54 protein-coding genes and 1 riboswitch (2 of these 55 running past the window's edge) are annotated in these 57,671 nt (G+C 49.4%); of the genes, 17 read left to right on the forward strand and 37 right to left on the reverse strand.

Annotated elements, in window-relative coordinates:
• Together LQE92_RS05370 and spoVAD are read right to left on the reverse strand one after the other, a co-directional pair.
• Nucleotides 1-1,505, reverse strand: the 5' end (the start) of a protein-coding gene (locus LQE92_RS05370) for a hypothetical protein (protein ID WP_231061974.1). 3,337 nt of this gene lie to the left of the window's left edge; the window shows 1,505 of its 4,842 coding nt (coding positions 1-1,505); it begins with the start codon at nt 1,503-1,505; its stop codon lies beyond the left edge, outside the window.
• Between the two features lie 427 nt (nt 1,506-1,932).
• Nucleotides 1,933-2,952 carry a stage V sporulation protein AD gene (gene spoVAD, locus LQE92_RS05375; RefSeq protein WP_231061975.1) on the reverse strand — a complete coding sequence of 340 codons (1,020 nt, stop codon included), beginning with the start codon at nt 2,950-2,952 and terminating at the stop codon, nt 1,933-1,935.
• Between the two features lie 283 nt (nt 2,953-3,235).
• Between spoVAD and LQE92_RS05380 the strand changes: the two genes are divergently transcribed.
• From LQE92_RS05380 to LQE92_RS05400, 5 genes are all read left to right on the forward strand, one after another.
• Nucleotides 3,236-3,457, forward strand: coding sequence for a hypothetical protein (locus LQE92_RS05380; protein ID WP_231061976.1), 222 nt, complete (start codon nt 3,236-3,238; stop codon nt 3,455-3,457).
• Nucleotides 3,454-4,080 (forward strand): stage V sporulation protein AA, encoded by a 627-nt coding sequence (locus LQE92_RS05385; RefSeq protein ID WP_231061977.1) that lies wholly within the window; start codon nt 3,454-3,456, stop codon nt 4,078-4,080. Before LQE92_RS05380 ends, LQE92_RS05385 begins: the two co-directional genes overlap by 4 nt.
• On the forward strand, nt 4,070-4,489 hold the full coding sequence (locus LQE92_RS05390) for a stage V sporulation protein AB (RefSeq protein ID WP_231061978.1): 420 nt from the start codon (nt 4,070-4,072) through the stop codon (nt 4,487-4,489). The genes LQE92_RS05385 and LQE92_RS05390 overlap by 11 nt, the downstream gene beginning before the upstream one ends.
• 90 nt (nt 4,490-4,579) lie before the next feature.
• Entirely contained in the window at nt 4,580-5,032 is a 453-nt protein-coding gene (locus LQE92_RS05395) for a SpoVA/SpoVAEb family sporulation membrane protein (protein WP_231062052.1), read from the forward strand.
• A gap of 65 nt (nt 5,033-5,097) precedes the next feature.
• A complete protein-coding gene (locus LQE92_RS05400) occupies nt 5,098-5,310 on the forward strand; it encodes a hypothetical protein (RefSeq protein WP_231061979.1) in 213 nt (70 codons plus the stop codon).
• A 72-nt stretch (nt 5,311-5,382) separates the two neighbouring features.
• Here the strand turns inward: LQE92_RS05400 and sigF are convergent, their stop codons facing one another.
• From sigF to LQE92_RS05435, 7 genes are all read right to left on the reverse strand, one after another.
• Entirely contained in the window at nt 5,383-6,096 is a 714-nt protein-coding gene (gene sigF, locus LQE92_RS05405) for an RNA polymerase sporulation sigma factor SigF (protein ID WP_231061980.1), read from the reverse strand.
• 17 nt (nt 6,097-6,113) lie between these two features.
• The gene (gene spoIIAB / locus LQE92_RS05410) at nt 6,114-6,599 is read right to left on the reverse strand and encodes an anti-sigma F factor (protein ID WP_408611439.1); all 486 of its coding nucleotides are present in this window, start codon (nt 6,597-6,599) and stop codon (nt 6,114-6,116) included.
• Between the two features lie 79 nt (nt 6,600-6,678).
• Entirely contained in the window at nt 6,679-7,017 is a 339-nt protein-coding gene (locus LQE92_RS05415) for an STAS domain-containing protein (protein ID WP_231061981.1), read from the reverse strand.
• A gap of 155 nt (nt 7,018-7,172) precedes the next feature.
• Entirely contained in the window at nt 7,173-8,570 is a 1,398-nt protein-coding gene (locus tag LQE92_RS05420) for a tetratricopeptide repeat protein (RefSeq protein WP_231061982.1), read from the reverse strand.
• A 7-nt stretch (nt 8,571-8,577) separates the two neighbouring features.
• Complete coding sequence (locus tag LQE92_RS05425) at nt 8,578-8,730, reverse strand: hypothetical protein (RefSeq protein WP_231061983.1); 153 nt, start codon at nt 8,728-8,730, stop codon at nt 8,578-8,580.
• A 187-nt stretch (nt 8,731-8,917) separates the two neighbouring features.
• Entirely contained in the window at nt 8,918-10,219 is a 1,302-nt protein-coding gene (locus LQE92_RS05430; protein ID WP_231061984.1) for a bifunctional folylpolyglutamate synthase/dihydrofolate synthase, read from the reverse strand.
• Between the two features lie 92 nt (nt 10,220-10,311).
• Nucleotides 10,312-11,649 carry an MATE family efflux transporter gene (locus tag LQE92_RS05435; RefSeq protein ID WP_231061985.1) on the reverse strand — a complete coding sequence of 446 codons (1,338 nt, stop codon included), beginning with the start codon at nt 11,647-11,649 and terminating at the stop codon, nt 10,312-10,314.
• A 138-nt stretch (nt 11,650-11,787) separates the two neighbouring features.
• Between LQE92_RS05435 and LQE92_RS05440 the strand changes: the two genes are divergently transcribed.
• Entirely contained in the window at nt 11,788-12,678 is an 891-nt protein-coding gene (locus LQE92_RS05440) for a LysR family transcriptional regulator (protein WP_231061986.1), read from the forward strand.
• 39 nt (nt 12,679-12,717) lie between these two features.
• Here the strand turns inward: LQE92_RS05440 and LQE92_RS05445 are convergent, their stop codons facing one another.
• From LQE92_RS05445 to LQE92_RS05470, 6 genes are all read right to left on the reverse strand, one after another.
• A complete protein-coding gene (locus LQE92_RS05445) occupies nt 12,718-15,366 on the reverse strand; it encodes a valine--tRNA ligase (protein WP_231061987.1) in 2,649 nt (882 codons plus the stop codon).
• A gap of 396 nt (nt 15,367-15,762) precedes the next feature.
• On the reverse strand, nt 15,763-16,452 hold the full coding sequence (locus LQE92_RS05450) for a DUF1648 domain-containing protein (protein WP_231061988.1): 690 nt from the start codon (nt 16,450-16,452) through the stop codon (nt 15,763-15,765).
• Nucleotides 16,452-16,655, reverse strand: coding sequence for an Arc family DNA-binding protein (locus tag LQE92_RS05455; RefSeq protein ID WP_231061989.1), 204 nt, complete (start codon nt 16,653-16,655; stop codon nt 16,452-16,454). Before LQE92_RS05455 ends, LQE92_RS05450 begins: the two co-directional genes overlap by 1 nt.
• A gap of 54 nt (nt 16,656-16,709) precedes the next feature.
• Entirely contained in the window at nt 16,710-18,404 is a 1,695-nt protein-coding gene (locus LQE92_RS05460) for a putative ABC transporter permease subunit (protein ID WP_231061990.1), read from the reverse strand.
• Nucleotides 18,397-19,122: an ABC transporter ATP-binding protein gene (locus tag LQE92_RS05465; RefSeq protein WP_231061991.1), complete on the reverse strand. Its 726-nt coding sequence runs from the start codon at nt 19,120-19,122 to the stop codon at nt 18,397-18,399. The genes LQE92_RS05460 and LQE92_RS05465 overlap by 8 nt, the downstream gene beginning before the upstream one ends.
• A gap of 52 nt (nt 19,123-19,174) precedes the next feature.
• On the reverse strand, nt 19,175-20,158 hold the full coding sequence (locus LQE92_RS05470) for an SPFH domain-containing protein (protein ID WP_231061992.1): 984 nt from the start codon (nt 20,156-20,158) through the stop codon (nt 19,175-19,177).
• 479 nt (nt 20,159-20,637) lie between these two features.
• On the opposite strand from LQE92_RS05470, the gene LQE92_RS05475 reads away from it, so the two are divergent.
• Entirely contained in the window at nt 20,638-20,943 is a 306-nt protein-coding gene (locus LQE92_RS05475; RefSeq protein WP_231061993.1) for a hypothetical protein, read from the forward strand.
• Nucleotides 20,944-21,024: 81 nt separating this feature from the next.
• Here the strand turns inward: LQE92_RS05475 and LQE92_RS05480 are convergent, their stop codons facing one another.
• The 4 genes from LQE92_RS05480 to LQE92_RS05495 all read right to left on the reverse strand — a co-directional run bounded on the left by LQE92_RS05480 (nt 21,025) and on the right by LQE92_RS05495 (nt 23,279).
• A complete protein-coding gene (locus LQE92_RS05480) occupies nt 21,025-21,648 on the reverse strand; it encodes an ABC-2 transporter permease (protein ID WP_231061994.1) in 624 nt (207 codons plus the stop codon).
• A gap of 4 nt (nt 21,649-21,652) precedes the next feature.
• Entirely contained in the window at nt 21,653-22,495 is an 843-nt protein-coding gene (locus tag LQE92_RS05485) for an ABC transporter ATP-binding protein (protein ID WP_231061995.1), read from the reverse strand.
• Nucleotides 22,496-22,517: 22 nt separating this feature from the next.
• The gene (locus LQE92_RS05490) at nt 22,518-22,889 is read right to left on the reverse strand and encodes a GntR family transcriptional regulator (RefSeq protein ID WP_231061996.1); all 372 of its coding nucleotides are present in this window, start codon (nt 22,887-22,889) and stop codon (nt 22,518-22,520) included.
• 138 nt (nt 22,890-23,027) lie between these two features.
• Nucleotides 23,028-23,279, reverse strand: coding sequence for a hypothetical protein (locus tag LQE92_RS05495; protein WP_231061997.1), 252 nt, complete (start codon nt 23,277-23,279; stop codon nt 23,028-23,030).
• A gap of 108 nt (nt 23,280-23,387) precedes the next feature.
• Between LQE92_RS05495 and LQE92_RS05500 the strand changes: the two genes are divergently transcribed.
• On the forward strand, nt 23,388-23,663 hold the full coding sequence (locus tag LQE92_RS05500) for a hypothetical protein (RefSeq protein WP_231061998.1): 276 nt from the start codon (nt 23,388-23,390) through the stop codon (nt 23,661-23,663).
• 145 nt (nt 23,664-23,808) lie between these two features.
• Here LQE92_RS05500 and LQE92_RS05505 read toward each other — a convergent pair whose 3' ends face one another.
• The 4 genes from LQE92_RS05505 to rpoB form a co-directional block, all read right to left on the reverse strand.
• The gene (locus tag LQE92_RS05505) at nt 23,809-25,203 is read right to left on the reverse strand and encodes an MATE family efflux transporter (RefSeq protein ID WP_231061999.1); all 1,395 of its coding nucleotides are present in this window, start codon (nt 25,201-25,203) and stop codon (nt 23,809-23,811) included.
• 213 nt (nt 25,204-25,416) lie between these two features.
• Nucleotides 25,417-26,388 (reverse strand): alpha/beta hydrolase, encoded by a 972-nt coding sequence (locus LQE92_RS05510; protein ID WP_231062000.1) that lies wholly within the window; start codon nt 26,386-26,388, stop codon nt 25,417-25,419.
• Nucleotides 26,389-26,409: 21 nt separating this feature from the next.
• Nucleotides 26,410-30,141, reverse strand: a complete 3,732-nt coding sequence (rpoC, locus tag LQE92_RS05515) for a DNA-directed RNA polymerase subunit beta' (protein WP_231062001.1) — start codon at nt 30,139-30,141, stop codon at nt 26,410-26,412.
• Nucleotides 30,142-30,202: 61 nt separating this feature from the next.
• Nucleotides 30,203-34,063, reverse strand: coding sequence for a DNA-directed RNA polymerase subunit beta (rpoB, locus tag LQE92_RS05520; RefSeq protein ID WP_231062002.1), 3,861 nt, complete (start codon nt 34,061-34,063; stop codon nt 30,203-30,205).
• Nucleotides 34,064-34,315: 252 nt separating this feature from the next.
• Between rpoB and LQE92_RS05525 the strand changes: the two genes are divergently transcribed.
• Both LQE92_RS05525 and LQE92_RS05530 read left to right on the forward strand, forming a co-directional pair.
• On the forward strand, nt 34,316-34,756 hold the full coding sequence (locus LQE92_RS05525) for a hypothetical protein (protein WP_231062003.1): 441 nt from the start codon (nt 34,316-34,318) through the stop codon (nt 34,754-34,756).
• Nucleotides 34,757-34,894: 138 nt separating this feature from the next.
• Complete coding sequence (locus LQE92_RS05530) at nt 34,895-36,274, forward strand: MATE family efflux transporter (RefSeq protein ID WP_231062004.1); 1,380 nt, start codon at nt 34,895-34,897, stop codon at nt 36,272-36,274.
• 78 nt (nt 36,275-36,352) lie between these two features.
• Here LQE92_RS05530 and LQE92_RS05535 read toward each other — a convergent pair whose 3' ends face one another.
• The 6 genes from LQE92_RS05535 to scfA form a co-directional block, all read right to left on the reverse strand.
• Nucleotides 36,353-37,120 (reverse strand): formate/nitrite transporter family protein, encoded by a 768-nt coding sequence (locus LQE92_RS05535; protein WP_231062005.1) that lies wholly within the window; start codon nt 37,118-37,120, stop codon nt 36,353-36,355.
• 193 nt (nt 37,121-37,313) lie between these two features.
• A riboswitch (ZMP/ZTP riboswitch) is annotated at nt 37,314-37,395 on the reverse strand.
• Between the two features lie 55 nt (nt 37,396-37,450).
• Nucleotides 37,451-37,732, reverse strand: coding sequence for a preprotein translocase subunit YajC (yajC, locus tag LQE92_RS05540; protein ID WP_147596366.1), 282 nt, complete (start codon nt 37,730-37,732; stop codon nt 37,451-37,453).
• 26 nt (nt 37,733-37,758) lie between these two features.
• On the reverse strand, nt 37,759-38,904 hold the full coding sequence (tgt, locus tag LQE92_RS05545; RefSeq protein WP_231062006.1) for a tRNA guanosine(34) transglycosylase Tgt: 1,146 nt from the start codon (nt 38,902-38,904) through the stop codon (nt 37,759-37,761).
• Nucleotides 38,905-38,916: 12 nt separating this feature from the next.
• The gene (gene secD, locus LQE92_RS05550) at nt 38,917-41,091 is read right to left on the reverse strand and encodes a protein translocase subunit SecD (RefSeq protein WP_231062007.1); all 2,175 of its coding nucleotides are present in this window, start codon (nt 41,089-41,091) and stop codon (nt 38,917-38,919) included.
• 13 nt (nt 41,092-41,104) lie between these two features.
• Nucleotides 41,105-42,466: a thioether cross-link-forming SCIFF peptide maturase gene (gene scfB / locus LQE92_RS05555; RefSeq protein ID WP_231062054.1), complete on the reverse strand. Its 1,362-nt coding sequence runs from the start codon at nt 42,464-42,466 to the stop codon at nt 41,105-41,107.
• A gap of 155 nt (nt 42,467-42,621) precedes the next feature.
• Entirely contained in the window at nt 42,622-42,765 is a 144-nt protein-coding gene (gene scfA, locus LQE92_RS05560; protein WP_147596131.1) for a six-cysteine ranthipeptide SCIFF, read from the reverse strand.
• A gap of 136 nt (nt 42,766-42,901) precedes the next feature.
• Between scfA and LQE92_RS05565 the strand changes: the two genes are divergently transcribed.
• Complete coding sequence (locus LQE92_RS05565) at nt 42,902-43,270, forward strand: TIGR04086 family membrane protein (protein ID WP_231062008.1); 369 nt, start codon at nt 42,902-42,904, stop codon at nt 43,268-43,270.
• Nucleotides 43,271-43,386: 116 nt separating this feature from the next.
• Nucleotides 43,387-44,694, forward strand: coding sequence for an HlyC/CorC family transporter (locus tag LQE92_RS05570; RefSeq protein WP_231062009.1), 1,308 nt, complete (start codon nt 43,387-43,389; stop codon nt 44,692-44,694).
• A 58-nt stretch (nt 44,695-44,752) separates the two neighbouring features.
• On the opposite strand, the gene LQE92_RS05575 is transcribed toward LQE92_RS05570, so the two are convergent.
• The 5 genes from LQE92_RS05575 to LQE92_RS05595 all read right to left on the reverse strand — a co-directional run bounded on the left by LQE92_RS05575 (nt 44,753) and on the right by LQE92_RS05595 (nt 49,807).
• Nucleotides 44,753-45,304 (reverse strand): putative ABC transporter permease, encoded by a 552-nt coding sequence (locus tag LQE92_RS05575; protein WP_231062010.1) that lies wholly within the window; start codon nt 45,302-45,304, stop codon nt 44,753-44,755.
• Between the two features lie 126 nt (nt 45,305-45,430).
• On the reverse strand, nt 45,431-46,864 hold the full coding sequence (gatB, locus tag LQE92_RS05580) for an Asp-tRNA(Asn)/Glu-tRNA(Gln) amidotransferase subunit GatB (protein WP_231062011.1): 1,434 nt from the start codon (nt 46,862-46,864) through the stop codon (nt 45,431-45,433).
• Nucleotides 46,857-48,332, reverse strand: a complete 1,476-nt coding sequence (gene gatA / locus LQE92_RS05585; protein ID WP_331001248.1) for an Asp-tRNA(Asn)/Glu-tRNA(Gln) amidotransferase subunit GatA — start codon at nt 48,330-48,332, stop codon at nt 46,857-46,859. Before gatA ends, gatB begins: the two co-directional genes overlap by 8 nt.
• A gap of 103 nt (nt 48,333-48,435) precedes the next feature.
• Nucleotides 48,436-48,732, reverse strand: coding sequence for an Asp-tRNA(Asn)/Glu-tRNA(Gln) amidotransferase subunit GatC (gatC, locus tag LQE92_RS05590; protein WP_231062013.1), 297 nt, complete (start codon nt 48,730-48,732; stop codon nt 48,436-48,438).
• Between the two features lie 433 nt (nt 48,733-49,165).
• Nucleotides 49,166-49,807, reverse strand: a complete 642-nt coding sequence (locus tag LQE92_RS05595) for a hypothetical protein (protein WP_231062014.1) — start codon at nt 49,805-49,807, stop codon at nt 49,166-49,168.
• A gap of 336 nt (nt 49,808-50,143) precedes the next feature.
• On the opposite strand from LQE92_RS05595, the gene LQE92_RS05600 reads away from it, so the two are divergent.
• The 5 genes from LQE92_RS05600 (at nt 50,144) to dhaL (ending at nt 54,545) form a co-directional block, all read left to right on the forward strand.
• The gene (locus LQE92_RS05600) at nt 50,144-51,346 is read left to right on the forward strand and encodes a cupin domain-containing protein (RefSeq protein ID WP_231062015.1); all 1,203 of its coding nucleotides are present in this window, start codon (nt 50,144-50,146) and stop codon (nt 51,344-51,346) included.
• A gap of 37 nt (nt 51,347-51,383) precedes the next feature.
• A complete protein-coding gene (locus tag LQE92_RS05605; RefSeq protein WP_231062016.1) occupies nt 51,384-52,241 on the forward strand; it encodes a sugar phosphate isomerase/epimerase family protein in 858 nt (285 codons plus the stop codon).
• A 114-nt stretch (nt 52,242-52,355) separates the two neighbouring features.
• Nucleotides 52,356-52,808 (forward strand): ribose 5-phosphate isomerase B, encoded by a 453-nt coding sequence (gene rpiB, locus LQE92_RS05610; RefSeq protein ID WP_147596139.1) that lies wholly within the window; start codon nt 52,356-52,358, stop codon nt 52,806-52,808.
• 53 nt (nt 52,809-52,861) lie between these two features.
• On the forward strand, nt 52,862-53,860 hold the full coding sequence (locus LQE92_RS05615) for a dihydroxyacetone kinase subunit DhaK (protein ID WP_231062017.1): 999 nt from the start codon (nt 52,862-52,864) through the stop codon (nt 53,858-53,860).
• A 46-nt stretch (nt 53,861-53,906) separates the two neighbouring features.
• Complete coding sequence (dhaL, locus tag LQE92_RS05620) at nt 53,907-54,545, forward strand: dihydroxyacetone kinase subunit DhaL (RefSeq protein ID WP_269141874.1); 639 nt, start codon at nt 53,907-53,909, stop codon at nt 54,543-54,545.
• Nucleotides 54,546-54,803: 258 nt separating this feature from the next.
• Here dhaL and LQE92_RS05625 read toward each other — a convergent pair whose 3' ends face one another.
• From LQE92_RS05625 to LQE92_RS05635, 3 genes are all read right to left on the reverse strand, one after another.
• Nucleotides 54,804-55,859, reverse strand: a complete 1,056-nt coding sequence (locus LQE92_RS05625) for a substrate-binding domain-containing protein (protein ID WP_231062018.1) — start codon at nt 55,857-55,859, stop codon at nt 54,804-54,806.
• A 331-nt stretch (nt 55,860-56,190) separates the two neighbouring features.
• Complete coding sequence (locus LQE92_RS05630; RefSeq protein ID WP_231062019.1) at nt 56,191-57,174, reverse strand: ABC transporter permease; 984 nt, start codon at nt 57,172-57,174, stop codon at nt 56,191-56,193.
• Nucleotides 57,175-57,186: 12 nt separating this feature from the next.
• On the reverse strand, nt 57,187-57,671 hold the final stretch of the coding sequence (locus tag LQE92_RS05635) for a sugar ABC transporter ATP-binding protein (protein ID WP_231062020.1). It continues 1,027 nt past the right edge of the window; the window shows 485 of its 1,512 coding nt (coding positions 1,028-1,512); the start codon falls outside the window, past its right edge; it ends in the stop codon at nt 57,187-57,189.

Here is a 57,671-nt window from a genome sequence, read left to right on the forward strand (position 1 = left end):
GAGCCGTCGTTGGATAATTTAATGGCAACGTTTGCGTCTGTTATGGGACTGCCGTCCACGCCCTTTATGGTGACCGAAATCGAACCAGGTGCACCAAACAAGCCGGGTATAAAGCCTCTCAAATATGGATAACCTCCGTTTACCCCACTGTCAATTGCCCATATGCCTGAAAAATCCCAGCCGTCATAGGTACTCTGCTGTTTCAATTCTTCACTCGTCCTGCCGAGGTCGGCGCGGCCGCTCGAAGGGCTGAAGTCCGGTGATAAGGATTTATCAAAATAGGTATTCGTAATTTTTCCATTGGGAACCGCACTCCCGTCTGACCAGCCCGCAATCGGTCGAAGCTCTCCGATACACGCAGAATAACAGTTCAGGATTTCTATACTGCTGCTTTCATTCCAGCCAGAAATCCCGGCAGTATCCCCGCGGCCGCCCTGCGGGCTCAAAGCCACCCTCACATAGCAGTTTCTTATTGTTGTAATGCCCGAATACGTGGAGCCGACCAGGCCGCTGACCGCGGCATATGCTTTTACATTTCCGGTAACATAACAGCGTTCAATCGTACTGCCGCTTGCGAAGCCGGCAAGAATCGCCGCATCATTGCCTGTGGATGTGACGCTTGCATTTTCAATACCCAAATCCTTAATGACCGCATTATTAACATATCCAAACAGGCCGCAGTATCTGGAAGACGTATTAATGGACAGACCACTTATAATGTGTCTTTGCCCGTCAAAGGTTCCGCTGAATGGAGCCGATGACATGCCAATTGGAATCCAGTCATCTGTCAGCTGTATATCGCCAGTTAATTGAAATACTGCGCCTGAGCAATTATTTCCCCCATTAACGATAGTCTTAAGGTACTTAAGCTGTGCTCCATTCGAAATCGTATATGTATTGCCGCTTTCAACAGATACTCCCTCATCCAGGGGCTGTGTAAGGCCAGCCCTTAACCGCGGGATTTCAGCAGCACAGCTTGTTAATCCGACATTAGGGTCTTCCTGAAGATCTTGTTCCATACTTTCTGCCGTACCGGAAATGTCGGCGTCCTGTTCTGTTTGCATGACCTCTATTGTTTCTGCTTGGCTGCACAGCTTACAACTATGCGTACAGGGAACTCCCTCTGCGGCTTCTACGTATCCGCAGTCATCACCGTGTCCGCATACATAACTTGAATCGGCTTCGCTGTCTTCTGAATTCGGGACACAGCTGTAGGTTCCGTCCTCATTCATATGGGCGCAGGCCGCGCCCCCCACTTCTTCCTGGAATCCACAGTCTTCCTCTCTGTGTACATGGCCGCACTTCTCGTTTAAGCCGTCTGTAACCTCTTTTTCAGATGCAGACGCAGACGCCGGATACAGGCTGAATACCATGCATAAGCTGAGCGCTATTGCTGCCAGGCACCGCCCTGTGCTCCCGTAAAATATGTTGCAAAACCGAGACAGCAGTGGCTTCGTCTCTCTGGCCGTTCCAGGCCGCCTCATTTTTTGTTCTGGCTTATCCATTAAAAACCCCCTTATTTTATTTACTCGAAGGAGATAGAAATCATCTGTTCTCTGCCAAGATATTATTTCCTCAGACAAATTACCTCCAAGAGTATACACAATCATAAATAACCGTACCATATTCCATGCGTATTTGCAATGAATTGTGGAATATTATTGGAATTATCAATCAACATTTGAGATTTCAGAAATGAATATCAGAAAACCATTATATAAAAAAATATGTGTTACATCTCAAATGAATTAACTTCATCGGGAATTCCCGAAAAATATCCCAGAAAAAAGTCTCGCGAAAGAATGCCCCGTAAGCGGGATTTGCCGCCTGAAAAAAAAACGCAGGACACATCCCCCGTGATGTCCCGCGTTTCCCCGCTATGACGCAAAGCATTATGCCCAGCCTTCCGTGTCCGCATTTTTTCCGCCTGTGTCAGCAGTGTTCCAGAACTACACCGTGGGCTATTCCAGGCACGCTCTGTCCTTCGTTATAGCTGGTGCTGGAAAGGAGCGCGCCTGTCGGTACGAACAGAACCCGCTTCCATTCTCCGGACTGGAGCTTGGGCAGAATATATCCTGCCAATACCACCGCGGAACACCCGCATCCACTTCCTCCGGAATGAGTGTCCTGAGACTCATTGTCAAAAATCTCCATGCCGCAGTCCATATGGAGACTTTTGATATCGTATCCGCTGCTCTTCATAAAATCGACCAGGATGGTATGCCCGACCTCACCCAGATCTCCTGTGATGATCTTGTCATACTCCTCCGGCTGCCTTCCGAAATCCTCCAGATGACGGCAGATAGTGTCGCTGGCTGCCGGCGCCATGCACGCTCCCATGTTCATAGAATCCTTAAGGCCCATATCCACGATCTTGCCCGGTGTGATCCCGGCCACACGGACATTTCCGCCTTTCTTCCCCAGGACAAAAGATCCGCAGCCCGTAACCGTCCAGGTGGTGGACAGTGGTCTCTGGTTGCCATATTCCAACGGAAAACGGAACTGCTTTTCTGCACTGGCAAAATGGCTGGAGGCCATGGACATGACATAATCCGCGTAACCCGCATCCACAGCCATAGCACCAAGGCACAGGGCTTCTCCCATGGTGGAGCAGGCTCCGTAAAGTCCAAACAGAGGGATTTCCAGATCTACGGTACCAAATGAGGTGGCGATCAGCTGCCCAAGCAGATCTCCGGCAAAAAGATACCGGATCTGGTTTCTTACGATTCCCGAATGTTCTATGGCCAGATCCGCGGCTTCCTTCTGAAGAGCGCTTTCTGCCGCCTCCCAGTTGTCGCATCCCAGCATGGGATCCGGCTCTATCACATCAAAAAAGGAACCAAGCGGGCCTTCCCCTTCCTTCTGTCCTACTACGGAAGCCGCTCCTACGATCCTGGGTCCTTCTTTAAATTGAATACTGGCTTTTCCTACCTGTTGTCCTCCACTCTGCATCCTGTCATCCATCCTTTCCAATTTCTCACGCCGCGTATCCATTTTTGCCGATGGCAAGCCATTTCCGTGCGGCGCCGGTTTTTATTTTCAGTATGTGCATTTTTCTTCCCGGCTATTCTGTAAGAAATTCTGCCGATCAAAAAATATTATAGTATTGAGAATCAGGATGATACAAATAGTATATTTTGCTGAATGGTTTTTACTTTATAAGTTTTCCCTTGTATAAAAACGGAATATTCCAATCATACTATCACCAGATAATGACAGAAAAGGAGCTGATGATATGTGTTGCTCAAAAACAAAGAAATGGATTATGGGACTGCTTCTTCTGGCGGCTGTCGCTGCAGTAATCTGTTATGTAGTTTCCATGAAGGAAGGAAACAGCCAGAATAAAGGAACGCTGGTTCAGTCGGTAAAGGAAGGCGGCGAGCTTATGCAGGAAAAGCTCAAAGACGGGAGCATGTTCCTGTGTGAAAAAATCAGTAAGGCGGCGAGAAAGATATGAGCGAAGTCCTCTATCTGAAACTGAATCAAAACACGGAGGTCCATGAAAGAGATGTATTTCTGGGACAGCTGGGAAGCATCTGGTGCAGGGACAAGGCAATTGAAAGTAAATGCAAGGCCCTCAAGGTGATAAACATCCAAGCGAATAAGAAAGAGCGGTATGTTTTGTCTGTCATGGATCTGATCAAACAGATGGAAAAGCTGGACAACCGGGTGGAGATCAATAATATAGGTGAAACAGACTGTATTATCGATTACCAGCCGAACCTCAAACCGAGCCCCGTCTGGGACTGGCTGAAGGCGGCAGCGGTCTGTATCGTCGCGTTTTTCGGGGCGGCTTTTGCCATCATGACCTTTAACAATGACGGAGACGTGTCTAATGTATTCGGCCATCTCTATTATCAGGTCATGGGAGTACAGGCAGGTGGGCCGACGATATTGGAATTCACCTATTCCATCGGCCTGCCTCTGGGAATCATCGTATTCTTCAACCACTTTTCCAAAGCCGCGCTTTCCAAGGATCCGACTCCCATCGAGGTTCAGATGCGGACTTATGAGACGGATGTGAATACTACCTTGATCCAAAATGCGAGCAGGGAGGAATCAGGCATTGATGTTTCTTAGATATCTGTTTTTAGGCCTGGTGGGCCTGTGTGCCGGCGGAGTGATCGCGGCGGGTATCTTCGCCTTTATCGTCACAATAGGCGTGGTAATCCGCCTGATCGGCAAGACGCATACCGGCAGGCATATCCGGCTGATCGAGGACTTTATCGTAGCCGGAGGGACACTTGGCAACATTGTAAATCTTTATGAAATTGCGGTTCCGGGCGGCTATCCGGTCCTTCTGCTGTTCGGCCTTGGTGCCGGCGTATTCGTGGGATGCCTGATCATGTCCCTGGCAGAAACGCTCAACGCACTTCCCGTATTAAGCAGGAGAATCCATCTGACTACTGGGCTGCAATATGTGATACTAAGCATCGCAGCCGGAAAAGGGCTCGGAGCGGCCGTTTATTTTATCTTTAATATTCACTGACAGAGAGGAACTGGAATTATGAAAGAAGAACAGGGTGTAAAGAACCAGGGAAATGCGGAAAATGGGGAAATACCCCTGCCCGATGAGACGATGCAGCCAAAGGAATATGAGCAGTATGTGAAAAAGGTAACGCCGACGCACAATACTCCGCTCAATATGTGCAAGGCATTCCTGACCGGCGGGATAATCTGCACGATCGGCCAGTGGTTTACCAACATTTTCCTAAACAATGGACTGGAAAAAGACGCAGCAGGCGCATGGACGCTTCTGATTCTGATCGGAAGTGCGATCATTTTGACCGGACTTAATATTTTCCCCAAAATCGTCACCTTCGGCGGCGCGGGAGCCCTGGTACCAATAACCGGCTTTGCCAATTCCGTAGTTGCGCCGGCAATAGAATATAAAAAAGAAGGACATATTTTTGGTATTGGATGTAAAATTTTTACAATTGCGGGGCCTGTGATCCTCTATGGAATATTTGCCTCCTGGATCGCCGGAATCCTGTATTGGATACTGAACCTGGCCGGAGTGTACTGGGCGTAAAAGGTCAAGCAGCAGAAACAGAATAAACAAATCATATACAAAGAAGCAGGAAGGGAGCGGACGATTTGGAAAACAAGTGGAATATTGGCGAGGGCGGCGAAATGCCCATCGGTTTTGGCCTGTCCCTGGCGGCAAACTCAAAATCCATGGAGGCTTTTGCCAACATGTCAGACACGGAAAAAGAAAATACCGTTGAAAAGAGCCGTCAGATGCACACAAGGCGGGATATGGAACAGTTTGTGAACAGTCTGGGTGAAGAAAAAGACCGTTTTCGATAAAAGGATAACTACACCTCCAGAGAAGAGAACACTTCTCAGGGGGTGTTTTTATTAACTAAGATGCCCTCATGTTCACAGACGCCTCCTCATGGACTGCAGGATCTTCTTTTCCAGGCGGGATACCTGCACCTGGGATATCCCCAGCTCTTCCGCCACCTGTGTCTGCGTCTTATCCATATAATAACGCATGACAATGAGCCGCTGCTCCTGCGGCGCCAGTTCCTTTAACAGCCTCGTGATCACGATCTTATTTAAGACACCCTCGTCTTCTTCTCTTCCGTCCTCCAGCTTGTCTATCAGATAAATAGCGTTTCCGTCACCGTGATAAATGGTCTTATAGAGAGATTCCACCTCGGCGCCGGACTCCATGGCCGCGGCCAGCTCCGTCGGCTCCACTTGAAGCGCTGCCGCCAGCTCGTCCAGCGTAGGTTCCCTTCCCAAGGACACTCCCAGCTTTTCCTTTTCAGCCCTTGCCTTTGCCGCCATTTCTTTCAGCGACCGGCTGATCTTGATCATGCCGTCGTCCCGGAGGAAACGCTTAATCTCACCGGTTATCATTGGTATCGCATAAGTGGAGAACCTGACATCAAATGACATATCGAATTTATCAATGGCCTTTATAAGTCCGATGCTTCCTATCTGGAACAAATCCTCCGGTTCATGGCCGCGGCCCAGAAATCTTCGCACGACACTCCAGATAAGACCCATGTTCTCCGATACCAGCCTGTCTCTCGCCTCTTTATCCCCTGCGTGTGCCGATTGGATCAATTCCATTGTCTCGTCCATGCACGCCTCCTTATGTATCACAGCGGAAAAATTGAGCCTATCCGTTTTACCATCCGGACCTCTGTCCCTTTTCCCGGTTCCGATTCCACCGTCACCTCATCCATGAAGGCCTCCATGAATGAAAATCCCATGCCCGAACGTTCTTTAGAAGGCTTGGATGTATAGAGCGGCTCCATTGCCTGCTTCACATTGGCAATGCCTATTCCTTCGTCTCTCACAACAATGGTCAGACTCTTGCCCGCTATGGTAAGATCCAGATGGACCATCCCTATTTCCTTCTCATATCCATGAATGATGGCATTGGTCACCGCCTCGGAAACCGCCGTCTTGATGTCCTCTATTTCCTCTACCGTGGGATCCAGCCTGGCCGCGAATACCGCCGACACCACTCTGGCAAACTGCTCATTGTGGGAATAACTTTCGAATTCCAGATGAACGGTCTCACCGCCTCTTTCTTTATTTTTTAAATCCGTATTCATATTTCCCTCTAGTTTTCTGTCCATATCCGGCTCCTCATCCTCCTTCCAGTCTCTTTCCGTCTTCACAGCTTCTGTCTTTTCTGTTTCCACAGCGTTCTTCATTTTATCTTCCCCTTTCCTCATTCTGGCCGTCCCAGCTTTGAATGATGCGGTAGATTCCTGACATCTCCAGAATCTTCTTCACCCTGGGACTCGCATCTTTCACAAATACCTCCCCGCCCACAGCCGCCATTTCTTTATAGCGGCCCAGGATCATCCCAATTCCTGAACTGTCCATGAAATCTGTTTTGGAAAAATCAAAGACAAGTCTTGTAACCTTTCGTCTACCCCGCGCTTCGGCAATTCCCAATTTCATCTCCTGGCTGCTGTGATGGTCTACCTCCTTCGGCATCAGCGCATAAAGCACCGTACCTCTAACCTTATAGTTTGCCCCATTTTCCAATTTTCTATTCCTCCTGCTCTGCGAATATTTCACTCTGTTTTTACATTTCTCACTGACCGCCGGCGTTTTATGCCGGAATTCCTCGGATTTTCTGCAAAAAAAGGAACACATACAAATTATTTTTCCTTTGTATGTGTTCCTATGTCTGTTTTTTTCTAGTAGCCTCTCTGCTGAAGCGCCTGAGCACCCCATGTCGTCCCCGAATACGCAGGATTATCAATGAGCTGGTTATAATAGCTCACAGCCTTTCCCCAGTCGCCAAGATTGTGATAGCATACGCCCATATAGAAGATCACCTCCGGATAATCCGGCTGAAGCTCCAGGCACTTATCAAAATACACCCTGGCCGTCTCCCAGCTTCTGGCATCGTATGCCGCCTTGCCCAAATTAAACAGGTTCTGAACGCCGCTGTCATTAAACTCCGAGTTCAGTGAATTGTATACACTCTGGAAGGTTTCGTTGGTCACCAGGCTGGGATCTATGGAAGAAATGGAGTCCATGGCCCCGATATAATCCCCGCTGGCTTTCAGCGTCAGCACATTCAGAAGCTTATTGTACTCATTGATAATGCCGCCCTCACCGGTATAAGCAGCCAGTTCATTCTGAAGATTGCTCTTTTCTTCATTCAGGCTGTCGATCTGTCCCTGAAGCCCGGTAATGTTCGTATCCCGCTCCGCGATCTTTTCATTGTAGGTCAATATATTCTCATTGAAGCTGGTATTCAGCGCCTTTTCCTTCACCGGCAGGATCAGAAAATACGTAAACAGCACCCCGACTACAAGACCCACCGCCAGCAAAAGCACCGTGGCCCAGCTGCCCGTTCCCTCCCGGTAGGTGGGCACAATAGCTTCATCCCGGACCGCATCCTCGAATAGGTCCCGCTCCACATTCTTTCGGGCCTGCTTCCTGCTCTTTTCCTTCGCGATCGCCTTTTTGTTTTTTGCGATGTCCTTAAGCTCGTCCAAATAGGAAAGAGCCGCCGTATTATTCACGTCGATGTTCAGGATAGCCCGGATGGTCTTTTCGGCTTTCGCATACTCTTCCTTTTTCAGGTAAAGCAGTCCCAGAAGCTGATACGCTTTTACAAATCTGGAATTCATGCTGATGACCTTTTTGGCCTGCAGAAGCGCCAGATCCTCACTGTCGTGGCGGGCATAGTACAAGGCCTGGTTAAACTTCTTCAAGGTCTGGTTCATCTGATTCAGTCTGGACTGCCTGGATTGGAGCTTTCTGAGATATTCTGCCGCCAGATTATCATCCGGCTGAAGATTCTTGCTGATGACCCATTCTGCCAGCGCATCCACAGTCTCACCCATTTCATAATAAATGAGACCCAGAAGGTTCCTGGCATCCGTATTCTTTTTATATAGATCAAGACTTTTTCTGAGATAAACGGCCGCGCCGCTCAAATCCCGCACCTTTGCCTTTTCCAGCCCCACATTGTAGTACGTGTTGGAGGCCTTGACTACTTTCCTGTACAGGGACACATCTCGCCCGCAGACAGGGCAGTATTTTCCGGTGCCCATCTGATGATGGCAATATAAACATTCCATAAAATTCCTACTCTCTGCCGTCCTGTTCGTACTGTTCTTTCAAAAACTCCACCATGATGTCCGTCACATCTGTGATGTCCCGGTTCACGATGGTATCCTCCACCTGGTCAATATCCCGGCTGGGCTTAAATTTGGCCAGCTCTTCTTCAAAATTCAGCATACAGACTCATCCTCTCTAAAATCACAGATACAAAAAGTATATCATAGTTTCCATGAATGCACACCTTCAAAATTCTTAAAATTTTCTATATGTGCAAGAAGTATTCTACTACAAATTACCATTTTTTACAATTGAAAAAGGCCGACAGAAATCGCCATACTTTTCATTTCTCCGGACTTTTCCAGAATCATGAGCCGGCTTTTTCCCTCAGGAGCTCTTTGATGCTTCCCGCCAGATATAGGGAACCTGCGATAAATACAAGATCCTCCTCCGATTTCTTTTCCATGGCAAAAGCAAATGCCTCCCGGATATTTCCGAAGCTCCAGATCTGCCTGTCCGTCTTTTTTTGAAACGTCTCCAGAATATTTTTTAACGGCAGAGCCCTGTAGCTGTTAAGCTCCGTCAGAATAAATCCGTTAAAGTCCGCGCCCCGGCAGATCTCATCGATCATTGTCTCATAATCCTTGTCCGCCACTGCCGAAAAAAGCAGATACTTTTTTCCGGCGCATGGAATTTTCGTTACGGTCTCAATGAAGACCCTGATTCCGTCGTCGTTGTGGGCGCCGTCCATATAAACGCCGGGAAGCACCGGTTCCATCCGTCCGGGCCAGGAAGTATGAAGGAGCGCTTCTTCCAGTCTGCCCGGCTTCTTCCCCTCCAGAATATGAACGGCGGTCAGGGCCAGCGACGCGTTCATCGCCTGATAATCTGCCACAAAAGGCACGCGGAACTCTCTTCCGGCCAGCACTCCTTCTGTCATCCGGAATTCGATTCCTGCCCTGTCTCTCTTTGTGATATCATAATCTGCGGGATTCACAGGCCAGGCCGGCGCGCGCTTCTCTGCCGCAGCTTTTCTTATCACACGAGAAGCCTCTTCTCTGCTGTCATCATAGACTACAGGCCTTCCCTCTTTTATGATACCGGCTTTTTCCCAGGCAATCTGGGAGATCGTATCACCAAGTATCTCCGTATGGTCCAGCCCGATCGACGCGATCACACAGACCAAGGGAGAATCAATCACGTTGGTGGCATCCAGCCGCCCGCCGAGCCCCACCTCCAGCACCGTGATATCCACCTTCATTTCCCGGAAGATCAGCATGCCGATCAGAAATAAATATTCAAAATAAGAAGGATGGACAATCTCATCCTTCCTTTCCTCACACAGATTATAAAGTTGGTGAAAGGCGTCCAGAAACAGCTCTTCACCGACCTGTTCACCGTCTATCAAAAAACGCTCTGTGATGTCCACCAGATGGGGAGAAGTGAATGTCCCCACCCGGTACTTGTTTTCCCTCAGGATGCTGCTTATAAACGCACAAACGGAACCCTTCCCATTGGTCCCCGCCACATGGATGAACTTCTGTCCACTTTCCGGGTGCCCGAGAAGCTCCAGAATCCGTCTTTCATTCTCCATCGTGGTCTTCTTAGAAAAGCGGGGGATATCATTCAGATAATCCTCCGCTTCTTTTATATTCATTTTATATCCCATGATCGTTTCCTCTGTCTGCATTATTTTTCTTTGATTATAATACAGATCTTTCGATATGCAAACATTTTATCAAAGGAAACCGTAAAAATTCGCTACAAAACCTCTCTCTTCCATTTTCCCTGCCGGTAAAACAGATATGAAAGAATCGTGGAAATAGTCCAGCCGATGGGCCAGGACAGCCAGATTCCCGTGGAATGGAAAGGTACGGAAAGAAGAAACGAAAGTATCACCCGGAGCAGGAGATCAGTAAACGTCGCCGCCATGAAGTACCGCATCGCTCCGGCCCCCCGCAGCACTCCGTCAGCCATCAGCTTCAGCGAGACCACAAAATAGAAGGGTGAAACAATCTTTAAAAACGTTGTGCCGGTGGAAAGTGCGGTTCCCACATCTGCGCCTGAGGGAAGAAATAAAAAGATCATTTCCTTTCCGAACAGGAAAAATACCGCCGCAAACGGCACCGCCACCAAAAACGCCATGACCGTCCCCGCCCGGAATCCCTGGCTGACCCGCTCTTCTTTCCCGGCTCCCATATTCTGCGCCGTATAGCTGGACAGTCCATTGGCGAGCGTCGTGAATGATGTAATGGTAAAAGTATTCAATTTGATCGCCGCTGAATATCCCGCAATGACTGAGGATCCAAACCCGTTTACCCTCCACTGTATAAAAATATTTCCGACAGAAATAAAGCTCTGCTGCAAAATGCTGGGCACCGCGATCACTCCGACGCGCTTCAGCATATTAGCAGAAAACATCGCGGGCCTTTTTTCTGTTTTTACTCTCCTGAGGCGGAAGAGCAGGGTAAAAAACGCCAGGACACAGGCCGCACCCTGAGCTAAAAAAGTAGCCCAGGCCACACCTGCCACTCCCATGTGGAATCCGGTCACAAACCAATAGTCCAGGAAAATATTGCTTAAGGAAGAACCGATCAGAAAGTAAAGCGGCGTCTTGGAGTCTCCCAGGGAGGTAAAGATGCCGGTACAGATATTATATAAAAACAAGAACAGAAAACCGCCTATGTAGATTCTCAGGTACAGAGCACCGTCATCAAACACATTTGCCGGCGTGTTGATCATCTTCATTAAAAGTCCCGTGCCCCAGAGTCCGAATACAGTCAGGACCGCGGACAGGACCACGGAAGCGATCAAAGTCGTATAGACCGCCGTCTTCATCTCTTCAAATTTCTTGGCGCCGAACAGCTGGGATATGACCACAGAACATCCGATGTTGCTGCCCACCGCAATGGCCATAAAGATCATCGTGATCGGATAGGAAGCGCCCACTGCCGCAAGGGCGGCCTCCCCCGCAAATTTCCCCGCTATGGCGCTGTCAGCTATATTATAAAACTGCTGGAAAATCACACTGACGAACATCGGAATGGAAAATCTCCACAGCACCGATGACGGCTTTCCCTCTGTCAGGTCTTTTATCATTTCAAACTCCTCTGCTTTCCTCTTGATTTTAAGCCCGCATGGAATTATACTACTTTTACATCCATTTGAATAATTTTATTTTTAACGCTCATCCATAGAAATTTTCTATTGATGATCCATCTGACTACAGGAGCCGCAATGTCCGTAAATTTTGAATACTATAAAATTTTTTATTTCGTTGCCAAGTATAAAAGCATCACAAGAGCCGCAAGAGCCCTTTTCTTGTCCCAGCCCACTGTCAGCCACTATATCCGCTGTCTGGAGACAGAGCTGGACTGTTCTCTGTTTCTCCGCTCCAAAAAAGGCGTGACTCTGACACCGGAGGCGGAGCTGCTTTTCAGCCATGTGGAAAAAGCCTGCTCTCAGCTCTGGGAAGCAGAAGAGGCTCTGGCCGCCAGCAAGTCCCTCGCTGCCGGCACTGTCCGGATCGGAGCCAGTGAAATGACTCTCCACAATTTCCTGCTGCCTTATCTGAAAAAATTCAGGAATATATACCCGTCCCTGAAGCTTAAGATCTCCTGCGGCACCACCCCCGGAACACTGGCTTCTCTTCGGGACGGCGCTTCCGACTTTGCCATCGTCATCTCTCCTCTGGAAAACGCCGAAGGGCTGGAAATGACCCCTCTGACGTCCTTTCAAGATATCGTGATCGCCGGCAGAAGCTTTCAGGAGCTTAAAGGCCGTGTCCTGAGCATTCACGAACTGGTACGATATCCTTTGATCTGTATCAGCCAGGGAAGCGCCACCCGCCGCTTCCTGGAACAGCATTTCATAAGCTGCGGAGCGGTGCTGGAGCCGGACGTGGAACCAGCCACCACTGATCTGGTCACGCCGCTGGTCATCCACGATCTCGGCATCGGCATCGTTCCCGAAGGCTTTGCCTCAGAGGCCCTGTCGGACGGTTCCGTCTTCCAGATTCCCATAAAAGAAGAGCTGCCGCCCCGACACATCTGTGTGGTGAGCGACAGCTCCCATCCGGTCTCCCTGGCCGGAATGCAGTTTCTGGAGCTGCTGGCAGAACCGTTATAGGTCCGCCGCAAAGCTCCCCGCTGTATTTTTATGACCGGCTCACTGCTTCTTCAGCTGACGCAGACGCTCCTGCACCTGCTCCATCATCTGCTCGTATTTCGCCAGCTTCTCTTTTTCCGCCTGAATCTTGGCCTCCGGCGCACGGCTTACGAATTTTTCATTATTCAGCATGCCTTTGGAGCGGCTCAGCTCCTTGTCAAGCCTCTCTTCCTCCCTCTCAAGGCGTTCCACTTCTTTCGAAATATCCACCAGCTCCGCAAATGGCATATAAATAACCGCTTTGGCCGTCACCGCCGACACCGCGTCCTCTGCGATTCCCGATTTATCCGCCTGGACGGATACTTCACTGGCATATCCCAGCGTTGCAAAAAAGATTCTGCCGTTTTCAAAAATCCCACGGACAGAAGCGTCCTCTGATACCACGATCACCTTTGCCTTTTTGCTGGGCGGCACATTCATGGAAGTACGGACGTTCCTGATGCTGCGCACCGCTTCTTTAATGGTCTCCACCGAATTCTCCTCGCCGGCAAAATTCCATTCCGGCTTATATTCCGGCCATTGGGAGATCATGATAGACTCCTCTTCTTCCTGCAGGTTGCAGAAGATCTCCTCTGTGATAAACGGCATATAGGGATGCAGAAGCTTCAGGGACTGGATCAGCACCGTCTTGAGCGTCCAGATAGCCGCCGCTTTTGTTTCATCTGTGTCGCTGTAAAGCCTGGGCTTCACCATCTCAATATACCAGTCGCAGAATTCCTCCCAAATAAAATCGTACACCTTCTGGAGGGCGATTCCCAGCTCATATTTATCCAGGTTATCCGTCACATCTTTCGTCAGAGTATTCACCTTAGACAAAATCCACTTGTCGGCGCTGGTCAGATTCTTTACATCTGCCTGATGGTCCTCCGCTTTTTCCAGATTCATCATAATAAACCGTGAGGCGTTCCAGACCTTGTTGGCAAAGTTCCTGCTGGCTTCCACTCGCTCCCAGTAAAACCTCATATCATTTCCGGGGGCGTTTCCTGTGATCAGCGTCATACGGAGGGCGTCAGCGCCGAATTTCTCCACAACCTCCAGAGGATCAATGCCGTTTCCAAGGGATTTACTCATCTTCCTTCCCTGGGAATCCCTCACCAGTCCATGGATCAGCACCGTATGGAAGGGTTCCTTCCCGGTCTGCTCGATGCCGGAGAACACCATACGGATGACCCAGAAGAAGATAATATCATAACCGGTGACTAGTACATCCGTAGGGTAAAAATAATCCATCTCCGGCGTCTTTTCCGGCCATCCAAGAGTTGAAAAGGGCCACAGGGCTGAGCTGAACCAGGTATCCAGCGTATCCTCATCCTGAACCATATGCGTGCATCCGCATTTCGGACAGGTATGGGGAGCTTCCTTCGCTACGACCATTTCTCCACATTTCCCGCAGTAATACGCGGGAATACGGTGTCCCCACCAAAGCTGCCTGGAAATACACCAGTCTCTGATGTTCTCCAGCCAGTGCAGGTACGTCTTGCCAAAGCTCTCCGGCACAAATTTGAGACGTCCGGATTTAAGCGCTTCAATGGCAGGCTTCGCCATCTCATCCATCTTTACGAACCACTGCTGCTTCACCATGGGCTCAATGGTGGTCTTGCACCGGTCATGTGTCCCCACATTATGAGAATGATCCGCGACCTTCACAAGAAGACCCAGCTCTTCCAGCTCTTTCACAATGGCTTTCCGTGCCTCATAACGGTCCATTCCTTCATATTTTCCGCCATTTTCATTGATGGTGGCATCATCATTTAATATATTGATCTCTTTCAGCCCGCAGCGTTTGCCCACTTCAAAATCGTTGGGATCATGGGCGGGAGTGATCTTCACACAGCCTGTACCGAATTCCTTGTCCACATAGGAATCGGCCACGACTGGGATCTCCCGGTTCACAATGGGCAGAATCAGCATCTTTCCCACCAGATCCTTGTACCGTTCATCATCGGGATGAACGGCTACGGCAGTATCTCCGAGCATCGTTTCCGGCCTGGTCGTAGCAATCTCCACACAGCGTCCGGGCTCATCCTTTACCGGATAGTTGATGTGCCAGAAATGGCCTGCCTGCTCCTCATGTACTACCTCAGCATCTGAAATGGAGGTCTGACATTCGGGGCACCAGTTGATGATACGGGAGCCTTTATAAATATATCCCTTTTCATACAGGCGGATAAATACTTCCAGAACGGCCTCGGAGCAGCCTTCATCCATGGTAAAGCGTTCTCTGTCCCAGTCTGCCGAAGAGCCCAGCTTTTTCAGCTGATTGACAATCCTTCCGCCGTATTCCTCTTTCCATTCCCAGGCATATTTCATGAATTCTTCCCGGGTAAGGTCTTCCTTCTGGATACCCTCGCTGCGGAGCTTATCGATGACCTTGACTTCCGTGGCGATCGCCGCGTGGTCGGTGCCCGGCTGCCACAGGGCCGAATATCCCTGCATCCTCTTATAACGAATCAAAATATCCTGCATGGTGTTGTCGAGAGCATGTCCCATATGCAGCTGGCCTGTAATGTTGGGCGGCGGCATTACAATGGTAAACGGTTTTTTGCTCTTATCCACCTCCGCGTGGAAATATTTCTTATCCATCCACTTTTCATACAACCGCTCCTCAATGGATCCGGGATTATAGGTTTTTTCCAGTTCCTTACTCATAGTCGTAATCTTCCTTTCTTATTGCAGAACAAAAAATACCCTCCGCCGTCTTTCGACGGCAGAGGGCGAATCATCGCGGTACCACCTCTGGTTGGCTGCAGAAAACTGCCGCAGTCATCTCTGGCCCGGTAACGGGGGCAAACCGCAGCTGCTTACTTCTTCCATCCAACACAGGATGTTTTCAGCGGCTCGGCTCAGAAGCTACCTTCCTCCAATGCGTTCATGGACAGCCTTTCAGCCGGTGAGCCGTCCTCTCTGGATGTGCCGTTGGTGTACTCCTCTTCTTCGCAGCCTGTATCTGCTGTTCATTTAAAGAATTCTTTTCAAAATCATGCCCAGATTATACTATATCCGGCTTCATTTGTAAAGGGCCAGCCGCCGTTTCCGGACATTTTCCTACATATCGTCTTCTTTTTCCCTGCTGTACTCACCGGAAATATCTCCATAAGTCTTTTCTTCCTGTCCTCCGGCTATATCTCCTACGCACTTCTCCTCCGGCACGTTCTCCACGTCTCCGTATATCCGCTTGCAAGAGTCCTTTCCGGCTTCTTCGTTCCATGCCTCAAGGCCTCCGGCCGCCCTGATCCGTACGACCTTTCTCTGTTTCAGCATCCGGGCCGTATACCAGATGAGTTCCAAACCCATCACCAGGAAAACCGCCGCTACAAACCAGGAGCCTATGGGAACACAAGAAGCCGAGCAGACGGTGATATACACAAACATCGCCATCAGGGACACGTCCATCCACGCCAGAAAATCCAGGGTGATCCTCACCGCGGCCTGTACATCCTCATCTGTCACAAAATCTTTAAGCTTCTTCGAATAGAGCCCTTCCCGGGTCGTACCGTTCCTGCAGATAAGGACTGCAATAAAATGGCATCCATAAATAAAGAACATGACAAAGACCAGCATGAACAGGACTTCTTTTCCTCCCCATTTATCCACAGCTCCCGCGCCATTATAGTGACTGGGAATCTGATCCGGAATCCTGCTCCAGAATACGAACAGAAAAACAGCGGTGAGCCAGACGCTCAGATGAATGAGCCAGGTTGCAATCCTGTAATTGATACTGCGATACGGTTTCATCACAGCTCCTCCCTTTTACCCCCCTTTTTCCGTCCCCTCACGGCTTCAGTCAAAAGGTATTCGATCTGCCCGTTGATGGAACGAAAATCGTCCTCTGCCCACTGAGCCAGCTCATTCCAAAGAGCCGGCGACAGCCGGAGGAGCACTTGTTTTTTATTTTTATCCTTTTCGTTCTTCTGCACGGGCATTTTCTCACCTACCATTCTAACGGAATCCCGCCCTGTTTACAAGAGCCGCCGGTGTTTTCCGGCATTCCTTTATTCTAAGCTTTCAATGCGCCTGATTCCATAGGCCATGACTCCCTTGTACAAGAGGAAGGAGATTGCCGCCAGAAGCACACATACCACAGCGGCATACGCGGTCAGAGGAAGGCTGAGGATCTTATACAGCCAGAAGATCAGCATTCCTATGCCAACTCCGGCGATCAGGTTCAGAAGCATTCCGACCATGACGTTCATGTTCTGTTTCACGGCCTGCTGTTCGCTCTCCCAGGTCAGCTTTGGATGGAACAGATCCATAAACAACTGAATCAGGCACTGAATCAGATTGGCCAGGACACTCCCTATTAAGGCAAACGGCAGTATCCATACAGGAAGCCCAAAGCATCCCATCAGCACAAGGAGGATGATAAGGCAGTATAAGGTCGTACCGCCAACTCCGATATAAAGGCCCGAGAGCAGCTTCGCCTGAAGCTGTGTACGGAAAGATACGGGGATTGCTTTCATAAACTGAAAATTCTTTCCCTCTCTGGATATCGCGGTACCGGCCACATAATTGAAGAGTCCCGCTCCCAGCGATACGCACAGGACGACAAACAGGACCACCGCGCTGGCTCCTGTGCTTCCCAGATCCAGTGCGGAAAGCAAACCGCCGATATCGATCCCTCCTGATTTGCTGAACTGTATTACAAGCGGGATCAAGAAAAAGAGCGGCCATAAAAATACCAGCATCACACAATTCATAAAGTAAATGGGCGTCCGTATCAAAAGCCTCAGTTCCTTTAACAGATATGCCTGTCTCGGGCTGCGCCTCCTGTTCAGCTTATGACTTTCTCTGGAAGAAACTGCTTTTCTCCTGGCCGTTGTCTCCCGCATTCCCATGGCACCCGCAAAATACAGCCTCTCGGCTATCAGGAAGAAAACCACCAGCGCAAGAGCCGTAATCCCCAGAAATATCAGCATGGACAGGATACTTCCCTCCGCCACCCCCTTTTCCAGGAAACGAAGGGACGGAAAAATCCCGTTCATAAGCCCCATCAGGGAATTTCTTCCCTTCATCAGCATATCCATCAGCTGCTGATTTCCCATATTACCCATACTGGAGGTGAAGCTGCTGATTCCAAACGCAAGGACAAGGCTCAGGATCACACTGATAATGCTGAGAAAATCCTTGTTCTTGGCCTTTTTAAATACTCTCATGATAATCATGGAGAGAATGGCGCTGTATACCAACGGCATAACGGGAAGCAAGATTACGGCTATGACAATGAATATCCAGAATATCGCCCCGGCTCCTGACGCAATCCCATATCCCACCAGGAACGGGCAGAGAAAATACAAGGACGTCAGGTACGTATACAGAAGCGAAACGGTAAATTTCGCTCCCACTATCTGCCAGGGATGCAGAGGCAGATAAAGCAGCTTTTCAATATCTCCGGTCATATAAAATACGGAGATGATCATCGGAAATCCCAGCATCAGGTTCATGATCGAGCCTGCGAAGAAAGCCAGCTCCAGCGCCACTCCTTCCTGCCCTATGGGAGCCAGAAGCCCGTACGCGCCCCCTCCCGCTTTATATAACATTCCGATCATAGGAATCAGGCAGACGAGAAGGATGAGCCACATAACACCCTGGCTGAGATTGCGTTTTTTCTTTTTATTTTTTCCGGAAGCGGCGAATCCTCCCAGGCCGGATTTCAGCAGCTTCCCTGTCAGTATCAGATATTTACGCATGTTCCGTCACCGCCAGGAATATTTCCTCAAGACTCGTTCCCTCCGGATAGTCCTGTCTCAGCTGGTCCAACGTACCCTGGAATACGATCCGGCCCTTATTGATGATCACTACCTTGTCGCAGAGTTTCTCCGCCACCTCCAGAACATGAGTGGAAAACAGAACGGCACATCCGCTGTCCGCATGTTCCCGCATCATATCCTTCAGTTCAAAAGCCGCCTTCGGATCCAGTCCGGTCAGAGGCTCATCCAATATCCACAAAGACGGACTGTGAAGCAGCGCGCCCATTACCATGATCTTCTGCCTCATGCCGTGGGAATAGCTGAGAATCTTATCTCCCAGCGCGTCTGCCATCTCAAACCGCTCCGCCATCTCCTTTATCTTTTCACTTCTTCCTTCCGTGGGGACATCATAGATATCTGCCATGAAATTCAGATACTCCAGCCCCTTGAGCCGCAGGAAGCTGTCCGGATTGTCGGATACGAACCCAATCTTTTTCTTGGCCTCCACACCGTTTCTTTTTATATCGACGCCGTCCAGAGTAATGCTGCCTTCCGTCGCTTCCAAAATCCCCGTTATCATTTTAAGCGTAGTAGTCTTTCCTGCGCCGTTGGGCCCGATAAAACCAGTGATTTTTCCATCCTCCACGGAAAAGGAACAATCGTCCACCGCTTTATGCGTCCCGTTGTAAACCTTCGATACATGCTCCAGTTGAATCATTCTCTTCCACCTCTTGCTGTCCCGTCCCCGGGCAGCCCTCTCCTAATCTATTTTAGTAAATACTTCCGCTGTTCACAATTGGCTGGGCATCTTTGTTGCCGCAGAGCACTACCAGGAGATTGCTGACCATTGCCGCTTTTCTCTCTTCGTCCAATTCCACCACATCATTTTCGTTCAGCTTCTCCAACGCCATCTCGACCATTCCCACAGCGCCCTCCACGATTTTCTGCCGTGCGGCGATGATGGCCACAGCCTGCTGTCTCTGAAGCATGGCGGATGCAATCTCCGGCGCATAGGATAAGTGGGTGATCTGCACGTCGCTGATCTCCAGTCCGGCATCCTTTACCCGTTCCTGAAGCTCGTAGCACATTTTGCCGGCGACCTCCCGTGTACTCCCGCGGAGCGTCTTTTCATCGGATTCACTGCTTCCGCTTCCGTCGTCCCCTATATCATAAGGATACAGTCGAGAAACATTCCGGATAACGGAGTCGCATTGAATAGACAGGAAGGTCTTATAATTATTGACATTGAATACTGCCTTCGTCGGATTTACCACTTTCCAGATGACCACGGCTCCTACGATCACCGGATTCCCCAGCTGATCGTTGACCTTCTGTTTTTCATTGTTCAGAGTCATGGTCTTTAAAGAAACCTTTTTACTGAAGGAAGTGCCAATCTGAATATTGCCTCCGGCGATTGTGGTGGGAGTGGATCTTATCGACGGATTCACTCCCATACAAAACGGATTTACAAGATAAAATCCCTCCTGACGGATCGTGCCGTAATAAGTGCCGAACAGTACCAGCACCAGCGCCTCCTTCGGTGCCACCACCTTGAGTCCCATCACCGGAAGAGACACAGCGCAGACGAGCAGGATACCCACCGCGAGCAGAATACCGAACGCCGGCCCTTTCAAAAACAACGCGCTGCATATAATAACAGCCGTGCCGCCGGCCAGCAAAAGGAACGCCATCAGCAGCCCAACCATGCCGCTCGCCGGAGACAGTTCCCTCTCCTTCGAAAAATCACCTTTCATCATTACCCTCCTATCCGCGCCCTTAAAGCGCTTTCAAGCCTTTTTGCTTATGAATTGATATTATTTTGATATTACTTAGATACTATCACTCTAATTATACATTGTCAATTACAATTCTGTTAACAATTAATGACCTACACGGAATCCCATACCCTGCCGCACAAAGTGCGCCCGTCCGGAGGGCATGAATTAAGGAGCGCCCAAGAGTTTACCTTTGAATACCTTTCAAACAAATTTATCTTTGCAAACCAGACGAGACAGGAGAAAGTCCGCTTCCATCCAGGCGGGTCGCTGGCAGCCGTAACCAGCATCTTTGCGGCGCTCCCCTTACGATGGAATCGGATTGTTCCTCCTGCTCCTCCTCCCGCACCGAAATAAGCTTTCGTTTGTTGTGAAAGCCATTGAGGCGGCCACCGCGGCCTGCTGCCGTAAGGCGCGCGGGCCGTGCGGATATCCAACCCTTTTCTGGAATCTAAAAAATGAAATTTGTCCGGTACAGCGCGGCAGGCAGGGCACCGGCAGAACGATTCCGGTCCGGCCTAAAGGGGAGCGCCGCAGGGCAGCGGCCGGTGTTCCCCTGGCGGAGGAAGGCAAAAACGGAAAATCCGATTCCGTTTTTGAGCGAACAGGAGACGGGAAATCATAAAGATTTCCTGTCGACATGTGAGCGGTACTGCCAAAGCGGGGATAAAGCGGCCCCTGCATCGCCAGCGAACCGAAATCGTGACGGTCCGGAACTTCTGCCGGTATTTAACCGGAACTTGATCGGAGCTAACTATAAATGATTCCAAAAAGTATTTAGTATCATGAAAAAAGGGACAAGGCCGCCGTAGCTTCCGGCGGCCCTGTTATTTAAGCACAGGCTTCTAAAATTCTTTTTTTCCGTATATCCGCAGAGTCACCATACAAGACAGAATCATAAATATCACTACGCATAATACTATAAGCGGAATCATCGCCAACAAATCCTGTATGGTAAAGGCCAGCTTGATCCCTGTCTTTTTAACAAGCATGGTTATCATGAAAGGAATCAGGAAGATGACCACCAGGATGATCCGACCTTTTTCCGCTCCCATTTTAAAAAGAATCGGAATAATGAGAGACAGAAAAAGGGATGCCACGCAAAACGCTATTATGGATATCCACAGTCCGTTTTCTGGCTGTACACGATTTTTCAGGTTTATGACCGTCTGGATCAGCGCCCCTCCGCCGGCCGCTGCCCCCATAGCAATCAGAGACAGGATATATTTGCTGAGGACAACCTGTGCCCTTGATACAGGCAGAACGTTCACATAACTGTTCCAGCCACTCTTTTCCTCATAAGAAAAGGAGTAGATCACCAGCATGGCGCTGAAAAAGACCGCAAATATCTGAACTCCAGCCAATCCTTTTCCAAATATCCCAAGGGCATAATACAATATCAAAATTCCAAAATACAGCGCCATGACCTTCCGCATGGTCAAAAAATCATTTAATAAAAGTCCTTTCATAATATTATTCCTCCCTGCTGTAATAGAGCATGATGTCTTCCAGATTCGCGGGGTCCACATGCATTCCGCCCGGTATTTTTTTTCTTTTCACCAAAGCTTCCACACCAAAAGCGCTTTCCCGCACGCCCGCTACGGCGCTTTTACCCAATTCTTCAAGCTCCCGTCTGGAACAGTGCAGTATCCCGTAGCCCTCCAGAAGCGCATCCTTTTCTTCTGAAAACAATATTTTCCCTTTGTGAATAAATGTGATATAATCACATATTTTTTCCAGATCACTTATGATATGGGAAGAAATAAAAATGCTGTGTTCCTCATCCTGAATAAAGTCCTGGAAAGTCTCCAGAAGCTCCTCTCTTGCCACCGGGTCCAGCCCGCTGGTCGCCTCATCCAGAATCAAAATTCTGGTATCATGGGAGAGTGCCACCGCCATGGACAGTTTCATTTTCATGCCCCTGGAATACTCCTTGACTTTTTTCATCGAATCTATGCGGTACTTCCGGAGCAGTTCTTCATATTTTTCCTGATCCCAGCTTGCATAAAACCCTCTCATGATCTTTCCCACATGCTTTGCCGTGAGCTCTTCGGAAAAACAGCATGTGTCCATGACCACGCCTATGGAGTCCTTCAGTGCTCTCGGCATATTCTGGCTTTCCTGGCCTAGTACCTGGATTCTTCCTCCATCCCGTTTAATCAGATCCAGAATTAGTTTAATCGTGGTCGTCTTACCTGCCCCATTCTCTCCGATGAATCCCATGATACACCCTGAAGGCAGAGTAATGTTCACATCCTCCAGCTTAAAACCATTATATTGTTTCGATACCTGTTCTAATTTCAATGCATCCCGCATAATCATTCTCCTCTTTTCCTGCCTACTCTTCCATCATCAGCCGGAGCATCTCCGCCAGCTCTCTGCCGGTCAGTCCGCAGTCCTTAGATGCCCTCACCGCTTTCTCAAGATATTCTTCCACTTCCCGCAGCTTCTGTTCCTTGATGAATTCTCTGTTCGGCGCGGCCACGAAGCTGCCTTTCCCAGTATAGGACACGATGAATCCTTCCCGCTCCAGCTCCTCATACGCCCGCTTCGTGGTAATCACACTGATGCGGAGCTCCTTCGCCAAAAGTCTCATAGAAGGAAGCGGATCTCCTTCCTTCAGCTCTCCGGCTATTATCTGCGCCTTGATCTGCGTCACGATCTGATTATAAATCGGTTCGCCGCTGGCATTGCTTATGTAAATGTTCATATGATTTCTCCCATGGGCTTGCAATATTGTGTATATATAATATATACAATATTCACATTATAATGTCAATAGGTTTTTACTAGTATCTTTTGGAAAGTATACCTTTGAATATCTTTCAAACAAACTTATCTTTGCAAATCAGAGGGGACAGAAGGAAGTCCGCTTCCATCCAGACGGCTCGCTGGCAGCCGTAACCAGCATCTTTACGGCCTCCGGTCGGTCCTTTCCAACTGACATGGATAAATCGATATTTTTCCATGTCAGATTCCAACAAAAATCCGCATGATATGCGATTTTTGCCTCCCTTCGGCCGCGAAGATCCTGCCAACGCCTTTGCGGCGCTCCCCTTACGATGGAATCGGATTCTTCCTCCTGCTCCGCTTCCCGCACCGAAATAAGCTTTTATTTGTTGTGAAAGCCATTGGGGCGGCCACGGAGGCCCGCTGCCGTAAGGCGTGCGGGCCCTATGGATATCCAATCTTTTTTGGAATCAGGAAAATGGAGAACATTCATAATGGTGTGGCAGACAGGAAACCGGCAGAAAGATTCCGGGCCGGCCTAAAGGTGAGCGCCGCAGGGCAGCGGCCGGTGTTCCCCAGGCGGAGGAAGGCAGAAACGGAAATACCGATTCCGTTTCTGAGAGAACAGGAGACGGGAAATCATAAAGATTTCCTGTCGACATGTGAACGATACTGCCGGAGCGGGGATAAAGCGGCACCTGCATCGCCAGCGAACCGAAATCGTGACGGCTCGGAACTTCTGCCGATTTCCTGACTAGGACTAATAGAATGATTCCAAAAAGTATTTAGTATCATACCCTTGGGCATGTATTTAGGGGTGCCCTTGGGTTTACCTTGGACGCACTTTCCTATAAAAAAAGTCCGGCGGACCACCGCCAGACTTCCTCTCTTCTATTCTTTTATTCGATTCTTTCTCTTCTGCTTTGGGCCTGCAGCAGTCCTTTCATATATCTGCTGAAGCAAATATACGTGACAACGACTGTGATGATATTGGACACTGGTTCTGCCAGGAATACACCGTACGCTCCCATAAAATATGGAAACAAGAGCACCAGCGGAACCATTACGAATACTTTCCTCATCAGAGCAAAGATCAGGGAAAGCTTCGCATTTCCCATGGCCACGAACATATGCTGATTCACCATCTGCATTCCAAGCACAAAGTTAAAGCAGAAGGCAATCCTTATGGATGACGTACAAGTATCGAGCAAAGCGGCGTCCGTCGTGAACAGACCCGCTACCGGTTTTGGAAACATCATAAAAAACGCCCACATGGCGGTCGCACAGACCATGGAACAGATTCTGGCATAGTGGACCGTTTTCTTCAGTCTGCCGTAATCCCCGGCCCCAAAGCAATAGCCCACGATAGGCTGTGTTCCCTGGGTGATGCCCTTCAAGGGCATAAAGAATATCTGATACATACTGTAAATGATGGTCAGGCATCCAATATACATATCACCTGTGGCAATATCCACACACCATTTTCTCAAAAGCAGGTTCATGAGAATCTGAACCAGGCTGTCATTTGCCAAAAACGCAAAATTTGACACTCCAAGAGCACATATCTTTTTCACATTGTGCCATTTTACCGCCATATCCTGCAGGCGGATACGGATAATAATCTTCTTAGAAAAAAGGAGTAAGATAAGGACCCAGACTGCCGATACCAGCTGCGCGATGACAGTTGCGATCGCCGCTCCCGCGATTCCCATGTGAAACGTATAGATAAAGACAGGGTCCAGTATCAGATTGAGGACTGCGCCGATCACTACAGTCAGAGTCCCCAATGTAGTGTATCCCTGGGCATTCAGGAAAGAATTCATCCCCATGCTTATCATGACCGGAATCGTCCCCAGCACATATATACGCAGGTAGGACGCAGCATAGGGAAGTGCTCCTTCACTGGCGCCAAATATCCGGAGTATCGGATCGCAGAAAAAATAAAAAAAGATGGTCAGCAGCACTCCCAGCACCAGCAGCATGGAAAAGGAATTTCCCTGCAGCGCCGCCGCCCCTTTATGGTCCTTCTCTCCAAGCCTGATGGAGAGCAGAGGAGCTCCGCCCATCCCGACCAGACAGCTGAATGCCGTAATGATCAGTATGATGGGAAGGGTCAGCCCCAGGCCCGTCAAAGCGATGGTCCCAACGCCTTCCATATGCCCGATATAGATTCGGTCTACCATGCTGTAAAGAGCATTCACGACTTGCGCGATCGTGCTCGGTATTGCCAATTTAAGAAGCAGCGGCAATATCTTTCCCTTTGCCAGCTGCTCTTCCATTCCTGCTCCCTTCATGCCGCTTTACCTCTTTTCATCTGTACGAAGATTCTTAGTCTCTTATCCGATCAGCTTTCATTCAGCTGAAAACTGCTTGTTCGTTTCAGGCAAACTAATCATATCACATATTGTACATAACGAAAAGAATATTTTAATTCCTCTATATAAATAGCACAAATTTTGTCATATCTGGTCATATCAGTATATAAAAAACACAATTAAAAAGTGTCCTCACATAACTCCGCTATCTTTCAAAAACTGCCGTACTATTTTCTCATACACTGCTTCATCGGATTGATAGCTCTTAGCATGTGCCGCGCCGCTGGCAATATATAAACGTTTTTCTGAGGCGCATGCGTGATAAAGCTGGTATGCCATAGTGACCGGAACCAATTCATCGGCATCGCCATGTATGAACAACACTGGAATCTCAGATTTCTCCACCTGAGTCACAGGACTGTATTCCTTAAGGCTGTATCCTGCTTTCCATCTGCAATACAGTTCAACCGTATTAAGAATCGGAAAAGCCGGCAGATGGTAGCGTTTTCTCAGCTGGTGCCGCAGTTCCTCCCAGCCGTTGGCAAAACTGCAGTCCGATACCGCGCACTTCACCTGGGAAGGCAGCTTCTCTCCCAAAGATGAAAGGACTGCAGCCGCGCCCATGGATACTCCATGAAGGATTATCTTATGTTTCTCTCCAAACCGTTCCACCAGATACCGGCACCAGCTCTGGCAGTCGAGCCTGTCCAGGCATCCAAAACCCATATAATTTCCTTCACTCTTACCATGACATCTGTCATCCACCAGAAGGACCTGAAAACCGTACCTATCATACATGGGCACAAACGCTCGTCCATCCCGCAGACCGTTTCCTCTGTAGCCGTGGACAAAAACCACCGTTTTGTCCGACGCCTCCCGGCCGGTCAGAAGCCCGCTGAGTTTTGTCCCGTCAAAGGCGCGGATCTCCAACTCTTCCCCAATACAATCATCAGTCTGTCCATCGCGGTTGTCCCGCAGGCCGCCTGACTTTTGGCTCCCCAAAAGGCCCTGGAAAATAAACCAGGAACTCAGAAGATCCGCCGCTGTCAGAATCCCTCCAGCCCCAGCCAGATATTTCATCCATTTTCTCATAGACAATTCCTCTACTTTCCCATCCATGAAAAAAGGGCCGGATTCTCCCCAGGAATCCAGCCCTTTTTTCATATTCCGCACCTGATGCGGTTTCTATTCTTCGTCCAAAGACACTTCCACTTCTTCGTCTTCTTCCACAAAATCATCTAAATCCTCATCATAGCCGCCTTCTTCCTCTGCGTCTATGCCATCTAAGTCTTCATCATCCGGCTCCTCGGCGAAGGTCATCTCTTCTCCAAAGTCTCCTCCAAAATCTTCGGACAATACAATTTCATCGTTTTCTTCTATATCTGTATTCAGCTTCACAGAACGATACCGCTTCATACCGGTGCCTGCCGGAATCAGCTTACCGATAATGACGTTTTCCTTCAAACCGATAAGCGGATCGACCTTTCCATTGATAGCCGCCTCTGTCAGCACCTTTGTGGTTTCCTGGAAGGATGCCGCCGACAGGAAGGAATTGGTGGCCAGAGAAGCTTTGGTGATACCCAGCAGGACCTGCTTGCCCTCAGCCGGCTTTTTATCCTCCGCGATCAGCTGTTCATTCATGTCATCGAAATCCAGAACTTCCATGGAAGCCCCCGGCAGCACATCGCTGTCACCGCTGTTCTCTATCCGCACCTTCTTAAGCATCTGGCGAACAATCACCTCCACATGCTTGTCGTTGATCTCCACACCCTGCAGACGGTAAACTCTCTGTACTTCCTGAATCATATAATCCTGCACGGCGCGGACGCCTTTGATCTTCAGGATATCATGAGGGTTCACACTACCTTCTGTCAGCTCGTCGCCTGCCTCCAGTACCTGACCGTCCTGAATCTTGATCCTGGAACCGTAAGGAATCAGATAGGTTTTGGAATTTCCGGTCTCATTATCCGTGATGATGATCTCACGTTTCTTTTTCGTATCCTTGATCGTGGCAACACCGCCGAACTCTGCAATGATTGCAAGTCCTTTGGGCTTTCTTGCCTCAAAAAGCTCCTCCACACGGGGAAGACCTTGTGTGATATCGTTTCCTGCCACACCGCCGGTATGGAAAGTTCTCATCGTCAGCTGAGTACCAGGTTCTCCGATGGACTGTGCCGCAATGATACCAACCGCTTCGCCTACCTGCACCGGCTGTCCGGTAGCCATATTGGCACCGTAGCACTTCGCACAGATTCCCAGATGGGATTTGCAGGTGAGAATAGTACGGATCTTCACAGAATCCCGTCCCAATCTCTCCAGCACCTTCACGACTGCCGCCGCACGCTTAGGCGTACAAATGTGATTTTCTTTTACTACCACTTCCCCTGTATCCGGATCCGTGATGGTTTCTGCGATATATCTGCCTGTCAAACGCTCCTCCAGGCCCTCGATCACTTCCCGTCCGTCCGTAAATGCACGAATCTCCATGCAGGGAATCGCCTTGCCTTCACAGCAGTCAATCTCACGAATGATCAAATCCTGAGATACGTCTACAAGACGCCTCGTCAGATACCCGGAGTCGGCTGTACGGAGTGCCGTATCGGAAAGTCCCTTACGAGCGCCGTGGGCGGAAATGAAATACTCCAAAACGTCCAGTCCCTCACGGAAGTTTGACTTGATGGGCAGCTCAATGGTACGTCCCGTCGTATCCGCCATCAGACCTCGCATTCCGGCCAGCTGTTTGATCTGCTTATCGGAACCACGGGCCCCGGAGTCAGCCATCATATAGATGTTATTATATTTATCCAGACCGGACAGCAGGTCGTGGGTCAGGATGTCGTCGGTATTCTTCCAGGTTTCGATAACCTCTTTATAACGCTCTTCTTCGGTGATCAGACCACGCCGGAAGTTCATGGCGATCCGGTCTACCGTAGCCTGTGCGTCAGCCACCAGCTTCTTCTTCGTCTCCGGTACGGTCATGTCGGAAATGGATACGGTCATGGCCGCTCTTGTGGAATACCGATAACCCATCGCTTTGATACTGTCCAGGGTCTCCGCCGTCTTGATGGGGCCATGAGTATTGATGACCTTCTCAAGAATCTGCTTCAGTCCCTTCTTGCCCACATGGAAATCAATTTCCAGGCTCAGCTCATTTTCCGGCACGCTCCTGTCCACAAACCCCAGATCCTGAGGAATAATCTCATTGAAGATGAAACGGCCCACCGTGGACTCCACGATTCCGTTCTTTACGCTTCCATCCTCCATGGTCTTGCTCACGCGGACCTTGACACGGGAATGGAGTGTAACTGCTTTATTCTCATAGGCGAGAATCGCCTCGTTGATATTCTTAAATATCATCCCTTCACCTGCGGAGCCGGGACGCTCCTGGGTCAGGTAATAGATTCCCAGCACCATATCCTGGGACGGAACTGCCACAGGGCCGCCGTCGGAAGGCTTCAAAAGGTTGTTGGGCGATAAAAGCATGAATCGGCATTCTGCCTGCGCCTCTACGGAAAGAGGAAGATGGACCGCCATCTGGTCTCCGTCGAAGTCAGCGTTAAACGCCGTACAAACCAGGGGATGAAGCTTGATCGCTTTCCCTTCTACGAGAATCGGCTCAAATGCCTGGATTCCCAGTCGGTGCAGAGTAGGAGCACGGTTCAGCATGACCGGATGCTCTTTGATGACGTCTTCCAGAACATCCCAAACTTCCGGCTGAAGTCTCTCCACCATCTTCTTTGCGCTTTTTATATTATGAGTGGTGCCGTTGGCCACAAGCTCCTTCATCACAAAGGGCTTGAAAAGCTCGATTGCCATCTCCTTAGGCAGACCGCACTGATAAATCTTAAGCTCCGGACCTACCACGATAACGGAACGGCCGGAATAATCGACACGCTTGCCGAGCAGATTCTGGCGGAAACGTCCCTGCTTTCCCTTTAACATATCGGAAAGAGACTTTAACGGGCGGTTCCCCGGCCCAGTAACAGGGCGGCCTCTCCTGCCGTTGTCAATCAGGGCATCTACCGCTTCCTGGAGCATACGCTTTTCATTACGCACAATGATATCCGGCGCCCCCAGCTCCAGAAGCCTTGCCAGACGATTGTTTCTGTTGATGATCCTTCTGTACAGGTCATTCAGGTCAGACGTGGCAAACCGGCCTCCGTCCAGCTGTACCATGGGACGCAGATCGGGAGGGATTACCGGAATCACATCCATGATCATCCATTCCGGCTTGTTCCCGGATGCGCGGAACGCCTCCACAACCTCCAGACGCTTGATGATCCTGGCCCGTTTCTGTCCGCTGGATTCCTTGAGACCCTTCCGCAGCTCAGCGGAATCCTTCTCCAGATCGATGGAACGCAGAAGCTCCTGTACCGCCTCGGCTCCCATTCCCACCCGGAACGTATTGCCCCATTTATCATAAGCTTCCCGGAATTCTTTTTCCGAAAGCACCTGCTTATACTGCAGATCTGTCTCTCCTTTGTCCAGAACGATATAAGATGCGAAATACAGCACCTTCTCCAATGTGCGGGGCGACAGATCCAATATCAGTCCCATACGGCTGGGAATCCCTTTAAAATACCAAATATGGGACACCGGGGCCGCCAGGGCGATATGGCCCATACGCTCTCTCCGGACGCTGGCTTTTGTCACTTCTACGCCGCACCGGTCGCAGATGACTCCTTTGTATCTGATTTTCTTATATTTACCGCAGTGGCACTCCCAGTCCTTGCTGGGCCCGAAAATACGCTCGCAGAACAGGCCGTCCTTTTCCGGTTTCAGCGTCCTGTAATTGATGGTCTCCGGCTTTTTAACTTCGCCTCTTGACCATTCCAGAATCTTTTCCGGAGATGCCAGGCCGATTTTGATCGCGTCAAAAGTCAACGGCTGATAGGTTTCATTCGTTGTTTCAGGCATGAGTGGTTCTCCCTTCTATCTATATCCATGTCTCGGTATACATCCACGAATTATTCAGGATTTATTCTTCCGATCCTTCGGAGGAATCTTCCACGGAATCTTCGGCATAATCGTCCTTCTCATCCGCATTCGCTTTCACGCTTACCAGCTCGCCGCCTTCAAACTCCTGCTTCTGATAACCCAAGGAGCTATAAGACTCTTCATAGTCATTGAACACCCGGTCGCTGTTGAGCAGTGCGTTGATGTCTGTATTCCCATAATCAGTGCTCTCTGTGATCTCTACCTCCGTGTTGTCATCGCGGAGCAGCTTCACATCAAGCCCCAGGGATTGGAGCTCTTTCAAAAGCACCTTAAAGGATTCCGGTACACCCGGCTCCGGGATATTCTCCCCTTTTATGATGGCCTCGTAGGTCTTCACCCGGCCTACCACATCATCGGACTTCACTGTCAGAATTTCCTGCAGCGTATAGGCCGCGCCATACGCCTCCAGCGCCCAAACCTCCATCTCGCCGAAACGCTGGCCGCCGAACTGGGCCTTGCCTCCGAGGGGCTGCTGAGTAACCAGAGAATAAGGGCCGGTAGAACGCGCATGAATCTTATCGTCTACCAGATGATGCAGCTTCAGATAGTGCATATGACCGATAGTGACTGGGCTGTCGAAAAACTCACCGGTACGTCCATCACGCAGTCTCACCTTGCCGTCGCGCCGAATCGGAACGCCCTTCCACAGCTCTCTGTGGTCTTTGTTCTCTTCCAGGAATTCCATCACGCCCGGATTCAGTTCATCTGTATATTTCTTCTTAAATTCATCCCACTCCATGTTGACATAATCATTCGCCAGATCCAGAGTGTCCATGATGTCGTCTTCATCGGCGCCGTCAAATACCGGCGTGGAAATATTAAAGCCGAGGGCCTTTGCCGCGAGGGAAAGATGAATCTCCAGCACCTGCCCGATGTTCATACGGGAAGGCACGCCCAGAGGATTCAAAACGATGTCCAGGGGACGTCCGTTGGGCAGGAACGGCATATCCTCCACGGGAAGCACACGGGAAACAACACCCTTGTTTCCGTGACGGCCCGCCATCTTATCGCCCACGGAAATCTTCCTCTTTTGGGCAATATAAATACGCACAGTCTGGTTCACGCCCGGAGACAGCTCATCTCCATTTTCTCTGGTAAACACCTTCGCATCCACCACGATTCCATACGCACCGTGGGGCACCTTGAGAGATGTGTCACGGACTTCTCTGGCTTTCTCACCGAAAATGGCCCGAAGCAGTCTCTCCTCCGCGGTCAGCTCTGTTTCGCCCTTCGGAGTGACTTTACCCACCAGGATGTCTCCCGCGCGTACCTCCGCGCCGATACGTATGATACCCCGCTCATCCAAATCCTTAAGAGCATCCTCGCCCACGCCGGGGACATCTCTTGTGATCTCTTCCGGTCCGAGCTTAGTATCTCTGGCCTCTGCCTCATATTCCTCAATATGGACAGAAGTATAGACATCATCCTGTACGAGACGCTCACTGAGGAGAACTGCATCCTCATAATTATAGCCTTCCCAGGTCATGAATCCGATCAGCGGGTTTTTGCCCAGGGCAATTTCTCCGTTGCTGGTGGAAGGACCGTCCGCGATCACTTCTCCGGCAGCAACCTTGTCGCCTTTAAACACGATCGGCTTCTGATTGTAGCAGTTGCTCTGGTTGCTTCTCTTGAATTTCGTCAGATGATAAACATCCCGCCCCCCGTTCTCATTCCGGATGACAATCTCATTGGACGCAGAACGCTCTACCACGCCTGCATTTTTTGCCACCATGCAAACGCCGGAATCGACTGCGGCCTTGCCTTCCATACCTGTTCCCACAGCCGGGGCCTCGGTGCTCAAAAGCGGCACGGCCTGTCTCTGCATGTTGGAGCCCATCAGGGCGCGGTTGGCATCGTCGTTTTCCAGGAACGGAATCATGGCCGTCGCTACTGAAAACACCATTTTAGGCGAAACGTCCATCAGATCTATTTTTCTCTTTTCAAATTCGGAAGTTTCTTCCCGGAAACGTCCGGATACATTATTACGTACAAAATGACCCTCATCATCAAGGGCTTCATTCGCCTGTGCAACAATATAATTGTCCTCTTCATCGGCGGTCAGATAGACCACGTCATCTGTGACCACAGGATTCTTCGGATTTGTAGTTTTGTCCACCACCCGGTAGGGAGCTTCCACAAAACCGTACTGATTTACTCTGGCATAAGTAGCCAGGGAGTTGATCAGACCGATGTTTGGACCTTCCGGAGTCTCGATGGGGCACATTCTTCCATAGTGGGAATAATGTACGTCACGGACTTCAAAGCCGGCGCGGTCTCTGGACAATCCGCCGGGCCCCAGCGCAGACAGGCGGCGCTTATGGGTCAGCTCAGCCAGAGGATTGTTCTGGTCCATGAACTGGGACAGCTGGGAGCTTCCGAAGAATTCCTTCACTGCCGCCGTCACAGGCTTAATATTGATCAGGGACTGGGGGGTGATCCCCTCAATATCCTGAGTCGTCATCCTCTCACGCACCACACGTTCCATTCTGGAAAGGCCGATGCGGTATTGATTCTGAAGAAGCTCTCCCACGGCGCGGATCCTCCGGTTGCCCAAATGATCGATATCGTCGTCGTTTCCGATGCCTTCTTCCAGATGCATGTTATAATTAATAGAAGCAATGATGTCTTCTTTTGTGATATGCTTAGGGATAAGCTCATGCACATGCTTGTGAAGAGCCTCTTTCAGATCTTCTGCCGGTGCTTCGGCATATTCTTCCAGTATAGGTTTCAGCACAGGGTAGAATACTGATTCTGTAATGCCGGCTTCCCTGGGATCGAAATCCACGTATTTGGAAAGGTCCACCATCAGATTGGAAAGAACCTTCACCTTTCTGGATTCCGTCTGGATATAGACGGATGAAACCGCAGCATCCTGAATCTCCACAGCCAGAGCCTTGGATACCTTGACTCCCGCTTCCGCTATGATCTCACCGGTCTCCTGATCCACCACATCCTCTGCCAGAATATGGCCTGCGATCCGGTTTTTAAAATGAAGTTTTTTATTAAATTTATAGCGTCCGACCTTCGCCAAATCGTATCTTCTGGGGTCAAAGAACATACTATTAAGCAGGCTCTCCGCACTGTCAACGGACAGCGGTTCACCGGGACGGATTTTTTTGTACAGCTCTAAAAGGCCATCTTCGTAATTGTCTGAAGTGTCCTTCATAATACTCGCTTCAATCTTCGGTTCGTCTCCGAAAAGCTCGCGGATTTCCGCATTAGTCCCGATACCCAGGGCACGGATGAGGACTGTCACCGGCACCTTTCTTGTTCTGTCAACACGGGCAAAGAACACATCGTTGGAATCCGTCTCATATTCAAGCCATGCGCCTCGATTAGGAATAACAGTACAGGAATACAGGGTCTTACCTACTTTATCATGTGCAATTCCGTAATAGATACCAGGGGAACGTACCAGCTGGCTGACGATGACCCGCTCCGCACCGTTTATCACAAAAGAACCGGTGTCGGTCATGAGGGGCAGATCACCCATAAAGATCTCATGCTCACTGATCTCATCAGTTTCTTTATTCATCAATCTGACACGTACCTTCAGCGGGGCCGCATATGTGGCATCCCTTTCCTTACACTCTTCGATGGTATATTTAATGTCGTCCTTACATAAGGTAAAATCGACAAACTCCAAACTCAAGTGTCCGCCGAAGTCTGCGATGGGAGAAATATCCTCAAAGACTTCCTTCAGCCCCTCATCGAGAAACCACTGATAAGAATCCTTCTGGATTTCAATCAGGTTCGGCATCTCAAGGACTTCTTTCTGTCTTGAGTAACTCATTCTTACGCCTTTACCGGCTTTCACCGGGCGTATTCTGCAATTTTCCATTGACGTTTCACCCCTGTTTTCTTTATAATCAACTACAAGTAATCATTTAACCATTCCAATCTCAGGGCACATGAGACCACAATAGTGCACATTCCATCTTAACATCTCGAAGTCAAGCTGTCAATTGATTTTTTCTTAATAATTGCCATATTTTACATAGTTTATGCGTTTTTCCTGCCTTATTTGCTTGCAACTCGTCCAGATTAATGGTATAATGCAAGGTGCGCGAAAAAATTTCAGGAGGTACCCTTTATGGCTTTGTGGTTAAAGATCGTAATCATCGTTTTGGTGATTGTCGTTGCCGCTCTGGTCGCTCTTTACATCCTGGGAACCAAAATGCAGAAGAAGCAGGCTGAACAGCAGTCCATGATGGAAGCCATGGCCCAGACGGTGTCCATGCTCGTCATTGACAAGAAGCGGCTGAAGATCAAGGATGCCGGATTCCCGAAAATGGTGTATGAACAGACCCCGAAATACTTACGAAGGGCGAAGGTCCCTGTGGTCAAGGCAAAGGTCGGGCCGAAGATCATGACTCTGATGTGCGACGAGCAGGCGTTTGCCGTTCTTCCTATTAAACAGGAAGCCAAAGTAGTCATCAGTGGCATTTACATCACCAGTGTCAAAAGCGTGCGCGGTTCTATCGTGGCGCCGCCCAAGAAAAAAGGCTTGTTTGCCCGTTTCCGGAGAAAGTGAGCCGAAGAACACGAACATAGACAGACTACAACTTACAAAGATTGCTCAAGGGGCTATATATTTTCTTTGTTTTCTGATTCAAAACAAAGGGATATACAGCCTCTTTCTATTTCTTTAAATACAGAAAGGATAATACCAATGAAATCATCAGCTACCACCGGGAAGGCTCCATCTTCCAATCCACTCGGCAGCGCGAAAATGTTCCCCCTCCTCATCAAAATGGCCGTTCCTCCTATGTTGTCCATGCTCATTCAGTCTCTATACAATATTGTAGACAGCATCTTTGTGGCCCGGCTGAGCAGCGATGCCCTCTCCGCCGTCTCCATCATCTACCCCATACAGAATCTTTCCCTGGCTCTGGCCGTCGGGACCGGAGTCGGCATCAACTCCTACATTGCCCGCAATATGGGGGCCGGCCGCACTTCTGCCGCGGAGGACGCTCCTGCTGTCGGCATGATTCTGACGGGCATCCACTATGTGATCCTGACCCTTCTGGCCTGTCTTCTCATCCGTCCCTTTGTGGGCATGTATACACAGGATGTTTCCATCCGGTCCATGTGCTATTCTTATGGATATATCGTCATGATCTTTTCCTTCGGCCAGCTGTTCCATATCACGGCGGAGAAAATCCTGCAGTCCACCGGGAACATGACAGCGCCTCTTATCCTGGTGGGAATCGGCTGTATCATCAATATCATTCTGGACCCGATCATGATCTTCGGTCTCCTGGGTTTTCCTGCCCTCGGAGTTGCAGGCGCCGCCATCGCCACCGTGACCGGTCAGATCATCTCTGGATCCATCGGCATTCTCATGGTAGCCAGGGGAAAGGCGGGGCTCCCCCTGCGCCGCCCGCACCGGGGCATGATCACCGGAAATATCCTGAAACAGATCTATAGTGTGGCCATTCCCTCCACCATGATCATGGCGCTGCCCTCTATCCTGGTCGCCGGACTGAACCGGATCCTTTCCGGCTTTTCTCAAATGGCAGTCACCGTATTCGGCGTCTATTATAAACTGCAGACCTTTGTCTATATGCCGGCCAACGGCCTGGTGCAGGGCATTCGCCCGGTCATATCCTTCAATTACGGAGCCGGAAACACAAAACGGGAAACGGACGCCGTCCGCATTTCTCTGATGATCTCCGCGGCAGTGATGGCCGCCGGCACTCTCCTCTCTCAGGCCGTACCGGTCCCCATTCTGCAGATCTTCAACTCGGACAAAAACATGCTGTCCATGGGGGAAACAGCCCTCCGGATCATCAGCATCGGCTTTATCCCCTCAGCTCTCGGAATCATTGCCTCAGCGGTGTTTGAATCCATAGGAAAGGGACTGCCCAGCCTGAGTGTCACGCTGCTGCGCCAGCTGGTCATCGTTCTTCCTCTGTCCTTCCTTCTTTCCCGGACATTCGGCCTGAACGGCGTCTGGACCGCCCTGCCCGTATCGGAAGCGATAACCGCCGTATACGCCGGGGTCCTGCTCACAAAAGAGCTGAAAAAGCAGAGAGTAATACACTCTTAATGCTCTATGTATTAAAACAGCGTGCCGTCTACCCACGGCACGCTGTTCTTTTTTGATACCTTCTATATTGATTATAATTTATTTTCTGCTGATCAGATAGTAAGGCAGTGCAGTGAACACGATACCTCCCACCATGTTGCCCAGGGTAACGAACAGCAGGTTGTTCAAAACGCCGCCGATGGAAATCGCCACACCGTTAGGATCAAGAAGCCCTACGCTGAAGAATGTCATGTTGGCAATGCTGTGCTCACAGCTGCACACCATAAAGATCATGATGCACCACACAGTCATGATCAGCTTGCCGGTTTCGGACTTCATTTTGATTCCGCACCATACAGCCAGACATACGCAGATATTGCAGATAATTCCCTTAAAGAAAAGTACAAGCGCCGGCGCAGAAGCTTTTGCCGCGGCTGCCGTAGCGAAATATGTACCTACATCACCGGTAGGAACCTTGGTGAAATGGAACAGGACAGAAATTAAGATGGAACCCACCAGGTTTCCAACATAGCAGAAGACCCAAAGCTTGATGGCTCCGCTCCAGCTGATCTCTTTTTTCATAGCCGCGGAAGACATCACGAAATTGTTGCCCGTAAACAGTTCGGCTCCGGCCATGATAACAAGGCTCAGTGCGGATGCAAACAGGAAGCTGGTAGTGATCTTCACTGCACCATCGGCCCCTGCTGCCGTCATGATCCCGCCCATGGTAAAGCTGATGAGACCGCCCAGTCCAATGAACATACCGGCTACCATGGCAGAGATGAAATAACCGAGCGGGTTATTCTTCATGAAATTCAGCTTGTTTTTTCCTGCATTCGCCACTGCCTGAAACTCGTCTTTAAACATAATACTGCTCCTCCTTTAAATCGCGCCATCCTGCAGAAACCCCATTATATACCTTCCGCACATGGCCTGTGTAATGTGGGCACTCGCATTGTCCGGCCCCCGCCCCCTACGCCTCCGCTCCGGAAATTCCGTCTGTCAAAAGGCCCGTGCATCCCTCTTCAGGATACAAAAAAGGACAGCATCCGTGATCCACAAATGCTGCCCAGACGGTCGGCTCATATGGGCTTCGACTACACCGTGTTTCTCACGTTTGCCCGTCAGCAATCGAAGCCTTTGTTCTATGTTAATAATATAACACACCTTCTGGAATTCGTCAACCTCTTTTACCGATTATTCTGCAACTTCTGATTTTTCCACATTGGCTATGGCAGTCTTCTCCATGGGAATACGGCAGTTCTTGTTGCTTCCGAACTCCACGATCACCACGTCATCTGTAATATCAATGATAACGCCATAGAAGCCGCTTGTTGTCACCACACTATCTCCGATCTCCAGGCTGGAAATCAATGACTGCAGCTTTTTCTGCTGTTTTTTCTGAGGCCTGATCGCAATAAAATACATGAAACCGATGATGACCACAATATAAATGACCCAAAAACCTACACCGCCCATACCACTGGCTGCCACAAAATTCATATTCATTCTCCTTTTTCCATTTCAGGACGGCTCATGCGCCCCAGTTTTTCTTTTTTATATTCCGCAAAACGATGTTTTTCTATCGCTTCCCGAATCTCTTTCATCATTGTATTATAAAAATACAGATTATGCAAGACGCAAAAACGCATCCCCAGCATTTCTTTGGCTTTCAAAAGATGGCGGATATAAGCCCTGCTGTACCGCCGGCATACCGGGCAGCCGCATCCTTCCTCTATGGGCCGGTCATCCAGCTCGTATTTAGCGTTGAACAGATTCATCTTTCCATGGTCAGTATAGACGTGGCCGTGGCGCCCGTTCCTTGTGGGATATACGCAGTCAAAAAAGTCCACGCCCCGGTCCACCGCTTCCAGGATATTGGCAGGAGTGCCGACCCCCATTAAATATGTGGGCTTGTCCTCTGGAAGATGCGGCACCGTCACATCCAGTATCCGGTACATCTCTTCATGAGTCTCTCCGACAGCCAGTCCACCTACGGCATACCCATCCAGATCCATTTCGGAAATGATATCAGCATGCCGGACCCGTACGTCCTCCAGAGTTCCCCCCTGATTGATACCAAATAATAGCTGACAACGGTTTATGGTATCCGGCAGGCCGTTCAGCCGTCTCATCTCCGTCTTACATCTGGCCAGCCATCTGGTAGTCCTCTCAACAGAGTTCTGAATATATTCCCTCTCCGCCTTGGCAGGCGCGCACTCGTCAAACGCCATGGCAATGGTAGAAGCCAGATTGGACTGGATCCTCATGCTTTCCTCCGGGCCCATGAAAATCTTCCGTCCGTCCACGTGGGAGTTGAAATACACGCCCTCTTCTTTGATCTTCCGGAGCCCCGCCAGGGAAAACACCTGGAAGCCGCCGGAATCCGTCAGAATCGGCTTGTCCCAGGACATGAACTTATGAAGGCCGCCCAGCTTTTTCACCGTCTCATCGCCGGGCCGGACATGCAGATGATAAGTATTGGACAACTCCACCTGTGTGCCGATCTGTTCCAGATCCGAGGTGGCTACGGCACCCTTAATGGCAGCCGCAGTCCCGACATTCATAAAGACCGGAGTCTCTATCACTCCGTGCACGGTTTCGAACCGGGCTCTTTTTGCCCTTCCGTCCTTCGTCAATATTTTATACATAGATACCGCCTGTTATTTCGTCTCTTTTTTTCTTGCCTTAGTCTTCATCAAATACCAGATAGGCCCCGTCAGGAATACGGAAGAGTATGCCCCGCACACAATACCCACGATCAGCGGCAGTGCAAATTCCCGGATTGAGGACACACCCATCAGGAACAGAACAAATACCATGATAAATGTAGTCAGAGAAGTATAAATACTCCTGGTCAGTGTCTGGTTAATGCTCAGATTCACCACTTCACTCAGTTCAGCCTTAGTCCCCATCGCTTTCAGATTCTCGCGGATACGGTCAAAGATCACGATAGTGGCGTTGATGGAATATCCCACAATGGTCAGCATACAAGCGATAAAGGTATTGCCGACACTCCACTTGGTAATGGCATAAAAAGCCAGGACGATCAGCACGTCATGGACCAGTGCCAGGACTGCGCTGGTCGCGAACCGGATATCCTTAAACCGGAACCAGATATAGATCAGCATAAATATAGTGGCAACCACCACAGAGAGAATCGCATCCCTTTTCATCTCTGAACTCACAGTCGCGCTGATGCTGTCCGCTTTAATACTTTCCGTATCAACTCCATATGCTTCTTCCAGCTTACTGTTCAGCTGCTCTCTTTCATCCACCGACAAGGTCCTGGTCTTTATGATGACCTCATTGGAGCCGCTCACCTTCTGCGTCTCAACATTGGCATCGCCGGTCACTTCTTCCACAAGAGGAACCACATCGCTGTGGATGGTTTCCATGGATAAGTCTTCATTGAAGGTAACGTTGGTAGAGGTTCCTCCCTGGAACTCCAGGCTGTAGTTGAGGATACTTCCCTGTTCTCCTCCCGCGTAAACGCCCATGGCCGCAAAGCCGGCTGCAATCACCACCAGGGAGCAGATGATGCATATATATTTCTTCTTGACAAAATTAATCTTACTAGGCGCTTTTGCCCTGCCATACAGCTTCTCCGACTGGAAGCCTATATTATACAGAGATCTCAGCGCGAACTTCGTCACGACCAGGGCTGTGAACATCGAGAGCACGATGCCGAGCGCCAGCGTCTGGGCAAAGCCTTTTACCGTACCAGAGCCTCTCCACAGAAGCACCGCCGCCGCGATCAGCGTGGTGACATTGCCGTCAATGATAGCAGACAGGGCTTTGGAAAATCCTTCCTTGATGGCCGCCTGTACTTTGCGCCCGGCCGCCAGCTCTTCTCGGATCCTGGCGAAGATGATAACATTGGCATCCACCGCCATACCGATGGACAAAATGATACCCGCGATTCCCGGAAGAGTAAGGGTGATGTCAAAAGCGCTGAGGAACACGATGACCAGAGCCACATAAAGCGCCAGAGCAAAAGCTGCCGCCACACCGGGAATCCAGTAGAGGAACACCATAAGTGCAGCCACTATGATAAAACCGATGAGCCCGGCTTTCAGACTTGTGGAAATTGCTTCTTCACCCAGCTTCGCGCCTACCACATTGGAACGCAGTTCTTTAAGCTCCAGTGGAAGTGAACCGATCCGGATCGTGGAGGCCAGGTTATTAGCCTCCTCGTAAGAACTCATCCCGTCAATACTGCACTGTCCTCCCGTGATCTTCTCTTTCACTCTGGGACTGCTCACAGTCTTGCCGTCATATATGATGGAGATTGTCTTGCCCATCATATTTTCCGTAGCCGTCGCGAACTTCCCGCTGCCTTCATCGGTCAGCTGAAGGGATACATAATATTCGGTAACGCCCGTGGTCGAATTTTTCTTGCTCGCCGGCTGTGCCGTCTTCACGTCGTCGCCCGTAAGCACCACATTTCCGTCCGCGTCCTGAAAAGACAAAGATCCGGGCTGCCCAAGCTCTTCCAGAATCGCATTGGCATCGGACACGCCGGGGATATCCACATTAATTCGGTTGGAGCCTTCCTGATATACTTCCGCTTCGGGGCTGTAAGCATCTACTCTCAATTTGAGCTTATAAATGGTATCCTTCATATCTGTATCAGATGGATTCTCATCCACTGTCTGATATGTGATGCTGACGCCGCCTGCCAGGTCAAGGCCCAGCTTGATGTCGCTCATGCTTCCGGAGCCGTCCTTGCCAAGTCCCATCACCGCCGTATAGATGAATCCCCCGATCACGGCCAGCAGAACGATCAGGCAGGCAATACCCTTTCCGCGAGTTGAATTTTTCCTTGCATTCTTCATGGTCAATCTCCTTCTAATTCTCATCCGCCAGAGCGGCCTTTATCATGATCGCACATTCAATGCGCTTTTTCTGCATCTCACAGCCGATATCATAAGCGTCTGTAATGGAGCCGTGGAAATTGTAGGAATTCGCGGCGCATCCTCCGCTGCAGTAAAATCTGGCAAAACAGTTCCTGCACTTTTCTTTTGCATATACATTGCAGAGCTTAAATTCATCCCTAACCTCCGTGTTCACCACTCCGGCATCCACATTTCCCAGAAGGAATTTCTCCTGCCCTACAAACTGGTGGCACGGGTATAGGTCACCCCACGGGGTGACCGCCAGGTATTCTGTCCCTGATCCGCATCCAGAAAGACGCTTTGCCACACAGGGCCCCTGGCTCAGATCTATCATGAAATGAAAGAAATTGAAGCCTCTCCCATTCTGTTTCCTTTTTATGTATTCCCTGGCCAGCTTATCATATTCAGAAAGTATCTGTGGCAGGTCTTTTTCCCTTATGGAATAATCCGCCTCTGGAGGCGCTACCACCGGTTCCACGGAAATCTGGTCAAACCCTTCGTCGGCAAAATGAAGCACGTCCTCCGAAAAATCCAGATTGTGCCTTGTAAAGGTCCCTCTGATATAATAGCTTTTGCTGCCGCGGGCTTTGGCAAATTTTTTAAATTTGGGCATGATGATGTCGTAGCTGCTCCCTTTTCCGTTTCTCGTGGGACGCATCCTGTCGTTGACCTCCTTGCGCCCGTCAACACTCAAGACTACATTTGCCATTTCCTTATTCAGGAATTCCGTGACTTCGTCGTCAAGAAGCATTCCGTTGGTCGTCATTGTAAAACGGAAGTTCTTATTAAATTCTTTCTCCTTGGAGCGGCCGTATGCCACTAATTTCTTGACCACTTCCCAGTTCATCAGCGGCTCGCCGCCGAAAAAATCCACCTCGAGGTTCCTCCGGTTCCCGGAATTCTCTATGAGAAAGTCCAAAGCCTTCCGGCCCACCTCATAGCTCATGATAGCCCGGCGGCCGTGATACTCTCCTTCCTCCGCAAAGCAGTACTTACAGCCCAGATTGCAGTCATGGGCCACATGCAGGCATAGAGCCTTGACCACAGTCTTTCTGCTTTTAAAATCTGTTACATACTGCTCATATATGTCTTCCGTGAACAAGAGCCCTTCTTCCGATAGCTCCTTGATCTCACTGAGCGCTTCCCGGATATCCTCCTCCGGATACTTCCCCCGCAGCTTTACCGCCGCTGCCTCCGGATTTTCTTTTTCATAAACGGCAATGGCATCATATACCACGTCATCCACTACATGGACAGCGCCGCTGCACACATCCATGACAATATTGTATCCATTGCTTTTATACTGGTGAATCACTGCCGGATTTCCCCTCTCTGTATACGTCGTACCGCAAAACAGCCCTCTTGGGCTGCGCTTTCCTGTTGACAGAAGAAAGACACTTCGCATATGCAAAGTGCCCCCTACATGCCGTATTACGATAATGAGGGAGCGTAGCCGCTCCCGTCTTAACATTATTTATGGTTTTCGCAGGACTGGTTCCCTACCGTACAGGATGTCTTACATGCAGACTGGCAGGATGTCTGGCATTCGCCGCAGCCGCCCTTTTTCATGGATTCCTTTAACGTACTGGAAGTTAATGTCTTGATTCTCTTCATTGTCCTATCCTCCTATCTAAACCTGATTTGAGTCATTATAGCACATAATCTTCCATAAGAAAAGGTCTTTTTCCAAATATTCCTTCATATCTTGTCTTAAATCCAACATGAATTCTATCAGAAAGAAGGTAATCCCATGGCTTCCGTTCCCAAGAGCAAACCCTTGTCTCTCATCCGTTCCCTGTTGTCTTCTTACGTGCTCACAGGAGTCCTTTTACTGCTCCTGTCCTTTCTGCTGTATAAGATGAAGCTTTCCAAAAACCAGATCCACATAGGAATTTATGTCATCTATGTCCTTTCCTGTCTGTTCGGAGGATTCCTGGCCGGAAAACAGACAAAGACCAGACGGTTCATGTGGGGCGGCCTGTCCGGCATCCTCTATTTCGCCGTATTGTTCCTAATCTCTATGATCCTTCACCGGGGCATCCAGACAGGTATTCCCGGAATCCTCATCTGTTTCTGCCTCTGCGCCGGCTGCGGCACACTGGGGGGCATGTTCAGCTGACCTGTCTTGACATATGGACGTCCTTAGTGTAAAATCATCCTAACTATCCATAGACTGGGAATATTTTCCCTCTATGTATGGCAATATATTATTTAAAGAAAATGGAGTGATGATTTTTGGACCCAAGTGACGTCATACAGATTGTCGTTCTTCTTGTGCTGTTGTTTCTGTCTGCATTTTTTTCTTCTTCGGAAACGGCCCTTCTGTCCATGAGCAACGTACGAATCCGTACTTTGATTGATGAAGGAAACCAGAAGGCAGTGACCCTGGAAAAAGTAGTGCATAACAAAGGCAAAATGCTGAGTGCCATCCTGATCGGCAATAATGTGGTGAATCTGAGCGCATCTTCCCTGATCACCTCACTGGTGATCAAAAAATTCGGCAATGCTTATGTCGGTATTGCCACCGGCGTAATTACCCTGCTGATCCTGATCTTCGGAGAAATATCGCCGAAGACTATGGCTACCTTAAAAGCAGAGAATATCGCGCTTAAATTCGCCGGGATCATTTCTGTATTAATGAAGATCCTGACACCTGTAATCTTTATCGTGAACCTGCTGGCAGGCGGTTTTCTCCGCCTCATGGGCATAGATCCAAATGCCAAATCTGACACCATCACCGAAAATGAGCTGCGCACCATCGTGGATGTAAGCCACGAGGAGGGCGTCATTGAAAGCGAAGAACGGTGGATGATAAATAATGTGGTGGATTTTGGCGACGCTCAGGCCAAGGATATCATGGTACCGCGCATCGACATGGTGTTTGCCAGTGAAGACGCCACTTACCAGGAACTCCTGGAAATTTTCCGTGAAAATATGTTCACCCGCGTCCCGATCTACCGGGATACCACTGACAATGTGATCGGCATCATCAACATGAAGGACTTGCTGTTCTATAAAGAAGATACGCCCTTCAACGTGCAGGATTACCTGAGGGAAGCCTACTTTACTTACGAATTCAAGAAAACCTCTGAGCTTTTCATTGAAATGCGTCAGAATTCCGTGAGCCTGGCCATTGTCCTGGATGAATACGGCGCCACCGCAGGTCTGGTGACGCTGGAAGACCTCCTGGAAGAAATCGTTGGGGAAATCCGTGATGAATACGATGAGGACGAACTCGAAAGTCTCCAGAAAATCAATGACTTAGAATACCGGGTGGAAGGTTCCATGAAGCTGGACGATATCAATGAAGCCCTGGGGCTTGACTTATCTTCTGAAGACTATGATTCCGTGGGAGGCCTCATCATCGGGGGACTGGATCATGTCCCTGTAGACGGTGAAAGCATCACCGAGGACGGCATCCGCTTTGTGGTGGAGACCATGGACAAAAATCGAATCGAATGGGTGAAGATGTATCTTCCTGAAAAAACAGAGGATGAAGAAGATCATACAGAACCCGCTGACGATAAAGAAGAGACCTTATGATACGATAAAAGCCCCTGCGCTGACTGTAAGACCGACAGCGCAGGGGCTTTTTTATCCTTTATTCTGTTTTCACTAAAATTCCGTCTTTATCCAGACCTTCATTCCGCCTGGCTCTCATGATACAGTACACAAAATCCAATACGTAATACAGAAGTACTGCTATGACCAGAATCTTTCCCAACGCCATACTGTAGCTGTCCGCCAGCCGTACCACTGCCTTGTGGAGGAATGCGAACAGGAACACCGCGTAAAATCCCCACGCGATCGTACTCTCCAGGCAGATAATTCCCTTATAATTAAAGGGTTTTTCCTTATAGTCCCACCAGACTGCGCCGAACACCTTCAGCATGATATGAGCGGTAATGAACTCCAGAGTCGTCGCCATCAGAGTTCCCAGAAAATATACGGCTACGTAGTTTCCGGATACCGGGCTGAGGATAAAGTATGCGGCCAGCGCTCCCACTCCATAGATCGGGCAGATCGGCCCCCGTACAAATCCACGGTTAGTCGGCTTCCGGTTACAGAAGGACATGTAGATGGACTCCACAATCCATCCCAAAACACTGTAGATCACAAACCAGTTGGCAAAGTGGTAAAAATCAGTTGTCAAAAACGGGGCATCCCACATAAATGAGCTCCTCTCTTTAGACTTTTTTAAGAATTTTTATAGTTTCTTCATTGCATTACCCACTTTACCATACTTCGTTCTATTTTACCATAGCTTTTTCTATGAATATTATTTTAAAATTTCCATAAGAATCTTATTCACCATGGCCGGATCTGCTTTCCCCTTCATGGCTTTCATCGTCTGACCCACAAGAAACCCTATGGCTTTTTTCTTGCCGCTCCTATAGTCTTCCACGGATTGAGGGTTGTTTTTCACGATTTCTTCAATGGTCTCCCTCAGCGCACCCTCATCCTGTACCATGGACAGCCCTTTTTCTTCCACATAGCTGACAGGATCGATATCTTGCCCAAACATGATCTCAAATACTTCTTTCGCCACAGTGCGGTTGATCTTCCCCTGTTCCACCAGACCGATAAGAGCTGCCAGATGGGAAGGGCTGAAACGGATATCCTCAGGATCCATATCCGAATCCTTCAGCAGCCTCATGGTCTCCACCATGAGCCAGTTGGAGACTTCCTTCGGCTTACAGCCCAGCGCGATGGTCTCCTCAAAGATATCTGCCATTCGTTTGGAGGCGGTCAGGATATCGATATCGTATTCTGGAATTCCATACTCTTCCTTGTAGCGTTCCCGTTTTTCATCCCGAAGCTCCGGCTGCTTTGCTCTTATTTCCGCCAGCCACTCGTCACTTATGACCACCGGCACCAAATCCGGCTCCGGAAAATACCGGTAGTCCTGGGCATCCTCCTTGGAGCGCATGGCATAAGAGCATTCTTTGCCGTCGTCCCATCTCCTGGTCTCCTGAATCACTTTGCCCCCGTCCTCCAGTATATCGATCTGGCGGCTTCGTTCTCCTTCTATGGCCCTTGCAATTGCTTTAAATGAATTCAGGTTCTTCATCTCTGTCCTGGTGCCAAATTCCTCTGTTCCCGCTTCGCGGACCGACAGGTTTACATCTGCCCTCATGGAGCCTTCCTGGAGTTTACAGTCAGAGGCTCCCAGATATTGGATGATCAGCCTCAGCTTATCCAGGTATGCGATCACTTCCTCCGCGGAACGCATATCCGGCTCGGATACGATCTCGATCAGCGGAACTCCGCTTCTGTTGAAGTCGACCAGAGTACAGTCCTCCCACTCGTCATGAATGAGCTTTCCCGCATCCTCCTCCATATGGATCTCATGGATCCGGATGATTTTCTTTCCTTCCGCCGTCTCGATCTCAATGCCGCCGTCTCTGCATATCGGCAGGTACAGCTGGGAAATCTGGTAGTTCTGGGGGTTATCCGGATAAAAATAGTTTTTACGGTCAAATTTGCAGTATTGGGTAATGCTGCAGTTAGTCGCCACCCCCACCGCGGCGGCATATTCCACCACCTGTTTATTCAGAACCGGCAGGGAACCGGGCATGCCCGTGCATACCGGACACGTATGGGTATTCGGTTCGCCGCCGAACTCGGTACTGCAGGAGCAGAAAATCTTCGTCTTAGTGGCCAGTTCCACATGAACCTCCAGTCCGATGACTGTTTCGTACTGTTTACTCATCTTTTCCAGCTCCTTTCTGCGCCAGCGGGCATCTTTCATAATTCCTTGCACATTCATACGCATATGCCGCCCGGAAAAGCTTCTTTTCCTGGAAGCAGTCTCCGATCAGCTGCATTCCTACAGGCAGCCCATTTTTGTCGGCGCCGCAGGGTACGCTGATACCGGGCAGGCCCGCCAGATTTACCGATATGGTATAGATATCTCCCAAATACATTTTAATGGGATCGCTCAGGCTTTCTCCCAGCCGTGGAGCCGTAGTCGGCGCCGCCGGCCCCAGGATCAGATCATATTTCTCAAAAGCCTTGTCAAAGGCTTTCTTGATCAGCGCTTTCGTACGGAGCGCTTTCAGATAATACGCATCATAGTATCCGCTGCTCAGGACAAAGGATCCAAGCATGATCCTCCGCTTCACTTCTTCTCCGAATCCTTCGGAACGTGTCTTTTTGTACATCTGATGGAGTCCCGCATAGTCTTCCGTCCGGTAAGCATACTTTACCCCGTCAAACCGTGCCAGATTGGAGCTGGCCTCCGCGGAAGCAATGATATAATAGGCGGGAATTGCGTATTCCACCAGGCTCAGATCGAACTCCTCCAGAACTGCTCCCTTTGCTTCCAGCGCCTTTGCCGCTTTCAGGACTGCTTCCTTCACTTCGCTGTCCAGTCCCTCTCCAAAATAGTCTCTCGGAATGCCGATCTTCATTCCCTTCACATCGTCCACCAGTGCTTCCGAAAAACGATAATCTTCCCTCGCCACACTGGTGCTGTCTTTTTTATCGTGGGAGGCAATCACTTCCAGGATTGCCGCACAATCCGATACGTCCTTTGCTATCGGTCCGATCTGATCCAAAGAAGAACCATAAGCGATCAATCCGTAACGTGAAACCGTGCCATATGTGGGTTTTATTCCGGTCACACCGCAGAAGGAGCTGGGCTGCCGGATGGATCCTCCGGTATCCGACCCCAGCGCATACGGGCATTCTTCTGCCGCCACAGCCGCGCAGGAACCGCCGGAAGAACCGCCCGGCACATGTTCCGTATTCCATGGATTTCTGGTGACCCCAAAATATGAAGTCTCCGTAGTGCTCCCCATGGCAAACTCATCCATGTTTGTCTTCCCAACTATCACCGCTCCGGCTTTTTCCAGATTTAAGACTGCTTCCGCCGAATAGGTCGGTTTGAAGTTCCCCAGTATTTTAGAGCTGCAGGTGGTGAGCAGCCCCTCCGTGCACATGTTATCTTTAATGGCGACGGGCACTCCCGCCAAGGGGCCGTCAAGCAATCCGCTGTCAATCTGTTTCTGTACCTCATCGGCGCGTTCAAGAACAGCTTCTCTGTCCGCCACAGTCACGAAGCTGTGGATCTCCCCCTCCCTCATCTCAATGGCCGCCAGAGAGGCTTCCGCCGCTTCTCTTACAGTGACTTCCTTTGCCTTTATCTTTTTTCCCAGCTCAACGGCTGTCAGACTCATCAGATTCAAAGTATTTCCTCCTTTATCCCAATCTCACCCGGTGTCTTCATGATACCCGGACATACTTCATTCCGCCACAGGCCCGGTGTACAAGGCCGCAGGCTCATTCCACAGTCTTCGGCACCTTATAGCAGCCGTCTTTTCTGTCGGGCGCATTAGCCAGCATATGCTCCCTGTCATCACCGTTCGTCACCACATCTTCCCGGAACACATTATGGACCGGAAACACATGGGACATAGGCTCCACGCCTCCTGTATCCAGCTCGTTCAGCATATCGATATAGTCCAGCATATTCGCCATATCCTTTTTGGCATTCTCCTTTTCCTCTTCGGAAAGCTCCAGCTTGGCCAAAATCCCCACATATTCAATCGTCTCGTCTGTGATCACGTTCTTTGCCATACCATACTCCTTTCTTTCCACTGTCCCGCATGTATTCTCACTCAAATATCCTAAAAACTCAATCGCCATGACGGCGCATGTCTCGCTGCCTCCGCGTAAAAAATCCCGGAACATACGTAATGTATATTCCGGGACGAATCGACTCCGTGGTACCACCCGAATTAAAGCACAGTCTGCATGCTGCGGCTCTCACTCTTCACTTAACGCGTGTCACGGGTAAACCTACTCTGTTCAGAATACCGGCTCCCGGGTGTTCCTCATCCTCATTCCACCTGACGGCGCTCTCAGTCGGCGGCGCTGCCTTCCTGTCATGTTCCAAAGGATAAAGTCCCGTTCCTTGTCTTTCTCTGTCTTCCTATTATATACAGCTTTTCCGGCTCCCGGAAATTGCTCTTATCGTATCACAGTTTTTCTCATATGACAAGGGGGAGTTTCACGATTTTTCCCCTTCTTCCTCCGCCTTTTCTTCATCGGAATCCGCAGCTTCCTCTTCTTCATCATCTGCATCTTCATCGTCAGCAGGATTCCGATAAACCGCCGCTTTTGACGCGATTGACATCCTGGGCTGTTCCTGCTGAACGACCGCGCCGAACAATCCCCTTCTGGGAGCGGGAGCCGCTTCCCCGTTTTCAAGGGCCGCTTTCTCCGCCTCTTCTTTTTCCTTTTCTGCCAGCACCTTATATCCCTTATAAGAAGTAAAGAGCACCCAGATAGCCGTAGCCGCAAATATCACAATACACACGATGCTGATTATCCGATGGACTCCCACCACCACGCCGTCGTAAGTCAGCTCTTTTCCAATGGAATACGAAGTATAGAGCAGGTAAAAAGCCGCCACGACCCGGAACATGAGAATCATCTTTTCATTCCGCTCTCTTTTCTTCCTGCCGAAAAGTCCTCTCTTTTCTTTTTTTTCTTCTTCCTCCGGGGCTTCTTCTTCTCCGGACAGAGACGCGTCCTGCAGCTCTTCCATTTCCACCGTCTCTATTGTTTCTTCTGTTTTCTTTTCTTCTTCCAAATCATACCGCCTTCCCAAATATCCTCCCGGTGAATTCCCGCCGGGGGCACATTTCATATCACTGCATCATAGTTATTTATTTTATCATTAAGTATAGGGAAAAGGCAATCTTTTTATAATATTTTCACAGAAACGTCTAAAATTTTTATTTGTTTTTCTCATTCATCAAAATTTACAGGGGTTTTCTTATTGTACTTTAAAACTCATTAGTAATTATTAACAAATTTATTATGCCTTTCATGTGAAAAATGACCGTTTTCTCTTGACAATTTCCGTTCTTGCGTGTAATCTATAGTTAGGTTACTGGGAAGTATTGTCATATTGCACAGTAGACCTGTTTTTGTCGGCAATGATTAAACTGATATAAAACTTATTTTAAGGAGGCGTATTGTTTTGTCAAAAGAAATGATCAGAAAAGTATTTGAAGACGGTGAGGGCGTTTTACAGTTAACACCTACCTGGGTGCCTAGGGGATTCAATGAACCCGGCCGCAGATTAAGACTGCATCCCGATGATTATTATGCACTTGGTATGGACCGCGGCGGCATTTGTGAAAGATGGCTGGGTTCCCTGGCAAAAGCTCTGAATGGCCCCAAGACCGGTGAAACAGAAGGTATGAGCTATGTCCTGACGGATAAAGCTTCCAAAGCCACCGAACTTTTCAAGGATTTCGTGGACGAACTCGGAGCGGATCTGATCGGCGGCAGCCTCATGGACAAGTATGGCACATGGCCTACATTCGCCAAGTTGTATGATTATGACAAGCCTTTATTCCATCATCTGCATCTGACTGAGGAAAAAGCGAATAAGATCGGCATGCACGGCAAGCCTGAGGCATATTATTTCCCGCCTCAGTATAACTGCTCTTATCTTGGAAGATTTCCTCTTACCTACTTCGGTTTCGATCCTTCCACCACAAAGGAAGAGGTCATGGAGTGCCTGAAGAATTATGACGTGAAGGACACAAGGATCACGGAGCTTTCCCGCGCGTACCGGATTCAGCTGGGAACTGGCTGGTATACCCCCGCAGGCGTTATCCATGCACCCGCATCTCTCGTTACATATGAGCCTCAGTGGAACAGCGATGTAAACACCATCATGGAAAATGTGACCATGGGCGAGGTAAATCCTCATAACCTCCTGACTGACTGCGCTCCCGAAGAGGAAAAAGACGATCTGGATGCAATCTTTGCTCAGATTGACTGGGAAGAGAGCACCCGGCCCGACTATAAAGAGACTTATTTCCGCGCACCTAAGATCAGACAGGAATCTGATGAAGCCGTTGAAAAGTGGGTCGCATATGCGAACGAATGGGTCGCTGCCAAAGAGGTCACCGTACTTCCCGGCCAGAGCTATGTGCTGAAAGACGCTGCCTGCTACTGCGCGCTGGTATCCCAGGGCCACGGCACCTTCGGCAAATTCGAATGCCAGGCTCCTGAGCTGGTACGTTATGAGGACCTGACCGCAGATGAATTCTTTGTATCCGAATCTGCCGCGAAAAAGGGAATCAAGATCACAAATGGAAGCTCCTATGAGCCCCTTGTGATCCTTCAGAACTTTGCAAACAACAACCCCGAAGTACCGGAAACCGTTTAATCTCAAACTGTGAAAAATGATATTTGGAGGGCAACCAATGTATTTTAAATTTGGCGTAGACAGCTTCATCTGGGCTGAAAGCTTCAGTGAAAAAGATTTATGGATCATCCCCAAAGCAAAAGAGATGGGATTTGAGGTCATTGACTTCGCCATCTCCAATCCTTTTACGTTTCCGACAGAGGCCGTAAAGAAAGAACTCGACAAGGTCGGCATCGACTGCGTATGCACGACGACTCTGACACCGGAGACCAACCCGATCTCCCCCGATCCGGAAATCCGTAAGGCTTCCGTAGCGGCCATGAAAAAATGCATCGACATCTGCAATTACTTGGGTGCTCCTATCCTGGGCGGCGTCAACTACGCCGGATGGGGATATCTGACTAAGAAACCCCGTACCGAGCAGGAATGGTCCTGGGCTGTGGAATGCATGAAAGAAAATGCAGAATATGCCAAAGCTACCGGCGATGTAACTATTTGCGTAGAGTGCGTAAACCGTTTTGAGACTCACTTCCTGAACATCGCGGAAGATGCTGTTAAATTCTGTAAGGATGTGGGAACCGGTAATATGAAGGTCCATCTCGACTGCTTCCATATGATCCGCGAGGAAAAGAGCTTCGCCGGAGCCGTAAAGACCTGCGGAAAGGAATATCTGGGTTATATTCATGTAAATGAAAACGACAGAGGCATCCCTGGAACCGGCCTTGTACCGTTCAAGGAATTTTTCCAGGCCGTACACGAAGTCGGATATGACGGACCTCTGGTCATCGAATCCTTTGACCCCAGCTTTGAGGAGTTATCCGGAAACTGCGCGATCTGGCGTTCCTTCGCTCCTACAGGAGAAGATCTGGCCCGCGACGGCCTGGCAAATTTAAAAGCCATCGCTGCAGAGCTGTAAACTGACCTAATACCAATATGGAAAAGTAGGGGTTCCTTTATTCCCGATCAAGGTAATATGGCCCGCAGAATGTAACCTGTCCTGCGGGCTATTTTAAAGAAAGAGGTAAATGTTATGAAAATTGCGATTGGTTGTGATGAAGCTGCTTATTCATTAAAAGTAGCCGTCATGAAACATCTGGACACAAAAGAGGATGTGGAGTATAAAGATTTCGGCGCCGAAGCCGGCGAAGTAATCCTCTATCCCGATGTAGCCCAGAAAGTTGCCGAAGCTGTGGCAAGGGGAGAATTCGACAGAGGCATCCTGGTCTGCGGCACCGGCATCGGAATGTGCATCACCGCTAACAAGGTACCCGGCATACGCGCCGCTGTCTGCCACGATCCTTTCTCCACCGAGCGCTCCAGAAAAAGCAACAACGCCCAGATCATGTGCATGGGAGAACGTGTCATCGGTGTCGAACTGGCGAAATACCTGGTGGATATCTGGCTGAAATGCGATTTTTCCGGCGGCGGCTCCACCCCTAAAGTAGAACGCATTATGGAGGTCGAGGCCTCCTATCGTAAATAAATCCCGGCCATCCGGATTACAACTCACTTAATATTTGAAGGGAGAATCATTCCATGAATAGAATTGTCAATGATCCGAATTATGTAGTAGAGGACATGTTAAAAGGCTTTGTAAAAGCCAATTCCGACATTGTCGCAGCAACTGATAATTCCCGTGTGTTAAAATATGTAAACGCACCGGTAGAAGGCAAGGTAGGCATCGTAACCGGCGGTGGTTCAGGACATAAGCCCGCTTTCATCGGCTATATCGGAAAGAATATGTGTGACGCCGTGGCCGCAGGAGAGATTTTCTCCTCACCTACAGCAAAAGCATTTCTGGACGCGATGAGAGCCGCTGATTCCGGAAAAGGCGTTGCCTGCCTTTACGGCAATTACGCCGGCGACAACATGAACGTGAAGATGGCCGTAAGAAGCGCCAAAAAAGAAGGGATCACCGTTAAGACCGTCGTAGCCAACGATGACTGTGCTTCTGCTCCTAAGACAGAGCTGGAAAAGCGCCGTGGTGTTGCCGGAGAAGTATTGATGTGGAAAGTCGGCGGTGCAAAGGCTTCCATGGGAGCAGACCTGGATGAGGTCATCGCAGCTGCTCAGAAAGCCATTGATAATACTCGTTCCGTAGGTATCGGCACAGCTCCCTGTACCATCCCCGCTGTCGGACATCCCAACTTCACAATTGAAGACGGAACTATGGAAGTCGGCATTGGCCATCACGGTGAACCCGGCATTAAGGTTGAACCCATCAAAACAGCAGATGAAATGGCAGTTGAGATGCTGGATATCATCCTTCCCGACCTGCCTTTCACTTCCGGAGATGAAGTTGTCGTTCTGCTCTCCGGTCTTGGCGCCACTCCCGTCATGGAGCAGTATATCGTATACAACAAAGTGGAAGAGGTGCTGGCTGAAAAAGGCATCAAGGTACATAAAGCATATGTAGGCAACTACTTTACTTCCCTGGAAATGATGGGCGTCACATTAACTGTTATGAAGCTGGACGATGAACTGAAGGAATGCATTGATATGCCCGCTGATTCCGTAGGCTTAAAGCAGTTATAATCCTTCGTTAAGATTCCACGATACATTGAAAAAAGGAGAAATCATCATGAATTTCAAAAACAGCGAGGCTGGTTCTGTAGTCCTTGGACTGATCAAGACGATCCAGGACAACAAAGATTTTTTAAGTGAAGTAGACGGCAAGATTGGCGACGGCGATCACGGCATCAATATGAATAAAGGTTTTACGATGACCGGAGAAAAATTAGCCGGTAAAGAATTTAACATGGCCGAAGGTTTAAGCATATTGGGCGCTACCCTTCTGGAGGATATCGGGGGTTCTATGGGCCCTCTGTACGGAGTATTCTTCGATGAGATGTCCATGGCTTGTGAAGATAAAGAAGAGATCGACGCAGATGTGTTCAAAGATATGATCTGCAACGCGGTGGACGGCGTAATGGACATCGGCGGAGCAAAGCCCGGGGATAAATGCCTGTTGGATGCCATGGTTCCCGCGAGAGACGCATTTTGTGCCGCTTTGGAGGCCGGCAAAGATTTCAGCGCCGCTCTGGATGATCTGAAAGTGGCAGCAAAAGAAGGATGGCAGTCTACAGAAGGCATGATCGCCAAGATCGGCCGTGCGAGCCGTCTCGGCGAGAGAAGCCGCGGCGTCCTGGATGCCGGCGCCACCAGCTCATACCTGATGCTGACCTCACTGGCAGATTCCATGCAGGCACTGATGAAATAATATCAATCTAAACTCTAACATTATAAAAACAATAAGGAGCGGATTCTCTTGAATAAGAAATCCGCTCTTTTTCCTTATGCCGAGCCGTCTGGGCAATATCATTACGCAGCCATTCCGGAAGCTGCGACAAAGTGATTGCTCCCAGAAAATGGATGTATTAATATCACCTGATTTCCTATCAACGTAATCAGGAAAAGGGCATGTGCTTCGGCACATGCCCTCATTTTTATGTATTCCGATACCAAAGAATCTCCAGGATTATTTCAGGTATTCGTCTACATTGTCCTTGGTTACCAGAACGAAGTCAACCATAACTTCTTTGCTTGCGGGAGCAGTTCCTGCAACCATGTCTGTGATAACCTTAACAGCTGCTGTCATCTGGCCAACGCCGTCCTGAAGAACGGTAGCGCCAAGCTCACCAGCTTTGATCATTTCAAGAGGAGTCTGGTTTCCATCTACACCTACACAGATGATGTCAGATCTGCCAGCTGCGTTGCAAGCAGACTGTGCAGCGGAAGACATATCATCATTGTCACAGATAACAGCTACCAGCTCATCACCGTATTTAGCAATTGCATTCGTTGCAGCGTTTGCAGCCAGGTCGCCCTTCCACTGTGTATCTTCATCAGCAACCATCTCGAATTCTTCATGAGGATCCAGAACTTTGTGCATACCTTCTGTACGCTGAATCTGTGCGGAGTTGCCTAAGATACCGTTGCAGTGAATGTACTTGCCGCCTTCGGGGCAGTTATCCAGTACCCACTGTCCAAGCAGAGTACCTGCATATACGTCATCAGAACCACAGTATGCAAGAGCCAGGTCATCGGTGCTCGTAGTCTTGGAGTTTACAACTACTACGTTGATTCCTGCTTCAGACATCTGAACTACAGCGGGGTCAGAAGCTTCTGCCTCTGCGGGCAGGATGATAACAAAGTCACATTTCTTAGCGATACAGTCCTGTGCACAGTTAATCTGTGTAGGAGCATCGGTATTGCCGTCCAGGATGCCTGTCCACTCATCAATGGTTCCGTCTGCTACCAGGCCATCGAAGGTTGTTTTTGCATATTCATTGATGGGACCATGGAAGGGGTCAGTCAGGTTCTTGGAGATATAACCAACGATAATCTTGCCGTCGTTGTTTACATCTGCTATTGCTCCGCCCTCTGCCGCTTTTGTCGTCTCATCCTTTGCAGCAGTCGTCTTCTCTTCTGCTGCTTTTGTCGTCTCTTCCTTTGCAGCGGTCGTCTTCTCAGCTGCCTTTGTGGTTTCTTCTGACTTCTTGCCACCACAAGCTGCCAGGCTGAGTACCATCATTGCTGCTAAAAGTACTGCCAACACTTTTTTCATTTCTTTTTCCTCCTTTTTTGTTCGCCTGAACATATCAGGCTCTTTGTTTATATTACCACATTTATCCTATTAAGTCAACGTGGTTTTATAACTTATTACCAATGGATTCCAGACATTTTTCCCGATATTATCGAGAATTTTTTCCAAAACCAGCACAATTACCAATGTTTTCGCCATGAACATGCGCAATCCGTCAATTTCGTGTTGTTTTATTTCATGGAATCCTATAATTCCGCCGCGGCAGAAGAAATATCCCCTCCGCGGCAAAATCTTCATTTTTCTGCTTCTATAATAATCCTTATTTACGATTTCTTCCGTTAATAGCCATATCCAGCATAACCGTGCCGATGATGATGGCGCCGCGGATGATGGACTGCCAGTTCGCATTGATACCGATCAGGTTGATGCCGTTATAGATAAAACCTACGATAAAGATACCCATGAGCACACCAGGCATCGTAGCGATACCGCCCGCAAAAGAGGTGCCGCCGATTACACTGGCAGCAACGGCATCCGTCTCATAGCCGACACCCAGGTTGGACTGGCCGGAACCCGTCTTAGCCGCCATGATCACCGCCGCGATACCAGCCAGAAAACCACTGATGGTATAGCAGATGACTTTGATCCGGAACTCACTGACACCAGAGGCAACAGCTGCGTTGGCATTGCCGCCGACAGCCAGGATATAGCGTCCGAGCTTCGTCCAGTGGAACATGATGTACATGATGACAAAGACTACAAACAGGGCAACGATCGGATAGGGAATCACTCCAAAAAGCTTACCGTAGTAAAGATTCTTCACGCCGGCGCCGAAAGTGATTGCCTTACCTCCGCTGATAACCTGAGCAGCGCCTCGGATGATCAGCTGCATGGACAAGGTAACAACGAAGGGAAACATATTGAATCTGGCGATCAAAAAGCCGTTGATAAATCCAAACAATGTGGACACCGCAACACCGATCAGAATACCAACCGCAATCGGCATCCCGTTATTGGTGATCATCTGTCCCATGATAACGCCCACGACTGCCAGCTGCGCGCCTACAGTCAGATCAATACCGCCGGTGGTGATGGCAAGGCACATACCAAACGCCAGCATTCCGTTAATGGAAATCTGTGTGATAATGTTTACAATATTAGTACCGCTTAAGAATACGGGCCGGTAAATCGCAATCGCAATGATCATGATGACCATGATGACGCTGATACCGTATTTGCCCATAAACTGACGGAACGTTTCCCGTTCCATTCCTAAAATCTTCTTTTCGCTTTTTGCAGCCATTTTTCTCTCCTCCTATTTTCCACCAAACTCTTTTGCCAGGATGACTTCCTGAGTTGCCACACCACTCTGAATCTCCTCACGGCTTACTTCACCATTCAGCTTGCCTTCATGGTAAATCAGCACCCTGTCACTCATACCCATGACTTCCGGAAGCTCGGAGGAAATCATGATGATCGCCATTCCCTTTGCCGCGAACTCGCACATCAATGTATGAATTTCCGATTTCGCGCCCACGTCTACGCCTCGGGTAGGTTCATCCAGAATTAGGACCTTAGGATTTGCCATGACCCATTTCGCAATGACCACCTTCTGCTGATTGCCGCCGGAAAGAGAATACGCATTGTGTTCGATGCTCGCCGCCTTTACAGTCAGCTTCTTCGATACCTCGGCACATTCTTTTTTCTCCCGCCTCTGGTTGATCAGAAGGCCGCTCTGTTTTTCAGGAAGATTCGGAAGAGAGATATTCTCTCTGATGGAACGGAACAGACAGAGACCAT

Origin of the sequence: Lientehia hominis (genome assembly GCF_021044755.1) — a bacterium.
GTDB lineage: Bacteria > Bacillota > Clostridia > Lachnospirales > Lachnospiraceae > Lientehia > Lientehia hominis.

Coding starts and splice junctions, on each gene's coding strand:
- spoVAD (WP_231061975.1), bottom strand. CDS start 2,952: ATGCAGAGTGGAGGACAACAGGTAGGAAAAGCCAGTATTCAATTTAAA.
- LQE92_RS05380 (WP_231061976.1), top strand. CDS start 3,236: ATGTGTTGCTCAAAAACAAAGAAATGGATTATGGGACTGCTTCTTCTG.
- LQE92_RS05385 (WP_231061977.1), top strand. CDS start 3,454: ATGAGCGAAGTCCTCTATCTGAAACTGAATCAAAACACGGAGGTCCAT.
- LQE92_RS05390 (WP_231061978.1), top strand. CDS start 4,070: ATGTTTCTTAGATATCTGTTTTTAGGCCTGGTGGGCCTGTGTGCCGGC.
- LQE92_RS05395 (WP_231062052.1), top strand. CDS start 4,580: ATGCAGCCAAAGGAATATGAGCAGTATGTGAAAAAGGTAACGCCGACG.
- sigF (WP_231061980.1), bottom strand. CDS start 6,096: ATGGACGAGACAATGGAATTGATCCAATCGGCACACGCAGGGGATAAA.
- spoIIAB (WP_408611439.1), bottom strand. CDS start 6,599: ATGGACAGAAAACTAGAGGGAAATATGAATACGGATTTAAAAAATAAA.
- LQE92_RS05420 (WP_231061982.1), bottom strand. CDS start 8,570: ATGGAATGTTTATATTGCCATCATCAGATGGGCACCGGAAAATACTGC.
- LQE92_RS05425 (WP_231061983.1), bottom strand. CDS start 8,730: ATGCTGAATTTTGAAGAAGAGCTGGCCAAATTTAAGCCCAGCCGGGAT.
- LQE92_RS05430 (WP_231061984.1), bottom strand. CDS start 10,219: ATGGGATATAAAATGAATATAAAAGAAGCGGAGGATTATCTGAATGAT.
- LQE92_RS05435 (WP_231061985.1), bottom strand. CDS start 11,649: ATGATAAAAGACCTGACAGAGGGAAAGCCGTCATCGGTGCTGTGGAGA.
- LQE92_RS05440 (WP_231061986.1), top strand. CDS start 11,788: ATGTCCGTAAATTTTGAATACTATAAAATTTTTTATTTCGTTGCCAAG.
- LQE92_RS05445 (WP_231061987.1), bottom strand. CDS start 15,366: ATGAGTAAGGAACTGGAAAAAACCTATAATCCCGGATCCATTGAGGAG.
- LQE92_RS05450 (WP_231061988.1), bottom strand. CDS start 16,452: ATGAAACCGTATCGCAGTATCAATTACAGGATTGCAACCTGGCTCATT.
- LQE92_RS05455 (WP_231061989.1), bottom strand. CDS start 16,655: ATGGTAGGTGAGAAAATGCCCGTGCAGAAGAACGAAAAGGATAAAAAT.
- LQE92_RS05460 (WP_231061990.1), bottom strand. CDS start 18,404: ATGCGTAAATATCTGATACTGACAGGGAAGCTGCTGAAATCCGGCCTG.
- LQE92_RS05465 (WP_231061991.1), bottom strand. CDS start 19,122: ATGATTCAACTGGAGCATGTATCGAAGGTTTACAACGGGACGCATAAA.
- LQE92_RS05470 (WP_231061992.1), bottom strand. CDS start 20,158: ATGAAAGGTGATTTTTCGAAGGAGAGGGAACTGTCTCCGGCGAGCGGC.
- LQE92_RS05475 (WP_231061993.1), top strand. CDS start 20,638: ATGAAATTTGTCCGGTACAGCGCGGCAGGCAGGGCACCGGCAGAACGA.
- LQE92_RS05480 (WP_231061994.1), bottom strand. CDS start 21,648: ATGAAAGGACTTTTATTAAATGATTTTTTGACCATGCGGAAGGTCATG.
- LQE92_RS05485 (WP_231061995.1), bottom strand. CDS start 22,495: ATGCGGGATGCATTGAAATTAGAACAGGTATCGAAACAATATAATGGT.
- LQE92_RS05490 (WP_231061996.1), bottom strand. CDS start 22,889: ATGAACATTTACATAAGCAATGCCAGCGGCGAACCGATTTATAATCAG.
- LQE92_RS05500 (WP_231061998.1), top strand. CDS start 23,388: ATGGAGAACATTCATAATGGTGTGGCAGACAGGAAACCGGCAGAAAGA.
- LQE92_RS05505 (WP_231061999.1), bottom strand. CDS start 25,203: ATGAAGGGAGCAGGAATGGAAGAGCAGCTGGCAAAGGGAAAGATATTG.
- LQE92_RS05510 (WP_231062000.1), bottom strand. CDS start 26,388: ATGAAAAAAGGGCTGGATTCCTGGGGAGAATCCGGCCCTTTTTTCATG.
- rpoC (WP_231062001.1), bottom strand. CDS start 30,141: ATGCCTGAAACAACGAATGAAACCTATCAGCCGTTGACTTTTGACGCG.
- rpoB (WP_231062002.1), bottom strand. CDS start 34,063: ATGGAAAATTGCAGAATACGCCCGGTGAAAGCCGGTAAAGGCGTAAGA.
- LQE92_RS05525 (WP_231062003.1), top strand. CDS start 34,316: ATGGCTTTGTGGTTAAAGATCGTAATCATCGTTTTGGTGATTGTCGTT.
- LQE92_RS05530 (WP_231062004.1), top strand. CDS start 34,895: ATGAAATCATCAGCTACCACCGGGAAGGCTCCATCTTCCAATCCACTC.
- LQE92_RS05535 (WP_231062005.1), bottom strand. CDS start 37,120: ATGTTTAAAGACGAGTTTCAGGCAGTGGCGAATGCAGGAAAAAACAAG.
- yajC (WP_147596366.1), bottom strand. CDS start 37,732: ATGGGCGGTGTAGGTTTTTGGGTCATTTATATTGTGGTCATCATCGGT.
- tgt (WP_231062006.1), bottom strand. CDS start 38,904: ATGTATAAAATATTGACGAAGGACGGAAGGGCAAAAAGAGCCCGGTTC.
- secD (WP_231062007.1), bottom strand. CDS start 41,091: ATGAAGAATGCAAGGAAAAATTCAACTCGCGGAAAGGGTATTGCCTGC.
- scfA (WP_147596131.1), bottom strand. CDS start 42,765: ATGAAGAGAATCAAGACATTAACTTCCAGTACGTTAAAGGAATCCATG.
- LQE92_RS05565 (WP_231062008.1), top strand. CDS start 42,902: ATGGCTTCCGTTCCCAAGAGCAAACCCTTGTCTCTCATCCGTTCCCTG.
- gatB (WP_231062011.1), bottom strand. CDS start 46,864: ATGAGTAAACAGTACGAAACAGTCATCGGACTGGAGGTTCATGTGGAA.
- gatA (WP_331001248.1), bottom strand. CDS start 48,332: ATGAGTCTGACAGCCGTTGAGCTGGGAAAAAAGATAAAGGCAAAGGAA.
- gatC (WP_231062013.1), bottom strand. CDS start 48,732: ATGGCAAAGAACGTGATCACAGACGAGACGATTGAATATGTGGGGATT.
- LQE92_RS05595 (WP_231062014.1), bottom strand. CDS start 49,807: ATGAAATGTGCCCCCGGCGGGAATTCACCGGGAGGATATTTGGGAAGG.
- LQE92_RS05605 (WP_231062016.1), top strand. CDS start 51,384: ATGTATTTTAAATTTGGCGTAGACAGCTTCATCTGGGCTGAAAGCTTC.
- rpiB (WP_147596139.1), top strand. CDS start 52,356: ATGAAAATTGCGATTGGTTGTGATGAAGCTGCTTATTCATTAAAAGTA.
- LQE92_RS05615 (WP_231062017.1), top strand. CDS start 52,862: ATGAATAGAATTGTCAATGATCCGAATTATGTAGTAGAGGACATGTTA.
- dhaL (WP_269141874.1), top strand. CDS start 53,907: ATGAATTTCAAAAACAGCGAGGCTGGTTCTGTAGTCCTTGGACTGATC.
- LQE92_RS05625 (WP_231062018.1), bottom strand. CDS start 55,859: ATGATGGTACTCAGCCTGGCAGCTTGTGGTGGCAAGAAGTCAGAAGAA.
- LQE92_RS05630 (WP_231062019.1), bottom strand. CDS start 57,174: ATGGCTGCAAAAAGCGAAAAGAAGATTTTAGGAATGGAACGGGAAACG.